General features: G+C 68.7%; 15 protein-coding genes and 1 pseudogene (1 of these 16 running past the window's edge). 11 read left to right on the top strand and 5 right to left on the bottom strand.

Annotated elements, in window-relative coordinates; translation table 11 throughout:
• Together AB0G13_RS01005 and AB0G13_RS01000 are read left to right on the top strand one after the other, a co-directional pair.
• Positions 1–37,394: the 3' portion of a LuxR C-terminal-related transcriptional regulator gene (locus tag AB0G13_RS01005; RefSeq protein ID WP_357866994.1), read on the top strand. The gene continues 1,960 nt to the left of window position 1, outside the view; the window shows 37,394 of its 39,354 coding nt (coding positions 1,961–39,354); the start codon falls outside the window, past its left edge; its stop codon occupies positions 37,392–37,394.
• A gap of 294 nt (positions 37,395–37,688) precedes the next feature.
• Positions 37,689–38,951 carry a DUF6461 domain-containing protein gene (locus AB0G13_RS01000; protein WP_357866991.1) on the top strand — a complete coding sequence of 421 codons (1,263 nt, stop codon included), beginning with the start codon at positions 37,689–37,691 and terminating at the stop codon, positions 38,949–38,951.
• A 107-nt stretch (positions 38,952–39,058) separates the two neighbouring features.
• Here AB0G13_RS01000 and AB0G13_RS00995 read toward each other — a convergent pair whose 3' ends face one another.
• Positions 39,059–39,763: a response regulator transcription factor gene (locus AB0G13_RS00995; RefSeq protein WP_357866988.1), complete on the bottom strand. Its 705-nt coding sequence runs from the start codon at positions 39,761–39,763 to the stop codon at positions 39,059–39,061.
• Positions 39,760–40,566: a HAMP domain-containing sensor histidine kinase gene (locus AB0G13_RS00990; protein ID WP_357867160.1), complete on the bottom strand. Its 807-nt coding sequence runs from the start codon at positions 40,564–40,566 to the stop codon at positions 39,760–39,762. The genes AB0G13_RS00995 and AB0G13_RS00990 overlap by 4 nt, the downstream gene beginning before the upstream one ends.
• A gap of 205 nt (positions 40,567–40,771) precedes the next feature.
• Here AB0G13_RS00990 and AB0G13_RS00985 point away from each other — a divergent pair, with 205 nt between their 5' ends.
• From AB0G13_RS00985 to AB0G13_RS00970, 4 genes are all read left to right on the top strand, one after another.
• Positions 40,772–41,806 carry an ABC transporter substrate-binding protein gene (locus tag AB0G13_RS00985; protein WP_357866986.1) on the top strand — a complete coding sequence of 345 codons (1,035 nt, stop codon included), beginning with the start codon at positions 40,772–40,774 and terminating at the stop codon, positions 41,804–41,806.
• A complete protein-coding gene (locus AB0G13_RS00980; protein WP_350679600.1) occupies positions 41,803–43,554 on the top strand; it encodes an iron ABC transporter permease in 1,752 nt (583 codons plus the stop codon). Before AB0G13_RS00985 ends, AB0G13_RS00980 begins: the two co-directional genes overlap by 4 nt.
• Positions 43,551–44,675, top strand: coding sequence for an ABC transporter ATP-binding protein (locus AB0G13_RS00975; protein WP_357866982.1), 1,125 nt, complete (start codon positions 43,551–43,553; stop codon positions 44,673–44,675). The genes AB0G13_RS00980 and AB0G13_RS00975 overlap by 4 nt, the downstream gene beginning before the upstream one ends.
• 835 nt (positions 44,676–45,510) lie before the next feature.
• Complete coding sequence (locus AB0G13_RS00970) at positions 45,511–48,318, top strand: AAA family ATPase (RefSeq protein ID WP_357866979.1); 2,808 nt, start codon at positions 45,511–45,513, stop codon at positions 48,316–48,318.
• Between the two features lie 203 nt (positions 48,319–48,521).
• Here the strand turns inward: AB0G13_RS00970 and AB0G13_RS00965 are convergent, their stop codons facing one another.
• Both AB0G13_RS00965 and AB0G13_RS00960 read right to left on the bottom strand, forming a co-directional pair.
• Positions 48,522–50,552 (bottom strand): hypothetical protein, encoded by a 2,031-nt coding sequence (locus tag AB0G13_RS00965; protein ID WP_357866976.1) that lies wholly within the window; start codon positions 50,550–50,552, stop codon positions 48,522–48,524.
• Between the two features lie 122 nt (positions 50,553–50,674).
• A complete protein-coding gene (locus AB0G13_RS00960) occupies positions 50,675–51,682 on the bottom strand; it encodes a hypothetical protein (protein ID WP_357866974.1) in 1,008 nt (335 codons plus the stop codon).
• A gap of 629 nt (positions 51,683–52,311) precedes the next feature.
• Here AB0G13_RS00960 and AB0G13_RS00955 point away from each other — a divergent pair.
• The 5 genes and pseudogenes from AB0G13_RS00955 to AB0G13_RS00935 all read left to right on the top strand — a co-directional run.
• Positions 52,312–52,650 (top strand): WhiB family transcriptional regulator, encoded by a 339-nt coding sequence (locus AB0G13_RS00955; RefSeq protein WP_357866972.1) that lies wholly within the window; start codon positions 52,312–52,314, stop codon positions 52,648–52,650.
• Entirely contained in the window at positions 52,563–53,261 is a 699-nt protein-coding gene (locus AB0G13_RS00950) for a GNAT family N-acetyltransferase (RefSeq protein WP_357866970.1), read from the top strand. The genes AB0G13_RS00955 and AB0G13_RS00950 overlap by 88 nt, the downstream gene beginning before the upstream one ends.
• An 11-nt stretch (positions 53,262–53,272) precedes the next feature.
• A complete protein-coding gene (locus tag AB0G13_RS00945; RefSeq protein ID WP_357866967.1) occupies positions 53,273–53,575 on the top strand; it encodes a hypothetical protein in 303 nt (100 codons plus the stop codon).
• A gap of 97 nt (positions 53,576–53,672) precedes the next feature.
• Positions 53,673–55,139 (top strand): cell wall anchor protein, encoded by a 1,467-nt coding sequence (locus AB0G13_RS00940; protein ID WP_357866965.1) that lies wholly within the window; start codon positions 53,673–53,675, stop codon positions 55,137–55,139.
• 451 nt (positions 55,140–55,590) lie between these two features.
• Positions 55,591–55,956: pseudogene (locus AB0G13_RS00935) on the top strand (transposase); the annotation flags it as partial.
• Positions 55,957–55,991: 35 nt separating this feature from the next.
• Here the strand turns inward: AB0G13_RS00935 and AB0G13_RS00930 are convergent.
• Positions 55,992–57,101, bottom strand: a complete 1,110-nt coding sequence (locus AB0G13_RS00930) for a uroporphyrinogen-III synthase (protein WP_357866962.1) — start codon at positions 57,099–57,101, stop codon at positions 55,992–55,994.
• Positions 57,102–57,671: the final 570 nt, after the last annotated feature.

The following is a 57,671-nucleotide window of genomic DNA, read 5'->3' as shown; positions in this document are numbered from 1 at the left end:
TCGCGCGTCACGTGGACCGGAGCCTCGACGCGATCCTCGGCACCAACCCGCTACCCACCGCACCACTCACCAAGCCGTCGGCCGTGCCGTCGGCTGCGGTGGCCAGTCCGGGCGCCGCGCAGGTCAACGCCGTGGCGGACGTGGTCCGACAGGTGGTCACCGACCTGCCCGCCCGCTTCACGGCCGCGGTCATCCCCGATGCCACCGCACCGGAGGCCACCCCAGCCGGCACGGACACGCCGGCACACGGGCGCACCGACGTGCCGACGGTGCCGGTGACCCCGGAGCAGCACACCGCAGCAGCGGCCAGCCTGGCAGAAACCCAGTTCACCGCCCTGGCCAGGAAGCACGGCGTCGAGCCGGCCAGCCACGACACCCTCGCCGAATCCTTCCGACAGGACTGGGTCGACGGATACCACCAGGTACTCGCCCAGGCCACCGCCGCCCCCGGCACGGCGGGTATGCCCAGCGTGCCGGCCACGCCCAGCGTGCCGGCCACGCCCGGCGCGCCGGGTGCGCCGGGCACTCCGGGCACGCCGGATGCGGCCGGCGTCCGCAGCACGCTGCCGGGTGGTGTCGCCTCCCGCATCGACGGCACGCCGGACCACCACGACGCCAGCGACCAGACGTCGGTCAGTGAACTCTCCGTCCCCAGCGACGGCATCTTCAGCCGCGACAGCAGCTTCACCGACCCCACGACGATCAGCGACCGCCCCTCGCAAGACGATCTGGCCGGTCGCGACGAAAACATGACGGTCAGTGACCTCTCCTCGCAGGACGGTCGGGCCGACCGCGACGAGATCATGACGGTCAGCGATCTCTCCTCGCTGGACGAGCCGATCAGCCGCGACCCGGTCAAACGCGACTTCATCGACGGGGATTCGGTCAGTGGCGTCTCGTCCCTCGACGAGTCGGACAATGGTGAAGCGGCCAAGCGCGAATTCAGGGACACGGACCCGTTCAGGGACGCCTCCTCGCGGGACGGGTTGATCAGCGGAGACCCGGTCACGCGCGATGTCGGCGGCAGGGATTCGTTTAGCAACGTGTCCTCGCTGGACGAGCCGGTCGGTGGGGACCCGGGCGGACGCCGCGAGCCGGCCAGCACGGCACCGGAGCCGGCGGTCGCGGCAACCGGGCAGCCCGTCGCGGCGACGGGGCAGCCCATCTCGGCGGCCGAGTCCGCGCGGCGGGTCGCTGACTGGGTCGACCAGACGCCGGTGGGCCCCGACAACAGCCGCGACCCGTGGTGGTGGTGCGTGCAGGCCACCCTCGACGCCTACACCACCGCGTACGGACGGCCGGGCAAACGGGCGGTGTTCGACGACCGAATCATCGGACCCGACGGCCGACCCGCACCCACGCGGAGCTGGCCGCAACTCCTGGACATCCTCGGCGCGACAGACGAGCGCGTCGCCCACCCCGACGGAGTCACCCCGGAGGACGTACTCGCCGCCCTGCGAGCGGCACCGGGATCGATGGTCGTGGTCAGGATCGCACCACCCAACGAACCACAACACGTGTTCGCCCTCCACAGCCAGCCCCAACCACCCGGACCACCGACCATCAAGGTGCGCGACGGCCTGGTACCCGGCGCCGAGGACCGACCCGAACCGACCAACCCGGAACGCGACCCATGGCTAAGACACCTGTTCGCATCGAGCACCCGACTCGCCGCGTTCGACAGCACCGGGCGACCCACCACGATCGCCGACCTCCTTCCCGACCGCACCACCGCACACCCGCAGCCGACCACCACGACCCGCATCGACCCCAACGCCATCCTGCTCGCCTCCACCACCCCGCCGCGCGGCCCGTCCCAGGCGATGCAGGCGGACACCACCTCCCCCGGGCAGCCGTTTGACCCGGCGGAGATGGACGATGCGCCTGGCACCGACCCGGCGTTTGTTGGTCTGGGATTCCAAGACGCGGACCCGGATCTGAGCGGGCTGAATCTGAACACACCGGCGGAGCTCCCCGAGGGCTGGGAGCCGCCGTGGGATGTCGATCCGGTCGAGTCGGACCTGTCGTCAGGAGGGGAATCACCGGCGTCCGACATGGACGGGGAAACGCTGAGGGCCGCCGAGCTGGTCGACCCCTCGGATCCGCTGGCATCGGAGTCCGGCGCCGTCCTGCTCGCCTCCACCACCCCGCCGCGCGGCCCGTCCCAGGCGATGCAGGCGGACACCACCTCCCCCGGGCAGCCGTTTGACCCGGCGGAGATGGACGATGCGCCTGGCACCGACCCGGCGTTTGTTGGTCTGGGATTCCAAGACGTGGACCCGGATCTGAGCGGGCTGAATCTGAACACACCGGCGGAGCTCCCCGAGGGCTGGGAGCCGCCGTGGGATGTCGATCCGGTCGAGTCGGACCTGTCGTCAGGAGGGGAATCACCGGCGTCCGACATGGACGGGGAAACGCTGAGGGGCGCCGAGCTGGTCGACCCCTCGGATCCGCTGGCATCGGAGTCCGGCACCGATTGGCTGGCGGGTGCCAACCTGAACGACCCCTGGGATCCGCTGGACGGGGTGTCTGGCGTCGATTGGCCGGCGGAATCCGGCCCGGTCGACTATTGGGTTCCGCTGGCGGACGTGGATTCGCCGGCGCCGGTGTCCGACGTCGATCGGCTGGCGGAACCCGAACAGGTCGTGTCGGACCTGCCAGCAGGGGTTGATTCACCGATGTCCGAGGACGGGGGAACGCCGGCGGGTACCGACCCCGCCAACTCCGGGAATCCGTGGGCGGGGGTTTCTCTGCCGGCATCGGTGGCCACCGGTTGGCTGACGGATGCCGACCCGGGCGAAGCCGTGCGGCTGCTGGCAGCGTGGGACCAGCAGGAATCGGCGCCTGGTTTCGGGACCCTGCCGGAGAACCCCGCACCAGTCGGGCCGGACCCGGGGGCGAGTGGGGTACCGGCGGTCGGTGGGTCCGGCGGTGTCCCGCAGGACTGGAAGCGGACCGTGGCTTCGGCGATCGCGCAGTTGTCGGCCGTGGGAACCCGTGGTGAGGGGGGTGGAGTCCGCGATGTCGGGGCGGAGTTCGTGCAGTGGACGCGCGACGTGCTCGGAGTCGGTCTCGCGAATCACTCTCCGCACCCGAACGACTTCCACAACGCGGTGGTGCGTCGCTTCGAGGAGAAGTTGAAGGCTGAGGGGGTCGAGCCCAGCATTCCTGGACTCCGCGCGTGGGTGGCCCGCCAGTTGGCCGCTGACCTTCGCCGGGGTGGCGAGTCGGAGTTCAGCAGGTTGCTTCCGTATCCGGAGGTCATGTCCGAGCAGCGACGGGAGGACCTGCACCGGCAATGGCTCAACAAGATCGCGCGCAACCAGTCCGGCGATTTCGACGTGGCGCATGTGGTTCCGCACGTCATCGCTTCGGGGTTGTCCCTGCCGATGCGGATCCACCATCCGTTCGGTGCCCCGTACGACATTGGCCCGGAGCCCGGTGCTGGTGTCATCCCGTATCCGGTCGTCTTCCACAAGGGCGCCTACTACCTCGGCCAGCGGCCTGACCCGGCCGATGTCGAACGCGCTCGGCGCATCGCTGAGGGATTCCCTCGGACAGAGATATCCGAAGACGAGCGGCAGCGACTCGATCGACTGTTCGACGACGCACGCGATCTGCTGCGGGCGACGATCGCGGAGGCGGAGAACTCCCCCCATCCGACCAACTCCGACCAGTGGCCCATCCTGCGGGAAACCTTCCACCGCGAACTTGCGGTCATCCGTCAACACCCCGACTCTCCCCACAACAAGAAGGCCCGGGAACTCGCTGCCCACGTCCACTACCTTCGGAGACTCCCCCTCAGTGCCGGCAGATGGGAGTCCGGGAACCGGCAGAACTTGGAGAACCAGTTCACCCTCCACCTGCCCGTCGCCGTCGACCAGAGGGGCGGGTACCGGTATTTGCGCGTATGGTTTAGTGGCACAGAGTCGGTCGTCTTTGATATCGATCGGATGGCTATCCCGGGCGATATGATCGCTGTCCATTTCGGGAAGGTCGACGAAGCGGGCACCGGATTTGCTGAAGTCTCGTACACCGCGGCCGACGGCACCGAAATCTACTCTCGCCGAGAAATCGGCCGCAGTCTCAACGACTCGCAGCTGGCCAAGCTGAGGAGCAAGGCGGCCGACAAGGTGTGGGACCTTGACCGTCCGCCACTGGTGCGCGATTTCTCCATAACGACGCCCGTGCACAGGAGCGGGGAATTGAGCGTGGGGCTCGGCAGAGCCGAACGCGGCCGGGATGCCCCGGGGGTGAGGATCCCGTCGGCCCCGGTGGTCGGCGGACTTCCGCCCGTTCTCACCAGGGAGCTGGAGGAGGCCCGGCTTCTGCTCGGGTATGCCCGGGACGGCGGCCGACCCACTGCCGTCGTGGAAGCACCGGCCGGGAAGAACGTCAAAGGGCTGCCCCTGTATCTGGAATTGTCCAAACCTGTCATCACCCGATACGACATCGAGCGGCTGCGCAAGAGGGCATTGTGGGAACCGGAGGATCGGTGGGCTCTTTCCCAGCAGATGTCCTTCGATGTCGTGTTGCAGCCGGGGGCGTGGAGCCGACAGGGGCCTCTGTCGATTCGCGCTGCGTCGGGTCCACTGTCCATCGAGGTCAGCGGTAGTGGTCGGGCCAGGACCTTGGCTGGGGCGGAGGTGGATCTCTCCCCGGGGACGTCGGTCACCCTGTCGCTGGGGAAGTGGCCGGGGCAGGGGGAGGACGGGGCGGGTGTCGCCGGCACCATTCCTGTCGTGGTCCGCGCGCCGTTGGTCGACGGGTCCGGACACGTCTACCGGCTCTTCGACACCGGTGTGGACATCCGGAACTTCGACGGCCTGACAAGCGAGATCAGCACTGCCCCGGCGGAAGTGCGGGAGGTTCCGGGGCGGATTGGGGTGCAGGCGGTCGGTGGGTCCGGCGGTGTCCCGCAGGGCTGGAAGCAGGCCGTGGCTTCGGCGATCGCGCAGTTGTCGGCCGTGGGAACCCGTGGTGAGGCGGGTGGAGTCCGCGATGTCGCGGCAGAGTTCGCGCAGTGGACGCGCGACGTGCTCGGGATCGATCTCATGGCTGACGTTCAGCCGAACGACTTCCACGACGCTGTGGTGCGTCGCTTCGAGGAGAAGTTGAAGGCTGCGGGGGTCGATCCCAGCATTTCTGGACTCCGCGCGTGGGTGGCCCGCGAGTTGGCCGCTGACCTTCGCCGGGGTGGCGAGTCAAAGTTCAGCAGGTTGCTTCCGTATCCGGAGGTCATGTCCGAGCAGCGACGGGAGGACCTGCACCGGCAATGGCTCAACAAGATCGCGTACCACAGGACCGGCGATGACGACGTTGCGCATGTGGTTCCGCGCGTCATCGCTTCGCGGTTGTCCCTGTCGATGCGGATCCACCATTCGTTCGGCGCTCCGCATGACATCGGCCCGGAGCCCCGTGCTGGTGTCCGGTATCCGGTCGTGTTCCACAAGGGCGCTTACTACCTCGGCCAGCTACCTGACCTGGCCGATGCCGAACGCGCTCGCCGCATCGCGGAGGGCTTCCCTCGGACAGAGATATCCGACGACGAGCAGCGGCGACTCGATCGACTGTTCGTCCACGCACGCGACCTGCTGCTGGCGGCGATCGCGGAGGCGGAGAACAACCCCCATCCGACCAACTCCAAGCACTGGCCCGTCCTGCGGGAAACGCTTCAGCGTGAGCTCGCGGTCATCCGTGAACACCCCGACTCTCCGCACAACATCCGTGAACACCCCGACTCTCCGCACAACAGGAAAGCCCGGGAACTCGCCGCATACCGCCGATACTTCGACGACCTCCGTGCGGATCATCGATGGGAGGAAGAAACGACGGACTTCCGTTACGACTTTACGCTCGACGTCGGCGTCAAGCGACATAAGAATGGTAAGTCCATGGAGCTGAGCGTGCCGCTGGACGGCGGGGCCGTACCTCTGAGTATCGGCCGACTGGCCATACGGGGCGACCGGCTTCCTGTTCATTTCGGGGCGAGAGGCGAAGAGGGCATCGCTTTTGCGGAATTCCGGTATACCGACGTAACCGACGGCACCGACAGGATCCTCTACCGAAAATTCGAACACAATCTCAGCGACGGTGACCTGCTCGAGTTGAGGGGGAAGGCAGCCGGCCGCGTGTGGGACCTTCACCACCGGCCGCTGTCGAGCGACCACTATCAGGTGGCAGTGCCTCTATCGGGACGCGGGTATTTGGCCGGTCACTACGGCGACCCGGCGGCCCGGAGGAACGACAGACGGATCGTGGTCCCACACGTCCCGGTGGTCGGCGGGCTTCCGCCTGTTCTCCATGCCGAGCTGAACGGCCGTCTCATCCTCGGGTACGCCGAGGACGGTCGACCCACTGCGGTCTTGGTAGCGCCGGCCGAAAAGAACGTCACAGGACTGCCCCTATACCTGGAAGTGGGCAAGCCCGCCCTCGTCGTCGACGACATCAAGCGCCTGCGCAAGGACGCGCTGTGGGAACCGGAGGATCGGTGGGCTCTCTCCGAGCAGATGTCTTTCGAAGTCGTATTGGAGCAGGGGAAATGGACGCCCGGTCCGCTGCCCATCGCGGTCGGCGGTCCTGACCCGGCCAGGACGTTGGCTGGGGCGGAAGTGGATCTCTCTCCCGGGACATCGGTCACCCTGTCGGTGGGGCAGTGGCAGGGGCGGGTCGGGGCGGATGTCGCCGGCACCATTCCTGTCGTGGTCCGTGCGCCGTTGGCCGACGGGTCCGGACACGTCTACCGGCTCCTTGACACGGGTGTGGACAACGAGCGCTTCGACGACCTGAAACGCGACATCACCGAGGCGCTGACAAACCGGGGGTCGGCTGCGGCGATGCTGGCGGGGAGGTCCGACGATGCGGCGCAGGGCTTGCCGCAGGAGAACCTTGAAACGTCGGGCTCGTTGCCGGCAGCGGTTGCCACGGCGATCGAACAGTTGTCAGCCGTGGGCAACCTCGACGAGCAGAACTTCGTGCGGTGGACGGGCGAGGTGTTCGGAATCGATCTCACGCGAGCGAAACCGGACAACTTCTACGACTCGGTTTTCCGCACCTTCAAAAAGCAGTTTGCGGACTTGGGGATCAACCGTCAAAGACTGCACGAGTGGACGGCCAGCAGCCTGGCCGCCGATCTCCGTCTGGGTGACGCGTCGGAGTTTCGGCGTTTGCTTCCGTATCCGGAGGGCGTGTCCGAGCAGCGACGAGAGGACCTGCACCGGCAGTGGATCGGCAAAATCGCGTACGGCTACAACAGCGATCACGACGTCGCGCATGTGGCTGTCCATGTCCTGGCCCGGTTCATACCCCAGTCGGTGCGCATCTACCAACCGTTCGACGCCCCGCACGACATCGGTTCGGGGTCCGATTCCACCAAGCTGCCAGTTGTCTTCTACAGGGGCGCCTACTACCTCGGCCGGCCTGCTGATCCAAACGATGCTGACCTCGCCGCCAGAATCGCCAGGGGTCCCGAGCGGACGCCAATACCGGACGGTGAGAAGCGGCGACTGGATGGACTGTTCGACCAGGCGCTCGGTATGCTGCTGGCGCGAATCGGTGCGGTGGAAGAGAAACTCCGAACGGCCGGCAGCCACTGGTCCGTCCAGCGGGAACACCTTCAGCGTAGGCTCGCGGTCATCCGTCAAGGGGTCGGCGGGGTAGATCTCGCCGAGCGGCAACGCCCCAAATCGCCCCGGCAGCAGGCCGACATCCTGGCGGAATACCGCCGGTACCTCCACAGCATGTTCCAATCCAGCCCCTGGAGAGGAGAGGACCCAAGGCCTCAGGGAGGTCGGGTCACCCTCCACCTCAACGTCGCCTCCCAAGGTGATTCGATGGCAGTGGCGTTTGCCCAAGTGGGTGACAAGCGCCTGCGTATCCGCCATCTGAATGCTGTCGCCATCCCGGGCGACCGGATCGCCGTCGATTTCGGGATGGACGGTGAAAAGGTCTTCGCTGTTGCCAGAATTCCCTACACGGCGCCCGACGGAACCGAGAGATTCATCTACCGGGACTTTGATACGGACTTTACTGCGGAAGATCTGAATGCTCTGAATGGGCGGGCAGTGGAGGCCCCGTGGCGGAAAGTGCACTCGGCGATCGAACAGTTGACGGCCAGGAAAACCCACAAAGGGTCGGCATTCAAGCGTTGGGCGTATGAGGTTTTCCGCATCGGTCGCGCGGAGGGCGGCGCGCGGCCGCTCGACGCCTTCTACGGGACGGTGTTGAGCACCCATCAGGACCGGTTGGCGCAGGCGGGCGTCACCACCGTGGCTGAACTGGGCGCATTGGTGGCCCGCCACCTGGACGTCGACCTCCGCCGGGGTGAGCAGTCGATGTTCGGAGCACTTCTCCCCTATCCGGAGAGCATGTCCGAACAGCGACGGGAGACCCTGCACCAGCACCTGCTCAACAAACTCGTACACCGCCAGCCCGGCTATCCCGACGTCGTGCACGTGGTTCCCCACATCGTGGCCTGGGGTTTGGGTCTGCCGATGGCGATCCACCATCCGTACGGTGCCCCGTACGTCATCGGTCCGCCAACCCAAGACGGTGAGGTCCCGCAACCAGTCGTCTGGTTGGACGGCGCCTACTACCTCGGCCAGCCTCGTGACCCAGACGATGCCCGCATCGCCGAGGGTTTCCCGTCACCGGCAGCCCTCACCGAACTGCGCCGACTGGACGCGGTGTTCGACGAGGCGCTCGAGGTGCTGAAAACCGAAGTCGACACGGCGGAACAGAACACGGCGATCCGCCACTGGCCGCTCCTGCAGGACACCTTCCACCGGAACCTCGCGGCTATCAGTCAACGCCCCAGCTCCCCCCAGGGGCACGCCGACGTACTCGAAGAACACCGCCGATACGCCGCCGCCCTCCGCGAGGAGAGCACGTGGGAGGACGAGAACCGTTGGAACCTGCAAGACCCGTTCACCGTCCCCGTCCCCGTCGAGTACACCGCGGGTCGTCCGACTCTCCGGCTTCGGCTTGACGGCAACGACATTTCCCTCGGATATGTCGATCGAGTCACCGTCCCGGGCGACAGGGTCGCTGTCGATTTCGGGAGAGTTGACGGCGAAGGTGTCGGTATTGCCAGAATCCCGTACACCGCGCCCGACGGCACCGAGAGGTTCGTCTACCAGGAGATCGCCCGCAAGTTCACCGACAGCGAGCTGGCCGAACTGTGGAGTGTGGCAGCCGGCCCGGTATGGGAGACCGTCGACCGGTGGACGTTCGGCAATCTCTACCACATCACGGCGCCGGTGAGCGAAAGCGGAATATTTGACATCACCTTTGGCGGCCAGAGAGTCACGCTCCCACCGGTCGAGGTGGCCGACGGACTTCCGCCGGTCATCGCCGCCGAACTGAGGGAGGGGCGTTTCCGGCTCGGGTACAGCATGGAGGGTCAACCCCTGGCGGTCCTGGAAGCACCGGTCGGAAGGAACGGCACCGGAGCGCCCCTGTACCTGGAGCTGTCCTCGCCGGCCCCCACCGCCTACGACATCGAGCGGCTGCGTTCGATGGCGCTGTGGGAATCGGCCGAGCCAGCGGCGCTCCTCGACGAAGTATCCATCGATCTCGTCATGCAGGAGGACAGGCGCACGCCATACCCGCTGCCGCTCACGCTCGGCGATGACAACTCGGGCAGGAAGCTGGACGGGCAGGAGGTGGATCTCTCTCCTGGGACGGAAGTCGCCCTGCGGGTCGGCCGATTTCTTCGGCTGGAGGAGTCGAACGTCGTCACGAGCATCGTCGCCGCCGTCAAGGCACCGTTGGTCGACCGGTCCGGATACGCCTACCGGCTCATCGACACGAACCTGTCGAGCGAGTGGTTCGACGAGTTCAAGGCGCAGTGGGAGACGACCGACAGCGGCAAGCGCCCAGCCGTGCCGGAATGGCCGGCGGGGCCACTCGAGAAGCGTCCGCGTACCGGGCGCGGGTTGCCTGGGGGGCCGGCGGCGTTCGAGTGGGGTCCTGGGAAGGGTTCGTTCTCGGCTGGTGTGGGCGTGGAGGCCGGGGCGTCGTCGGAATGGGCGGCTGGGGTGGAGCCGTCGGTGGAGCAGGTTGACGGTGGTTGGCGTGTGTCGTATCGCAGTGCGGAGGGTTTGCCTTCGTGGGGCGAGATGACGCGGGTGGATTCCGATCGGTTCACGTGGGAGGGTCCGGCGCCGCTGGAGTTCGTGCCGACGCCGGGGGACGGGCGTCCGTTCCGGGTGGTGACGGCGGGGGAGGATGCGGGGGTTCGGGTCCACGTCGATCATTGGGTGGATGGTGAGTCGGGGACGGTGGTGTTCCGTCTTCGGTTGGTGCCTGACGCGAACGTGGCGGAGAAAGCCATTCTGGACACGTTGGGTGCGGTTGAGCAGTGGGTGGTGCAGACCAACGAGCGGTTGGGGCCGGAGGGTGGGCCGCCGGCGGTGGCGGTGGTGTTCGATCCGGCCGCGGAGACGGTGGTTCGGCTCAGCCGGTACGGCAGTGACTTGAAGGTCAGCGACAACGTCTATGTGAGCGTTGATGGCACTGAGGGTCGGATCACCCAGTTGCATTGGCTTGCGGGTCTTCCGTCTCGTGCTTATGGGCATGAGTTGAAGCATTTCGCTGGGGTGCCGCACCATGCTTCGCCGGGTGATCTGCTCAGGAAGCCCAGGAGCGTGGGTGATGATCATCTGCACGAGCCGGGGTTCACCGCCTGGGAGCTCGAGCAGATCCGGGATACGGCTGCCTCGTACGTCGCTCGCACGGTCGAGCCCCGGCCGGCGCCTGCCCTGGTCCCGCTCGGCGTGCCCCGCGACGGTCTCGGCCTGTTGTCCGCGTTCGTCGCCTCCGAACCGGCCCTGGTCCGCACCGCGCTGGACGCGCGGCTGCCGGCGGACCTGCGGGAGTTCCTCTCCGATCCGGCCGGGGTGCGGGCCGCTGTCGCCGAATCGGTTCGTACCGGGGTGCCGCAGGGGTCCGAGCTCGGCCGGGTCACCGAGCTGTTGCGGGACCACGTGTCCGGCTATCTGGAGGAGAACGCGGGGCGGTTGCCGGCGGACGTGACCGCGCAGCGGCTCGCCTTCCAGCCGCAACACGAGCGGGACGTGGCACGGCTCAGCCCCGACCAGGCGCAGCGGCGCGTCGGTGAACTCGTGGCCGCCGGTCTCCTGGACCCGGACACCGCGCGGGCACGCCTCGACGAGATGCGGGCGAATCCGGCGGACGCCGGCCGTCACCTGCTCGAGGTGTTGACCGACCCTGATCGTCAGCTCGACTCCGGGGAACTGGCCGCGGTGAAGGCGGCCGTGCACGACTGGGCGAACCTGTCGAACAGCCCGGCCGGCCGGTTCCTGGCACCGCTGCTGGCCCACGCGACCGATGCCCGGATGCAGATTTCCCAGGTCGCCCCGGACGGTGTGCGGCCGGTGGCCGGGTACGGCCCGACCGGGGGCACCCCGGTCAAGCTGGCCCGATCGGCCGCCGACCCGGAGCGACCGGGCGTCCACTTCGACGCGTTGGTGCCGGAGACCCCTGCGGCGGTCGAGCCGTCGGCCGTACCCCCGCAGCAGCTCGCGCCGGCCCCGCAACCGCCGGCCCCGGCCGCCGGGAACGGTCAACAGCAGGTCGTCCCGCTGGCCAGTGCGTCCCCGGACGCGCCGCTGGTGGTGATGGCCGAAGGGCTACCGGAGAACCTGCGGCTCCAGCGCGCGGTGGGCGGCGTCCTGCTGCACGACAGGGACGCCGCGCCCGGCCCGATCAGCTCGCGGGTGTTGCCCCCGACCGGCCCCGGCCCGGCCGTCCTGCTGCACTCCTCGGTGCTCGACCCGGACAGCCTCGGTGCCGCGCTGGCCGGGTTGCGGGCGCAGGACGCCACCATGGCCGTCCTGCACTGGCCGCAGGACCAGCCGGTCAGCGTGGCCCGGGCGCTGGAGGTCACCGCGCAGGGGCTGGGGCCGCAGTCCTCGGCCATGTTGTCGGTGCCCCGGTCGGCGCTGCGGGACCGGCCGACGCCCAGCACGCAGATCGTCCCGCTGGACGCCAACGGCGAGGTGACCTTCTTCAGCGGGCGGCCCGAGCGGTACCTCTTCCTGCCCGAGGCCACCGGCGCACCGCGCCGGCCCGCCCCGTACGGCCTGCCCGAGCAGTCGCCCGGCGTGTACCGGCTCGGCGACGACTGGGTGGTGTGGGACGGCGGTAGCCACCTGTGGATCGGGCCGGAGTCCGAGTTGGACGGGGCGCGGCGGTTGCTGCCGGAGACCGGTGGCTGGCTGGCCGAGCCGGTGGTGTTCCTGGGCTGGAAAGCGACTGCGCTGCCGGCCGAGGTGGGTCACCGGGTCGGTCGGATCTTCGGGGGCATGCCGGCTGCGGCGCCGACGCACCTGATCACCTCCGGGATGGGGCTGGACCGGCGTACTCTCGTCCCGTCGGATCTGTCCGGCCTGCCGGCCGAGGTCCAGCTGAGCCACGTCCCGGGTGGGGTGCTCGCCCACACCGGTCCACGGCCGCCGGCCGGTGCCACGACCCTGCACTGGTCCGACCTGACCAGCCCGGACCGGCCCCGGCTGGTGGTGGACGGGTCGGTCGGCGACCCGGTCGCCGTCGTGGAGGCCGTCCGTCGGGGGCTTCCGCCGGGTTCCGGCCCGCTCCAGGTGTTCGTCGCGCCCCCGGCCGCCGGCACCTCGGCCACGTCGTACGCCGGCCTCCCCGGCACGCCCTCCGGTGCGGCTGCCCGGGTGGCGGAGCTGTTGCGGGAGCGGTTCGGCGGGCGGTTGGAACTGGTGCTGCCGGTCTCCGTGGTGGGTCGGCAGCCGGCCGGTGTCGACGAGCTGATCCCGGTCGACGCCCGGGGGCAGGAGACCTTCCCGGCCGCCGCGCACGCCTGGCGGGTGCCGCTGCGTCCGGCACCGCCCCGGCAGCCGGGGCCGCTGGGCCTGCCAGCGGCTGCCACCGACGGGTACGAGGTGTACCGGGGTTGGACGGTCCGGGAGCACACCGGGGTCGTCCTGATCGCGCAGAACGGCACCAGCCCGCACACGCTCTCCCCCGACGCCCTGGCGGCCCCCGCGAGCGGGGTGGCCGTGGTGATCCAGTCTCGGGGTGGTCCCATCCCGCGCGAGGTGGCCGACACGGTCGCCCGGCTGCTCTCCGGTGTGCCGGAGGCCGACCGGGACGTCCGGGTCTTCGGTAACGAGGCCAGCGCCGGACCGGCCGCACCCGATCCCGACGGGTCGTCCGCGTCGGCTCCGGCGCGGCCGGCCAACCCGGACCGGCGGGCGCTCGCACTGGGTGACCCCAAGGCGGCGTTGCCGGACCTGGACCGCATCGAGCAGGGGCTGCGCGCCGAGGCGGCCCGCCGGGGCGTCACCGTGCGGGACAACGAGTGGGAACAGTTGCATGAGCGGCTGCTCAACAACTACCCGCAGGTGGTCTCCGCGGACGGGCACCTGTTCACGCTGGGTGGCATGGAGGTGCGGGCCCGCCTGCGGCCGGAGGACCCGCAGCTGGTGTCGAACCCGGCCGGCTCGTTCGACACGGAGACGTCCGGTCCGTCGCTGGACGACACCGAGGGCCGGACGAGCGAGGACGGCCGTTTCCACGCCAACCAGTTCACCCAGGGTGTCTTCCAGACCGGTGCGCACAGCCAGTCCGACGGCACCACCACGCGGGCGGTGCGGGTGCGGGGTGGCTTCAACGTCGACGTGCCGCTCGGCCCGATGACCCACTGGGGGCCCCGCGTCAACGCCACCCTCAACAAGGTCGACCAGAAGTCCGCCTACCTGATCGACGCGGAAAAGGGCCGGGTGTTCGACACCCGCGCGGATTCGACGTTCTACTCGTACGAGCCGGGGTGGTTGATCGAGGCACGCGGCGACGGGCAGCCGTGGCAGGCGGTGGAGGTGCCGGAGCCGCCGGACGGGCAGGAGGCCGCCCGACTGGTGGTGGCGATCCCCGACCACCTGCTGGAGAGCGCCGGCGAGCAGGTGGTCGCCGACCTGCCCGAGCACCTGCGGGACAACCTGACGCGGGTGCCGGAGCTCTTCTCCGCCAGCAACATCACCGGTCTGAACGAGCTGTACGACCACATCATCGACCGGCTGCGCGCCGACGGCTTCGACATGTCCATCGAGAGCCCGATGCGGGGTGAGCTGCAACGCAAGCTGTGGAACCTGGAGACCCACTTCGACGAGGCGGTGAACAACCGGCGTACGCCGGAGACGGACGGCGACGCTGGCGCGCTGACCCGGGGCTACGCGTTCACGTTGCACGACGACGGGAACGCGGCGGCCAGCATCCGGGTGTACGCCCGTCGTCTCGGCGGCTCCGTGCAGGTGGGCCTCGGCGACGGCGACTCCACGCGGGTGGGCGCCACCAGCGACAAGGCGCACATCGAGCAGGTGCGCACCGGCATCGTGGGGCAGGGCGGCGAGTTCACCCTCCAGCAGTCCGCCGGGCTGTCGTTCGGTGGCGGGGTGGACCTGCCCTTGGCCAGGCGTCTCGACGATCCACGGGTGTACAAGGAGAACGCCAAGCTCGGTCTCGCCGCCCGTGGGGGGATGAGCTGGACCAGCAACGACGGTGGTGGCGTCACGGTGGCGTCGCTGAACGTCGTGGTCGGCCGGTACACCGGTCAGACCGTCGGCCACGAGGCGCCGTTCGAGTTGCACGCCGAGGTGGCCACCTCCCGCCGGCCGCGCGAGTGGCCGCATCCGACGCCGGTGGTGAACGGGTCGGCGGTGCTCCGGATGTCCGAGCCGGACGCCTTCGACTACGGGTTCAGCGTCGACGCGAACGCCTTCGGCCCCGATCCCGTCCCGGGTCTGGCGGACGGTGACCTGGCGGTGGTGCCCGCCGGCGGACGACCGCGTTCGGTGCCGCACGACCAGTGGCGGCCGCGGCTGCGCAACACCGGCGTGCACCCGGAGGACACCGGCGGCAACCTGCTGCCCCGGCATGTCCTTGCGGGGCGGGGTCTGCTGGGTCAGTCCCTGCCGAACATCGACAAGCCGGCGGTGCGGCAGCTCCGGGCCGGTCTCATGCAGGTACTGGCCGGTGAGGGTTTCCTTCCGGCGGACGGGGACCGGCCGTGGGCGCACGGGGAGCAGAGCCGGCCGGCGACCCCGGATCCCGGTACGCCCCTGGAGGAACGGCCGCTGCTGGGTCGGATGGTCGACGGGGCGCGGGACGCCTACGACGAGGTCGTCCACCGCGACACCGACGCCGCGATCGACAACCTGGACCTGTTCAACAAGATGGTGAGCGGCGACGGCCTGGAGTCGCACTTCGACCCGCTCGGCCAGGACGGCGCCGCGGTCGTCAACGACCCGGACGCGCCCGCCCCGGAAGCGGGCATGTCCTTCACCCTGCACAGTTGGCGCAACGCGGTGATGCGTACCGCCGAGGTGACCGTCTACGCGATCCCCCGGATCACTGCGGATGTGGACGCGGACGGCAACTCGGTGCACTTCGAACGGCTCAGCGACGAGGTGAGCACGGTCACCCTCGGGATGTCGCTCGGCATCGCCGGCCAGGGCGCGAGCGGCAACCAGGGCTGGTCGGCGGAGGGCGGGGTGAACACCGCGCTGCCGCCGAGCGTCAAGGAGCTCGGGTCCGTCGGACTCCTGGGCGGGTCGGTGAGCCGCAACGTCGGCGCCGCCGAGCGGGTGACCCGTGTGGTCAACCGGCCGGAGCTGAAGGAGTACGGCGGCCGGGTGATGTTCGTCAACCTGCCGTACGACCTGGGCTACGTGGTCCGGATCAGCGACCGGGACGCCCCGATCGTCTCGCCGGAGCTGATCCGCGCCAACGTGCACGCCGCGCTGCTGAAGTTCAACACCGACCCGGCCACCTTCAGCGAGGTGGCCCCCGGCGACACCGCACCGTCGGCGCTCAACCAGGGCATCGTGTACTTCGTCGACGCGCACGGCCTGCGCGGCGCGGCGCAGAACCAGTTGCCACGGGACCTGACCCAGGCCGGCCGGCCGATGACCGGGCCGGTGGCCAGCCTGACCAACCACATCACCTTCCAGGCGCGGTTCAAGGAGGCCGTACTCGGCCAGTACGGCGCGACCACGCTGGTCGAGCCGGGCTTCTGGGCGAACACCAACGCCGCGCTCTCGGTCAAGGTGCCCCGTATTCGGAAGGCGCGGTTCGTCGGCGCCACCCCGGACCAGTACGTCACCGGTCTGATCGAGCTGTACCTGGCCGAGACCGTCAACGTCGCCAACCGGTCGTTCGCGAAGGCGTTCAACCTGCCCAACATCGGCCTCGGCCACAAGTTCGGCCCGCTGAACGTCAGCTTCGGCGAGTCGGCGGGCGTGCGGGTCAGCGAGAGCGAGTCGGCGGAGACCAAACGCGTCGGCGGCCTGGAGATGCTCAAGCTGGCCTTCGGCCGGGGGTACGCCTTCGAGGCGGAATACGACGTCAACGTCCGCGCCGGCATCCACAAGCAGGTCGGGTTCGTCGTCAGCCGGGTCAGCGTGCCACCCGGAGCGGACCTGCGGGGCCGCATGATGCAGTTCATCCTGCCCGAGGCGGAGGCCCTGGCGCAGTACGCGGCCGGGGAGCTACCGGTCAGCGATGTGCAACTGCTCGACGCGATGGGCCGGTGGTCCCGCGGTGAGTTGGTACTCAGCGGCAACACCGTGGCGGGGTTGCTCAGCCGGTGGCGTGGCGAGCTGGCCGACCGCGCCGCCAGCCGCACCGTCGCCGGTCTGCCCGACCTCGGCACGTACCTGATCCAGCACCGGGTCCAGACGTGGGCGCTGACGCTCGCCGACCGGCACGTGGACCTGGCGCAGCGCGGCGCGGTGCTCGACCAGCGCCGCCGCGCGCAGTTCGCCACCGACTTCGGGATCACCCTGGACCCGAACGCCAACCCGTTCAGCGCGCTGACCATGCCGCCCTACCTGACCCGCACCGGTGACCGCACGCTGGGCCACGCGGGCGTCGACGAGGTGGTGCTGTTCACCGGGCCGGCGCCGGCCGACGGCGGGCCGCGCCCCACCACGACCGTGCTGGACGCCGTCCGGGAACTGGTGGACACCGGCCGGCCCGGGCTGCTCGGGGCCAGCCACGACAACTGGCCGGGGGCGGGGACCAGCTGGGGCGTGCTGATGGTCTCGCCCGACGAGTCGGTGGTCGGCGCGCTGCCCGGCGGCCTCGAAACGCTCCAGTCCACGCTCGCCGGCCAGCGCGCCAACATCGTGTTCGCCGACATGCTGCACCGCTACAACGGCGTGTCGTTCTACCTGGTCGACCAGCGCAACCCGGTGGCGGTCCAGATGTTCAAGCTGGAACTCTTGGGCACCCTGGGCGGCCGACCGCGGTTCACCGGCTGGCGGGCCGACTACGGCATCGAGAACTACGAGCACGCCTACGGCGCGACGGCTCGCATCATCGGGCAGGCGCTGGGCTGGAACCTCACGCCGGCCCGGATCGGCTTCTCGGTCGACGGCGTCCCGGTGTCCACCGCCGGGTCGCTGTCGTTCGCGCCGGGCGGAGGGCGCGGTGTCAAGGGCGCCGCGCAGGTCGTCCGGGAACGGACCGTCTACGACTGGACGGGGAACTACGAAGGCGAAGACGACCTCGGCCTGACCATCAGGCTCAGCCGGGTGCAGATGCACGGCTGGCAGCCGAGCTACCTGATGAACCACATGATGACGGGTCTGAACAACGCGGCGGACTGGGCGTTGCACCACGCGCCCGCCGGTTTCGCCGACTGGATCTCCCTCGCGCGGGTGGAGCCGGTGCTGACCCGTCACTACGAGGGGCGGATCGACTTCAAGGTGCCCCGAGGGCTGGCCGAGGCCACCCCCGTCCCCCGGTCGCCGCAGCTGGACCTGCGCGCGCTGCCGTCGCTACCCGGCGACGCCTACGTCAGCGGCGCCCTGGTCGACGACCTCTACCCGGCCGCCCGGCACCTCATGGGCAAAGTGCTCGGCCCGCAGGCCAACGCCGAGCTGTACCGGGGCAGCGTGGCGCTCGACGGCCTGCTGTCCCGGCTCAACGTCGACAACCACCTCTCCGAAGGGCTGGGCGACGGCGGATACCTGCTCGGCTCGCACCTGTTCGTCCCCGGCTCGTCCAACAACCGGCTCGCCATGCGGATGTACGTCAAGCTGCACTCGCTGGACATCATCAGCGAGCTCGCCACCACCGGCACCGGCCGGTACGCCAAGTTCGCGTTCACCACCTCGGCCACCCAGTCGCGCAACCGGTGGCGGCCCAACGTCGACGCGGAGATGTCCTACGGCGCGCCGATCGGGAAGACGAACATCGGCCCGCAGGAGGACACGACGGCCGGCGGCGGGATCTCCACCGGCGCGAACCGGACCGCGCCGGCCAGCCACAGCGCCACCTTCGACGACACCAAGCGGCTCGAGAACCACCTCAAGATGCAGGGGAAGACGTACCTGGTCCGGCTCCGCTTCCAGGGGCGTTTCGTCGCGGTCCCGCACCAGCACAGCGCGTTCCACCGCGACGCCGGACTGGCACCGATCGGACCGGAGCGGTTCGAGGCCGACGACGCCCCCGGCACCGGTTGGATGAGCGGCGACGGGTTCTACGAGATGTTCGCCGACGAGGTACACGAACTCCAGCGCGCGCTCGCCGAACGGTACGACTGGAAGGCGAACAACCCGGCCGCCTGGCCCGCACCGGCGGCCGACGCCCCCACGATCGGCCTGGAGGGTCTGCTGGAACGGGCGACCCCGGCGGGCATGGCCGCCGCCCCGGTGGCCGGCCGGGTCATCGACGCCGGCACCTTCGACCCCCAACAGGCGCCCCAGCACGTGGCCCTGCTGATCCGTGACCAGATCGGCAACCACTACGACCTGGTCAGCCCGCTCCGGCTTACCGCCAGCGCCGCCGAGCAGACCCGCCGCCGGTACGAGGTGACCCTGGACTGGGCGGTGGGCCACCTCCAGCGGCTCAACGCCACGCAGCAGGCCGCCGCCGACCTCGCCGAGCTGACCGCCTGGAAGAACCGGGTCGGCAAGCTCGCGGTCGGTGCCGTGCTGCCCGCCACCGACGTGCGGCAGTTCGCCGAGCGGATCCCCCAGATCGTCGAGCGGGTGCAGGCGGTGCAGCCGCCCGGCTCCGCGCCGATCACCCCACCGGAGGAGGTGCAACTGCTCGGCCAGGACCCGCGCACCGTGGCCCGGGTGGTGGCGTTCGAGCTGAAGACCCACCTCGACCTGACCGTCACCGACGACCAGGGCGCGGCCAGCCGGTACCGGATCGACCCGCAGGGCTGGATCGTCGAGCTGCGGGAGGGCCCGGACGGCACGTTCGCCCCGGTCACGGCCCCCGAGGTGATCTTCGACCTGGACCGTGACCTGAAGCTGCGGGCCGACGCGGCCGGGGTCCGCCTGCGACGGCAGATGGCCCTCTACCACGAGCTGCTGGGCCGCACCCCGGTGCAGATGGACGCCGCTGCGGAGCTGGGTCCGGAGCTGGAGACGCACATCCGGCAGGCCCGCGCCGACGCCGACGACCGGGCCCGTGAGTGGATCACCGAGGGACTGCCCGTCGGACCCGCGAACCCCCTTGCCGTCCACGCCGCCCGGCACGACACCGACACCGCCCAGACCCGGGCCGGTCAGGCGCGGCGGCTGCTGGCCCCTGTCCTGCCGCCGGGATGGACCACCACCGGGCCGCTGCCGCTGCCGCAGGCGCCGGCCACGCTGCGCCCCGGCACCCGACTGTGGATCTCTCGCCCCCAGGGTGCCGCCGCGGCACGTGTCGACGCCGACGGCACGTACCGGCTCTACGACCCGTTCGCCCTCGGGACGGCCGAGCGGACCCTCGACGCCCAGCAGTTCCAGGACGTACTCGCCGGGGCGCAGGCCATCACCCTGGTCGAGCCCGACGTGCTGACGAGCTGGCTGCTCCACGACGGCAACTGGGCGGCGTCCCGGAAGTTCGCGGAAGCCAACCTCCCGGCGCTGCGCGCCGACCCGACCGCGGCACGGCTGACGCAGGACCAGCAGCAGGCCCGGCCGGCGTCACCCTCGACCGCACCGGCCCAGCCCGACGCGACCCGGCCCGGGACGACCCCGGCACCTGCCGGCGATCCGGTCCTCGACCGGCACCGTGCCCTGCTCGACGCCATCCGGGCCGGACAACTGACCGCCGCGTACGACTACCTCGCCGCCGCCGACGCGACGGCCCGGCACCGAGTGCTCGCCGACGCGGTGGCCGCGGTGACACCGACCGACCCGACGGCTCCGCCCGACCCGGCCGCCCCGGCCGGGCTGCGGGCGCTGGCCGACCTCGTCGACGCCGACCCCCGGGTGACCCGGCCCAGGCCGGAGCCGGAGGCCGTCTCCGACGCCGGCATCCTGCGGGCCGTGGCCGACATCCTCGACCCGGCCGTCGGCGCACTGGACACCTTCCGGGCCATCGCCTCCGCCGCGTGGACCATCAACCCCCCGCAGAACTGGCCGGACACCCTGCAAACCCTGACCGAGCTGCCCACGGCAGCCGGCCGGGACGCGGCGACGCTACGCGACGCGCTCGACGTCGTCGAACGGATGCGCTACCACGGCGTCGCCGGACTGCTCGACGGCCTGACCCCGGACGAGGCCAGCCGGGTCGCCGCCGAGGTGACCGCGTCCGGGACGACCGCGACCGGCCTGGCCCACGCGTGGCGGGACGTCTCCACCCTCGCCGACCTGATCCCGGCGCTGCCCTCACCAGCTGACACCTGGGCCGGGACGGCGGACACCCCACTGCCGCCGCCTGACGTCGTGCACCATCCGATGCCCCCGGTCACCGACGCTCTCGACGAGTGGCTCGCCGTCGGCAACTGGGACGACTCCCGTACCTTCCTCGACGACCACCGGGCGGACCTGCTCTCCGACCGGACGCACAGCGCGCTTCAGATCCGCCGGGCGGGACTGCCCCACGACGTCGACCTCGCCGCCCGCGACGCGCTGCTCACCCTGGCCCGCTACGGCCACCTCGACGACGGATACCGGTACCTGCTCGGCCCCACCCCACCGGCGTCGGCAGCGGCCGGGACCCCGACCCCGCTGCCGGGAGCGCCGACCGGGCGGCAGGAGCTGCTGACCAACCTGCTGGCCCGGCCGGATCTGGCCGACCCGGCCGCCGTGTCCGCCCTCGGCTACCTGGCGGCCACCCTCGACGGCCCGGTCGACGCCGTCGACGCGCAGATCCTGCACCTCACCGCCGACGCGCTCGCCGGCCTGACCGTTGCCGATGACGCCGTCACCACACTGGTGCGCAACGCCCGCGACACCCTCTCCGCCCCGCAGCGGCAACAGTGGGCCGAGACGATCCGCCACCTCGGTGACAACGCCACCGGCACCCGTGGGCCGGCACTGCGTCACCTCGCCGACCGGCTGTTCATCACGGCACCGGATCCCGATCCGGCCCCGGACGCTTCGGACGCCGAGGTGGCCCGGGTGCGGCAGGTGACGCGGGAGCGCCTCCAGCAGGCCACCCAGGAACTCCAGCGCACCGTCGACGACCTCGACCAGGCCCGCCGGGACGAACGGGTCGCGCAGGGTGCCCGGGAGGCCGCGGAGGCGTCGCTCGACGCCGCCAGGACCGCCGTCACCACCGCCGAGGGTGAACGTGCCCGCCTCGAGGAGAACATCGACCACCTCAACCGTGCGATGCGGGAACTCGACGCGGAGGTGACCCGGCGACAAGAACAGGAGTCAACGGCCCGGCAGGCGGTCGACGACCTCGCCACCAGCCAGGACGAGCCACGGCGGGCCGCCGCCCAGGCATCGCTCGACCAGGCGCGGCGGGAACTGGACGCGGCCCGGACGGCGCTGGAGAAGGCCACCGGCGACCTCCGGGACGCCGGACAGCACCTCGACCGGGTCCGCTCGCAGCTGCCGGACCTGCGCCGACAGGTCGAGACCGCGAGCGAGGAGTTCCGGGCCCGCGACGTCTCGGCGCAGGCGCACACCGCCACGGTACGGATGCTCGACGAGGCCAGGACCGCCCGCGAGGCCGCCCGGGACGCCGCACAACATCAATTCGACGCGATGGCGTTGCCGGTCCCGCCGGTCCCGCGCGGCACCCCGGTCGTGGACGTGGACGGGGCGTTGGCCGACATCGCCCGCTCCGGCCACGGCCGGTCCGTCGTCCCGGAACTGGAACGCGCGGTACGCACCCGGCACGGCGGCACGGTCCCGGCGCGCGTGCTGCTGAGCACCGACCCGGCCCGGCAGGCCGACAACGCCGCGACCGCCCCGGCGGACGAGACCGCCGTACACGAACTGGACCGGGTACAACTGGCCCGGGACCTCGCCGCGAGCCTGACGATCCCGGTCGAACTGCGGGTCGTCGGCGGCACCCGCGCCGAGTCGCCGTACCTCGCCCACCCGGGTGGAGAGGTGGTGCGGCTGGACGTCACCGGCCGTCCGGAGACCCTCGACGACGCCGTGCGGCGGCTGCCGCAGCGCGTCCAGGACGACCTCGCCGCCCACCGGGGCCGGCCCGACGTGAACTCCCGGCTGGAGATCCTGCACGAGGCGGAGATCGAGTCGCGGCACGACTTCGCCACGGCGGTGACCGGCCTGGTGGAGAACCTGAACCGACACCAGGGGTACCTGGCCCACCGGTGGGTCACCCAGGCCGTCCCGCCGGTCGACACCGCCGGCCTACAAGCATTGACCGACGGCCTGGACACCACGGCCTGGCCGGAGCCCACCAGCACCCCGCCGGCCGGGCCGGTGGAGAACGGCCGCCCCGACGCCGTGGCCGCCGCCTGGCTGGCGTACACCCCGCAGTACCGCGCCGACATGCTCGCCGACATGCTGGACGCCGTCCCCGGGCTCGGGTTCACCGTGAGCCGACCGACCCGTGAACTGCCGGCCGACCAACGCCCGGGTGCCCGGGTGCTGGCCGTGGCCGGGTCCACGGCCGCCGCCGGGGTGGTCCTGCCCACCACGCAACTGCACTGGTACGAACCCGCCCGCAACCAGATCCACACCGGCAGCATGCAGATGCTCGGCACCTGGGCCAAGGGCCGGGCCGGCGAGGACGCCGGACCGGACGGCATCTGGTACATCGTTCTGACACCGAACGGGACCGACCGCCCCCGTGACCCGTCGGCCCTCGCGCACCACGTGGACGTGGCAGCGCGGACCACGTCGACGTCGACCCCGCCGGTCGAGCCGGACCCTTCGGCGGGCGTGGCCGGTGCGGTACGCGGTGACGTGTCGCTGCCGGGGGGCGCGGCGATCGGTACTGACATGTCGTTGGCGGGCGGAGATCTGGCCGGCGTGGCCGCATCCACGGAAGCCGCGTCGAGCGCGGCAGAAGCCGCCACGACACGGGGCTCGGTGGGGGCGATCGAGATTGATGCGGAGTGGTGGCGGCGGAAGCCTGGCGTGGACGCGTTTGATGTCAGCCCGGGTGGGGTGCGGCGGCTGCCTGAGAGTGGTGAGCGGATCGCGGCGCGGTTTGCGCTGGTTCCGGGGGATGAGTGGGTTATTCAGCGGCGGCTGTATGCGGTGGGTCAGCCGGACGCGGTGGAGCAGGTGAAGCGGGACACTCTGGCGGGTGTTGCGGCGTTGAACGAGAGGCCGTCGGTGTTGCCGGAGGTCGGCAAGCCGTTGCGGTGGGAAGTACAGTTCGTGGACGATCGGGCCCTGGCCCATCAGGAGATATCGGTCGGAGACCCGGGTAGCGGGACCGATCAGCGTCGTTGGGCGGCGGGTGAAGAGCCTGGGGCGTACGTCCATGAGGTCGTGCACGGGGCGGGTGTGCGTGACAGGGACGATTCGTCGCTGATGGGTCGGCATAAGCATGGTACTGATTGGCGTTTATCCGAGGCTGATCTGCAGGACATTGTGGACGTTCTCAAGCCTCATTACGCGGGTGTGGTGGGCAGTGATGGTCCTGCGGTGCGGCCGTTGGGTGCGGCCAGCGCGGCGCAGGGCCTGGCCGCTGTGCAGGAGTTTTGGGACAAGGGCTTCGACGTGCCGCCAAGGTTCCCAAGCCAGGACCCGGCCGATGCCGGTGGGCCGGCTGGTGGTGCCGTCGATTCCGTCGCCCGGTCCTTGGGCGATGGCATGGGTGAGGTCGGGTCCGAGACATCGTCCGTTGTGTCGGTGAATCGGCCGGAGACGCCTGCGCCGGTGACGCCGCCTGCGCCTGCGCCGCCTGTGCCGGTGACGCCGCCTGTGCCTCGATCGCCGGAGGAGGTGTTTTCTGAGCTTGTTGATTTGAAGTCGGAGTTGGAGGCTCTTGATTTCCAGATTAGTCGTGGTGGGAACGGGGTGGAGGGGCTTGAGGCTGCTCGTAATGAGGTGCGGGTAGCGTTTGAAGAAAGTCTGAATCGGTTGTTGGGTGATGCGGAGTGGGCGCCGCGGGTTCATCACTGGCGTGGGGGTGGGTTCGATCCGGCGGTGCGGGCGAGCGTGGATGGCCTTCGTCAGGAGTTGAAAGAGGAGGCTGGTGGCTCGCTCGTTGGGCTGTTGGACGATTCTTGGCTTGCCACGGTGGTCCAGATGGAGGCGGGCAGGGGCGCGTCGAATCGTCTTGGTGCGTTCTTGCCGTTGGTTCGTGAGTATGTGGATGGTGGGGTAGAGACGGTTACCGCTGATCATGTAGCGGTGCTTGACGGCTATGTGGATCGGCTGAACGCGGCGAAGCGGTCGGTGGATCGCGACGGGCTGTTGTGGGCGGCGGGTTTCCGCACTCTCGGCAGGGTGTTGGGGCCGGTGAGGTCCGTGGACGGCCGGGCGGCCGGTGCGGACACCGGCCCAGAGGCTGGCTCTGCGGCGGGGGTGAAGACTCCTGATCAGTTTATTGACGAGTATTTGTCGGGGTTGCGGAGTCCGGTGGGGGCGGGGTGGCGCCCGGACGGCACGGGCCCGGCCACTTTCCGTGATCACGTGAAGACGCTGCGCGGGGTGTCCCTGCGTACGGATGGGGACGGGCGTCTGGAGCCGGGAACGCTGGCGGTGGTGCGGGAGTGGGCGGAGGGGCTGCAGCACGAGTCCACACCGGGCGGCGCCGCTTACACGGCGGACTCGGTGGCGCGGCTGTCCGGTGGTCTGGCCGATCCGGACACGGTGGCGCAGTGGTGGCGTGATGTCTCGTCGCGTCCCGCGCTGTCGTCGGAGCTGGCGGGGTGGCGGCCGGATGGTACGGGCCCGGCTACGTACCGGGATCTGTTGCAGCAGTCCGAGGACCTGCCGGCGGGGGTGTCTCTGGATGATGGGATGGCGGATCCGACGGTGCGGGCGTTGGTGAAGCCGTGGGTGCAGGGGTTGCACCCTGCCGGTAGTCATTCCGAGACGCCTGAGACGGTGGCGCAGTGGTCTGGTGGCCTGGTGGATCCGGTCACGGTCGGGATGTGGTGGCGGGAGGCGCCGTCGTCGTACGTGCCGTGGACGGAGCGCGCGTTGGAGGTGCGATGGCTGGCGCGGCAGGCGGGGTTGACCGTCACGGGTCCGGATGACGCGCGGGTTCTGGACACGGTGGTGCAGCTGGCGCACCGGCAGTATCGGAAGGATTTCCGGGGTGCGCGGCCGTTGGGGCCGTTGGGTGTGCCTGCTTTGCGTCGTGTGGTCGAGGTGAAGCTGGGAATTGACGGTTCGGCGTCGTTGTCGATGGACGTGTTGCGGTTGGTGGCGGACAAGTCGGGGGCGCGGCGCAAGTGGGAGCAGTCGCACGCGTTCCAGGCGTGGGCGCGTCGTCAGGTTCAGCGTTCGTTCGGTAAGTCGGAGTTCGTTGGTGGTGGTGCGCGTTGGCATTGGTTGGATGGTGGTTATCGGCAGGTGGTGACGCTGTTCCAGCGTAGGGCGGAGAAGTGGGAGGGGATGGCGGATTCGCCGGCGGAGCGGCGGAAGGAGCAGTCGCGGGTCCGGGGATTGTTGGATATCACCGATTCTGGTCGGAAGGTTCCTGGCGGGCAGATCGAAAAATTGGTGCGGGTGCGCCGTAAGTATTTCGCGGACTATCGGAACCGGTGGTTCACGGAGGATACGGGGTTCGCTGATTACCGGTGGATGACGCAGCAGTTTTTGAATGACACCCGGACGGATGCCGGGAACATTGAGCGGTTGGCGGCGATGTTGGCGGCTCCGTCGCCGGAGGTGGTGGGGTGGCGGCCGTCTGCTGATGGTAGGGGGCCCACCAATTTCCGTGATTTCCTGAACAGTCAGCGGCTTCCGTCCTGGGTGTCCCTGCGTCGGGATGAGAACGGGCGTTTGGGGCCGGAGGCGGAAGCATATGTGCGGCCCTGGGTGGAGGGGCTGCGGGGCGAGGTGGCCCTCGACGGCTATCTGCACGACGCGGCGACGGTGGCGGCGCTGTCCGGGGGCCTGGTCGATGCGGTGACGGCCCGGAGGTGGTGGCGGGAATCGAGCGCGAGGACCGGTGCGCCGGTCAGGACTGAGTTGGAGCCTGCGCCGTCGTCGCAGTCGGCGCCGGCGCCGCTGGTCGTGGAGGGCTCGCGGCCCGTGTCGTTGGCGGAGTCGGATGGGTGGCGGCCTGCGACGCCGTTGGCATCGGACGAGCGGAGGCGGGAGTCTGAGGCGCCGGCTCCTGAGGCTGACACGTCGGTCAAGGCTCGGGTAAAGGCTCAGGTGGAGGCGGGTTTCCGGGCGGCCGAGGCCGCGGCGGGTACGGTCGCCAACGCGGTCGGGGGCGCGGCCGGTTCTGCCGCCCAGGCCGTCAGTGGCCCGGCGGGTTCGGCTGCCCGGGCTGTCGGGGGCGCGGCGGGTTCGGCTGCCCGGGTGGTCGGTGGTGCGGCGGGTTCTGTCGCCCGGTTGGTCGGGGGCAGGGCGGCTGTCGCCGCTTACAAGGCGACCCGGGACAGGTTGCACTACGAGCGCACGTTGATTGAGTTGGCGACGGCGGGTTGGAAGTCGCCGGCTGATCATCAGGGGGCGGCGTCGTATCGGCCGTCGTTGCCTGGTCACACGGCGGAGGAGATCGCCGAACGCAGTCAGTTGATCACGTCGTTCCACAATGTGCTGGATATTTCGTCGTTCGTGCCGGATGTGGCGGGCTGGTTGAATCGGATCACGCCGGCGTCGAAGGGTTCGATCAATGCCGGCGTGGTGGAGCAGAAGCTGAAGTCGTCGTTGGGGAAGGCGTTCGATGAGGGGATCGCGCTCGAGACGGCTGATGGTTCGTTTGATGTCCGGTTGTGGCCGGTGCCGGTGGGTAAACCGGTCAGCGGTGCGGGGAACTGGGTCAAGCGGGGTAAAGACGGGAGCACTCTTGCGGCGGGCAAGGCGGAGTTGCGTTGGTTCGCCTACAAGGAGGCGGGTGGCTCTCGGTTTGACGGGAGTTTGTTCTTTGGTGAGTTCTTGGGGAGTTATCAGGCCGGCGCGGGGGTGAAGGGCGAGGTCGGAGGGCACGCGTTGCACTCACGTCAGTGGGGTCCCCGGTCGTTCGTGTCCAACAATCCGGCGCGGTACCAGTTCCTGCGGATGAAGGAGGACGGTGGCCGGGTTGGGGTGGATGTGGCGTGGGTGGCCCGGGTGCAGGACCGTGCGACCGGCAAGTGGCGGGACTTCACGTTCACCACCGCCGAGGGGGATGTCCGCCGCGACACGTTGCCGTATCTGGTGGCGCAGGCGTTGCTGCCGCATGACGAGACGCTGCGGAACAATGGCGGGCCGGACCCGACGACCACTGGACCGAATGCCCATACGCATCTGGTGGACCCGGACTACCTGGTGCCCAAGCCAATCAGCCGTCGTTCCGAGTTTCCGCTGGAGAAGCTTGACTTCGCTATTACCAGGTTGGATCTGGTCGCGCGGGTGATGACAGTGCTGCGTCAGCAGTTGTCGCCGGACGATTTCGCCTTCTGGGGGCCGGTCGTAGAGGGCAAACTCAACAACACTGATCTCGCGCTCAAGTTGGACAAGCTCCGGTACTCGGGCGACGACATTCAGCGGATGTTCCGCATCAACGAGGTGCGTGGTGACCGCAGCCTGAATCTCACGTTGACCGATGCTCAGATCACCTCGCTGATCAAGCGCAGCGAGGTCGACATGAGTAACGAGCTGCGATTCGACGACATTCGGGGAAATATCGCCCGTAGCATGGCCGGCGCGGACCGGCAGCGGCGGGCCGGTGGTGGGTTTTTCGGCCAAATCAAGATACCCCGCGGTCCTCGCCTCGGCTTCGGGATACGTCATCGGGAGCATCGAGGCCAAGAGGCGGGCCGTAATCACCGGGCTCTGATCACGTCCTCGAAACGGCTCGGTGGCCTGCTGCAGGCCGTCGGTTTCGATCTCGCCCCGAAGCTCAACGTGGAGGCGACCAACAACGGTGAGGTCACGTCCAGGATCAACAACGTGTCGGTGGACGGCGGTTCCGCCGACGCATTGCTGGCCGCCGTTGACGTGTACAACCTGCGCCGCGCCGATGGGGAGCGGTTGTTCGTTCCCAACCCGAAACTGATCGAGCGCATGCAGGCCGAGGTGGCGAAGCCTGACGCGGGTAGCGAGAAGAAGAGGATCCTCAGCCAGCGGATGGTCGCGTTGCTGGACGCCATGGGCGCGCCCGCGCCGAGCATCGCGGACGGGGTGGTGGAACCAGCGAAGGATCGAAGCCGCCAGCAGTGGTGGCGTCCCGGCGCCGGCCTCGGCATGGATCACGTCGAAAAGATCGAAGGTAACCGGGCGATCTACAACACGGTCGTCCCGCGCCTGGTGGACTTGGGTTACCTGCCGGCAGCCGCGCGGGGAGCCGAGGGGCAGACCCCGCTCCAAGCGTTGGCGGAGGTGGCTGGCCCTACCGGCGCCGGCATCAACAAACCGGACCAGGCCCACAAGAACTGGGTCCGGTTGGTGGACGAGTTGGCCGACGACAATTTGCTGTCGCGTCGCGTCGACCTGTTCGGTGCGGGTAAGAGCCGGCCCGGTGTGACTATCGAGCTGCCGCATCCGGATGCGCCCACAGACCCCAGCCGGACCCTGCTCGGCGGTCTGTCCGCCGTCGTGACCGACAGCAGGTTCACGGAGATGACGCCGTACGAAATCCAGGTCGCGGTGACCGACATGGACATCATCTACGCGCGCAACGTCACCGGTCGTCTGACGAACCTGGACGGCGTCGGCCGGGATCCCGGGACTCCGAATCCGGTTCCTCTCAGTGCGACGGCGCGCAGAACCAAATACCCGTCGGCGAAGCAGGGCCGTAACCTTTCCAGCTATCTGACCGCCGACACCGATGGGCAGAAGTTGCCGGCGGCGCGATACAAGGCCGACCTCCGCTTCCACCTGTTCGGGCTCATCGGGAACGGCGAGGCCATGCAGTGGGGCAGCGTCAAGGGCTCGGCGGACGTACTGCAACCCGACGTCCTGGCGGACCCGCCGCCGGTCGAGGGCACGCTGCCGCCACCGCTGCCACCGCTGCCGGAGACCGACGAGACCGCCCTGCTCAGTGCACCCGCCGCCCCACCCGACGGCACGACGTCGGTGGAGGATGAGACCACGCTGGTGGTCAGTCCGCCGCAGGATGGCACGCCGCCGCCGCGGACGCCTTCTGCTCTGGCCACCGAGGGTATTCAGATCTATGCGATTGCTGACCCTACCGGCTTTGAGGAGCTGTCCGCTGCTCTGGTGGCGACAGGCCGGGTGGGGGCAGCCAATGTGTGGAAGGCCTTCACTCCGACGTTGTTCACGTCGTTGGTGTTGCGGTCTTTGTTCGGCGCGGGCACGCTGCCTGTTGGCCCGGTGACGATCGGATTTCAGACGAAATTGCTGGGCAGGCCGCGGGTCGACAAGTTCTGGTTCCCGTACAACCAGCAGGTTCAGGAGGGCCAGGACGGCGCAGAACAGGGCCGGATAGCCCTCGTCTACAACGACGTGATCGTCAGGGGCGGGCTTGGTCTCGACAGTGATGCAGCCAGTTGGCTTCCGGACCGTGATGGGTGGAACTTCGGCTTCACCGGCACCGGCCGGTTCACTTTCGGCTCCGGCCAGGAGCACTCCCGAGTGGACACGCTCGGCAACTATCGAGCCGGATACCAGGACAATAAGTTCGTGTGGATCCGCTCCGAAGTGGAGTTCACGATCCCGGTGCCGGGTGGGCCCCCGGTCGTCCACAACGGTGAGGCCTTCGTCAATGTGCGGATCACCGACGTGCAGCAGCACCGGGCGAAGTTCGACGACCCGTACAATCTTGTTCCTGGCGGTGAGCCCGCGGCCTCGTCGGCGCCGTTGTGGAGCATGTCGCCGCTGCCGCCGGCCAGCCTGACGGACAACCACAGTTTCTCCACGATGTGGATCGGGCAGCACACCAGCGCGGACAGCGCGTTCGGTCACGGCCCGCTGATCGCCGACCTGACCGCGAAAGCGACACAGCTCGGCGGTGACGATCTGGCCAACAAGGTCGCATCGCTGCCCACCTGGACGGAAGCGAGTGTGGCGCAGCTTCGAGACGGCGGTAAGGGATGGCCGTTCGAAAGCGGTGACCGCCGCTTCTTCCTGCTGATTCAGGCCCGGCCGATCGGGAGGGCGGAAAACCCGCAGGACGGCCCTACGGGTTTGAAGGTCTACCGACGCGACAACGAGGCGAACCTGAAGGTCCGCCGACAGATAGACGGGTTTGGCTACACCGCCGCGGTCGCCGCCGGCGGTCAAGGCGTCGTGCCCGACGAGGTGCTCGTCCGCGGGGGATACTCCTACGGCAAATACCAGCGCAACGACACCATCGACGGCGTGGGCGGGAACGAGCTCCGGATGGAAGGAGCCCGACTCAACAAGACCGCCCAATTCGACCAGGACGTCGCCTTCCAATACACCATCGAGGAAATCAAGTCCGAGCGTGGAGGCACCTTCGGGGCGTTGCGCGGCGTCGAGGCGGTCTCCGGCGAGGTCGTGGAGAACAAAGTGGTGGCCGTGCCGCTGGAAGTACTGCGGCTGCGAAACCAGTCACCCGTCGGCCTCAACATCCCGCTGACCACCCGCCCACTGGACATGTGGGACCGGGTCGCCGGCGCCTACGGCGTCAGAGCGATCTTCGACGCGGTGGACTCGACCGGCCTGCTGACCAAGCAGCACGCCTACCACGTCCACCCGTCCGCCACCCAACTCACCAACGACAAACTGGCCAAGAACACCGGCGCGATGATGACCGAGCACGGAAAGCGGTTCACATCCCTGGTCGCGGGAAACTCCGCCTACGACAACGTCGACATCACGATCCGCGCTGAACTCAACCCGAGCCTGCAGATCTCCACCGTCTCAAAAGCGGAGCTGGAGAAATACGACCACGAAACCGTCCTGATGCAGCAGGCGAACCAGGCGATCCAACGGAAAACCCACACCCTCACCGGCGGCGCTGGCATCCCCGCCGACCCCTTCATGGTCACCCGCGGCAACATCGACGCCACCGGCGCCTATGCGGAAGTCGGGATCACCCGCACCGACGTCACCCCCTCCACCGAGGTCCGTAACTGGAACCGGGGAGACAACCAGGTCTACCTGATCTACGCCCCCGTCACCTACCACATCACCGTCCGCAAGGGCGACAGAACAGAAACCGTCACCGCGTACGGCGCGACCGAAATCACCACCACCAAAGACAACGCCCTGAAGTTCGGCATCCCCGAGACCGTCCTCACCGACGCGGACAACCACGCCACCCTCCTCCGCGAACTCACCGACCCCGCACCCAAAGTCCGCGACCGCGCCGACGACCGCGCCCGGAAATGGATCACCCAGGGCCTGCCCGGCGAACCCACCACCGCCCCCACGATCGCCCGCCACGACACCGACACCGCACAGGCACGAGCTGGCCGGACCCGGCGACTGCTCGCCCCCACCCTGCCTTCCGGATGGACCACCACCGGGCCACTGACCCAGCGCCCACCCACCCTGCGACCCGGCACCCGGTTGTGGATCGCCCGACCGGTCGGCGCCGCCGCGGCACGCATCGACACCGACGGCACCTACTGGCTCCTGGACCCACTCACCCCCGGCCCGACCGAACGCTCCCTCACCACCGCACAGTTCCACGACGTCCTCGACCGCGCCCACGCCATCACCCAGATCGAACCCGACGTACTCACCAGCTGGCTCATGTACCACGACAACTGGGCCGCCGCACAACAATTCACGCAGGACAATCTCGCCGCGCTGCAGGCCGACACCACCGCGGCGCAACTCGCCACCCGGTCCAGCTCGACCGACCCGGCGGCCCCGCTTCACCGGGCCCTACTCGACACCATCCGCACCGGCCAACACACCACCGCCTACCAATACCTCCAATCCCCCGACCCGGCAGCCCGCCACGACGTGATCACCCAGGCCGTCACCGCCGTCGACCCCGTCGACCCGGCCGCCCCCGCGGGCCTGCGCGCACTGGCGGACCTCATCGCCGCCGACCCGGGCGCCACACCACAGGCGGACCCGCACGCCACCACCGACTCCACCGTCCTGCGCGCCGTGGCCGCCGTCCTCGACCCCGCCACCACCGCGCTGGACACCTACCGGGCCATCGCCTCCACCTGGCACACCGACCACCGCCACAACTGGCACCCCACCCTGCACACCCTCGCCAGCCGGCTGAGCGACACCACAGCCCGCGACATGGGCACCCTCGCCGACGACATCAACGCCCGCATCGACCGCCGCCACGTCAAGGAACTGCTCGACAAGCTCACTGCCGAACAGACCGAAGACCTCAACACCGCGGTCACCGCCTCCACCGCCGCCTCCGCCGCCGACCTCGCCCGCGCCTGGCAGGACATCACCACCCCCGACGGACTCATCCCCGCACTACCCAAACCCGCCGGCTCCTGGGCCGGCACCGTCACCACCACAACCACCCCACCCCCAGCCGAGCCCCCGCGCGCACACGTCATCCAGCACCCCACACCACCCGCCCCCGACACCCTCGACCAGTGGCTGACCATCACCGACCCGACCGAATCCCACCGCTACTTCGACACCCACCAACACGACCTCCTCACCGACGACACCTACCGGCGACTCCGCACCCGAGAAACCCCCAGCACACCCCACCACGCCCTACTCACCCTCGCCCAATACGGCCGCATCCACGACGCCTACGAATACCTCCACGCCGACACCCCCGACGCCGACACCCCCACCACCGGCGCGCCCACCAACCGGCAACAACACCTCCGCGACCTGCTCACCCGCCCCGACCTCGCAGACAAGACCGCCGTCAAAGCCCTCGCCCACCTCGCCGACCACCACCCCGCCCCCACCACCGACGCCGACGCCGACGCCGTCATCCTCCACCTCACCGCCGGCATCCTCGACGACCAACCTGTCAACATCGACCTCGCCGCGCTCACCGACGCCCGCCACAACCTCACCCGCGAACAACGCGAACACTGGGCAGACACCCTCAACACCCTCGCCACCAACACCACCCCCACCCACCAAACCGCCCTCCACACCCTCGCCAACCACATCCGCCCCACGATCGAGATCGACGCGGAGCTGTGGCGGCCGAAGCCTGGCGTGAATCCGTTCGATGGCATGGGTGGGACGGGGCGGCTGTTCGGTGAGTTGATCGCGGTGCGGTACGAAATGGTTCCGGGTCCGGATTCGTGGACTATTCGGCGGCGGTTGTATGTGGAGGGCCAGCCGGACGCGGTGAAGCAGGTGCAGCGGGACACTCAGGCGGGTGTCGACGCGTTGAACGAGAACCCGCCGACGTTGCCGGAGGTCGGCAAGCCGCTGCTGTGGGAAGTGCAATTCGTGGACGATCGCGATCTGGCCCATCAGGAGATCACGGTCGGTAATCCGGGTAGCGGGACTGATCAGCGCCATTGGGCCGCCGGTGAGAAGCCCACGGTGTATGTCCATGAAGTGGTGCACGGGGCGGGTGTTCCTGACAAAAAGAATGCGTCCCTGATGGGCACGCATAAGCATGACATTGTCCTGAGTCTGTCTGAGAAGGATCTGCAGGACATCGTGGATGTTCTCAAGCCTCACTATGCAGGTGTGGTAGGCAGCGATGGTCCTGCGGAACGGCCGCAGGGCGCGGCCAGCGCGGCCCAGGGCCCGGCCTCCGCGCAAAAGGTTTGGGAAGATGGTCACGCCGTGCCACCAGGATTCCCCGGTTACGAGTCGGACGATGCCGGTGAGTTGGATCGGTTTTTGACGGTGCCGTGGGAAGCTCTGGATTTCTCGACCCCCAGGTTGCCGTCGGAGGGTCCGGGACCGGACGAGCCTGGTGGGTCGGCCGGGGTCGTGCCGGCATGGCAGGACCCAGTGGACCTTCCGAGCGACGGTGAGGAGACTGTGGACCCCGGTTCACAGCAACCCCCGCCCAGCCCCGGTGAGTGGGATCAATTGACGGTGCGGTGGGAAGCTCTGGATTTCTCGACCCCCAGGTTGCGGTCGGAGGGTCCGGGACCGGACGAGCCTGGTGGGTCGGCCGGGGTCGTGCCGGCATGGCAGGACCCAGTGGACCTTCCGAGCGACGGTGAGGAGACTGTGGACCCCGGTTCACAGCAACCCCCGCCCAGCCCCGGTGAGTGGGATCAATTGACGGTGCGGTGGGAAGCTCTGGATTTCTCGACCCCCAGGTTGCGGTCGGAGGGTCCGGGACCGGACGAGCCTGGTGGGTCGGCCGGGGTCGTGCCGGCATGGCAGGACCCAGTGGACCTTCCGAGCGACGGTGAGATGACTGTGGACCCGGGTTCACAGCAACCCCCGCCCGGCGCCGCAGGCCCGGGTGCGATCCACCCGCCGGATCCGACCCGTGCGGCGGCTTCCGGGGGGGCAGCTGTCGGTGATGGTGCTGGGGCTCGTGTCGTGGGACCGGACCAGTCGGCGCCGGCGGTGAACCCGACGGTGAAGGAGATCGAAGCGCTGGTCAACGCGGCGGCGGGTAAAACGGATGCCGACCTCGCGAGGTCGCTCGGGCTAGGTTCGAAGGCAGTGTCGAAACGCGTTCACCAGGCGATGAGGAAGCTGGGCGTGAAGAGTCGGCTGGAGGCTGTGGAGGAGGCCCGCCGGCGCGGGCTGCTGCCTGCCGACATCGCTGTGCAGGGGTGGGCCGGTGTGGTGGCTTCCGGGGGGTCAGCTGGCAGTGCTGTGCTGACGCAGAGGGAGACCGAAGTGCTGTCCTACGCGGCGTTGGGGTGGAAGAATCCCGCCATCGGGGCGAAGGTCGGGCTATCGGCGCGAACCGTGGAAACCCACCTGGGCGTGGCGGCGCGTAAGCTGGGCGTGCGCCGTCATCGGATGGATGCCGTGGCCGTTGCCCGCCGTGCCGGACTGCTGCGTGCCGACATCGTCGGGCAGGGCTCGGCCAGCGGGGTGCGCCTGACGCCGCAGGAAATCGAGAACCCCAGTCCACAGCAATCCCTGCCCGACGCCGCGGGCACGGTTGGGATCGATTCGCTGGATCCGGCCAGTGCGGCGGCTTCCCGGGACGGTGGCCTGCAGCTTCCGGAGTACCTGGCTTTCGGTGACGGTGCCGGTCATGGTCAGCCAGAAGTGGCCCTTGGCGGCCAGGCGTGGTCGCCGTCGTCGGAGGGGCGGGAAACCTCGGCCCCGGGTGACATCGAGATGACCGACAACCCCGGTCCACAGCGATCCTCGTCTGGCGCTGCGGGAACGGGTGAGATCGATTCGTTGGGCCGGGCTGGTGCGATGGCTTCTGAGGTGTCAGCTGTCCGTGCTGGTGCTGGTGCTGGTGCTGGTGCTGGTGCTGGGTTGGGCCCGTCCACGGCGGCGGAGTTTTGGGAACGTGGTTACGACGTGCCGCCAGGGTTCCCCGGCTACCAGTCGGCGGATACCGGTGAGTCGGGTGGTGACGCCGTCGAGCCCGCACCGCAGGTGCCGCCGGTGGTGGGGGTGCAGCCGGTGCCGTCGGTGGGGGTGCCGGTTGATCGTTCGCCGTTGTCGGCGCTGCTGGACGACCCCGACAATCCCGGCCACTACATGCCCGCCACGATTACTCGGCAGGACGTGGTTGGCTTCCGGCCCGTCAAGGACGGTCCCAATCTCCGTGCGTGGTTGGCGGGCAGGCAACTCCCAGACGGGATTGAACTGCCCGACGAGGGGCAGACGGCTTCGGAGGAGTTGAGGGAGTGGGTGAACGACTGGGCCCGGTCGCTGCAGGGGTCCGACCCCGACGGCCGCCCCTACAGCGTGGAGTCGGTGGCCTCATGGTCTGGTGGCCTCATCGACGCCTCTGGGGTCCGAACGTTGTCGAAGCCGGGTTCTGTCCAGCTGACCCCGGAGCTGGAGCAGTTGCTGGATCAGATGGTCGCGTTCGAGCCCGGTGACAATGACGCCACGAACCTGAAGGATTTCCTGGCGACGATCGAGATTCCAGACTGGATATCTCTGGAAAGGAGACGTAACGCACTAACCGAACCGATGTCGTACTTGGTGAAAGAGTGGGCCCGAAGGACGAAGGTCCACCTCGGCTCCCGTCCGGTGATGATAGCCAAGCTTTCCGGCGGCCTCATCAGCCGCCAAGGGGTCCAAAACGCTTGGAACGCGGACCCGGGCGGGTCGCAGCCGAGTTCTGGCCAGCTACCCGAGGGGCTCGGGGCACCGGACGGGGTCCAGCCGCGGTTTCCCTTCAGGCCGCGTGCCAGCGCGAGCGGGGCGGCTGTGGTGGGGCGCGTGAGCCAGAGGCCGGGTGCCGGACAGCTCCCAGCCGGCGCCATCACTCGAGAAGACGTGGTTGGCTTCCGGCCCGGCACGGACGGTCGCAACCTTCGTGAGTGGTTGGCGGGCAGGCTCCCAGACGGGGTTCTGCCCCGCGTGTGGGAAACGGCTTCGGGGGAGTTGAGAGACTGGGTGAACGACTGGACCCGGTCGCTGAAGGGACAGTCCGACCCCCACGGCCACCCCTACAGCAATGCATCGGTGGCGTTTTGGTCCGGCAACCTCACCAGCCACGCCGAGGTCGGGAGGTTGTGGCAAAAGATGCCGCAGGTGGACGTGGGTGGGTCGAAGTCGGGTTCTGTCCAGCTGACCCCGGAGCTGAAGCAGTTGCTGGATCAGATGGTCGCCTTCAAGCCCGGTGACAATGACGCCATGAACCTGAAGGATTTCCTGGCGACGATCGAGATTCCAGACTGGATATCTCTGGAAAGGAAAGCCAACGCACTGAGCGGTCCGATGTCGTACCTGATGAAAGAGTGGGCCCGAACGAAAAAGGACCTTAAGCAAGCCGACGTAGCCACACTGTCCGGCGGTCTCATCAGCCAGTCGGGGGTCTCCAGTGCGTGGAGGGAGGACGCGAGCGGGTCACAGGCGCGTTCTGGCCAGCTACCCGGGGCGTCGCCGGAGGAGCGGGAGGCCTCGTCGTCGGGCGACATCGAGATGACCGACAACCCCGACCCACAGCAACCCTCGCCGGGCGCTCCGGGCCCGGGTGGGATCGACGCGGCGGATCCGGCCGATGTGGCGGCTTTCCGCCCTCTCCTGGACTACCTGGCTTCCGGTGAGGATGGCCGGGCGTAGTCGCTGTCGCCGGAGGGGCGGGAAACCTGCCCCGGGCGACATCGAGATGACCGACAACCTCACTCCACAGCAACCCTGGCCCGGCGCTCCGGGCCCGGGTGGGATCGACGCGCCGGACCCGGCCAGTGCGGCGGCTTCCGATGGGTCAGCTGTCCGTGGCGGTCCCGGCCTGTGACCGAGGCCCTGGTCGATGAGTTCGGTGAGGTTGAACTGTGTGGTGGCCGTACGCGTGCTCCGTGTGTCAACCATGTGCGTTCGCCGGCCCTCCGGCGGACCTGATCGGAGGGGACCTGTATGCCCGAGGCGCTGCCCCAGTTTCACACGCTCGACGAACCTGTGGTGTCGCGGTCCGGCCGGTGGGAGCTGCGTTACGACGCCGATGGTCGTGCGGTGATCGCCGACCGGGACGGCACGGTGACCTGGTCCGCGGGTGCCGCCGGAGTCCTGCGCCTCGAGCCGAGCGGCGTCTTTGCGGTGTACTCCCGCGACGAGGTCGTATGGCGCGGTGACCTGCAGGTCGTCAAGTACACCGCGCTGCGCGTCTCCGACGACGGTGACGCGGTGCTGTACGACGACGGGTTCCCCGTCTACAGCGTCCTGCACGGGCCGATCGAGCCGGTGTCGCTGGGTGACCGGGCGCCGGTGGCGGAGATCCGCCACAACCGGTTCATCCGGTCGGCAAACGGCAAGCGCACCGTGTATCGCACCGCCGACGGCACCGGCCTGGTCTACCGGACCAGGCTGGGCCCTGGCCTGGCCTCGATCGTCGTCCTGCAACCCGCAGAGGTCCACCGGGCCGAGCAACCCGACACCTGGCTGACCTGGCGGTTTCTCGACGACGGTGTTCACGGCGCGTGGCGGCTTGTGCTCATCGGCCCCGACGACGCTGTCCACTGGGTTTTCGGCAGGGAGATGGGCATCGCCCGGAGCGCCGGGTCCGACGACGACGGTGATGCGCCGGAGTGGCTGGCCAAGGGCCTGAAGGCGGGCTCCGCCTACTGCATCACGGTGATCTACGACGTCGACCCGGACGAGGCGCTGCGCCGATTCGGGGCACTGGACGCGGAGATCTCCACTGCTACGTGGACGCAGCTGCGACGGCGGGCCGACTTCGAGGATCTCGATTCGGAGGGGATGGTCGTGGCAGCGTTCGCGCTGGGCTCACACACCCTGCTCGTCGAGGACGGCGGCTACGAGGCCGTCGACCGGCCGGATCTGTCCCGCGGCACGTTCGCGGTCTCGTCGTTCCGCAGCGCCGATGACGGCCACCGCTTCCTGGTCAGCGAGGACGGCGAGGTGCTCGCATCCTTCACGCACGGCTTCGCCAGCCTTGCCGAAGGCGCCGATCCGACGGTGTTGACCGAGCCACTTGCCGAGATGGGCATCGACGACATCGATGAATTCGACGACGACGACGACAGCTTCCTGGACGACGTGGAACTGCTGTGCCGGGTCGCGGGTGTCAGCCCCGAGATCGGGGACGTCACCGGCCCCGCCCGGGGCGCGATTCTGCGCAGGCCGGACGTCCGCAGGCGTAGGTTCGCCAACTCTGCGTAAGGACGCCAAGCTCGACCGAATCGTGCAGGTGAGCGCCGGCCGACGGATATCCGGGAAACCTCACGGGCGACCGTGCGAATCCCGGCCCCTTCAGGGCCGGGAGGATGTCAAGGTTGGTCGGCGGGCAGGTCGGGCATGAGGTAGCCGACGCCGCGTAGGGTGCGCAGGTAGTTGGTGCCGCCGGGGATCGCCGCGAGCCGGGACCGCAGCCGGTAGATCGCCGACTTGACCACGTCACGCCCGCCGAGTAGGTCCGTCGTGCCCCAGACGGTGCGCAGCAGCTCCTGCCACGACTGCGGAACGCCCCGCCGGTTGGCGAGGTGGACCAGCAGCTTGAATTCGGTGAAGGGCAGGTCCAGCGGCCGCTGCGAGAGCGTCACCGTCTGGGCGCCCGGGTCGATGACCAGGTCGCCGATGCGGATGACGGCACCGCGGTCGCGCCGTCGGCGTACCAGCGCCTGGGCCCTGAGTGCGACCTCTCGCGGGTGGAAGGGCTTGGTGACGTAGTCGTCGGCGCCGTGCTCCAACCCGGCGATCACGTCGTCGTGCTGGGCCAGCGCGGTCAACAGCATGATCGGTACCTCGGAGCGGGCCCGAATCCGCTGGCACAGGGTCAGCCCGTCCATGCTGGGCATCATCACGTCGAGGATCACCAGGTCCACCTGGTGCTGTTTGAACAGCTGCAGCGCGGTCGCCCCGTCATGCGCGGTCAGGACCTGGAAGTCCTGGGTCTGCAGGGCGAACTCGACGATGACCGCCATCTGCGGCTCGTCGTCGACCACCAGCGCGGTCGGCCTGTCCGCACCGGTCACGACTGGCCGGGCAGGGTCAGGAGGAAGGTGGTTCCCCGGGTCGACGCGGTATGCACCATGATTTCGCCTCCGTGTAGCTCCACGATCGTCTTCGTGATGACCAGGCCGAGCCCGGTGCCGTCCGCGAGGGGGAACCCGGTGGCGAAGCGCTGGAACAACCGCTCCCGTTCCGCCCGGGTCATCCCCGCACCGTCGTCGGTCACATAGATCGCCACCCCGGTGTCGATGGCCATGACGCGGACGTCGATGCTACCGCCGGGCGTGGTGAACCGGCTCGCGTTCGACAGCAGATTAGTCAATGCCTGGGTCAGCAGCATCGGGTCACCGGGGATCCACGGCATCACTTGCGGAGTGTCCAGGGTGATGCGCTGGCCGCGCTGCTCGCACAGCGAGCGCATCGCCGCGACCACGTCCCGTACGACGACGGAGACGTCCAGTTTCTCCAGCCGGGGCGTGAACAGCCCGGCTTCGATCTTCGCCTGGATCAGCAGGCTCTCGCACAGGGCGATCACCTGCGTGCACTGATGGCCAGCGACCTGCAGAAAACGTTCCTGCGCCGGGGTGAGCGGGCCCGGTGTGCCCTCCCTGAGCAGATCCAACGCGCCTTTGATCATGCTGATCGGGGTACGCAGCTCGTGGCTGAGCGCGTTGACCTGGTCAGCCCGCCGCTGCAAGAGGGTCTCCAGGTGGACCAGCTCGGCCTCGCGTGACCGGGCTCGCCGGCGCAGCACCGTCGCGCTCGCCCCGGCGCCGAGCAGTATGCCGCCCAGCGCCGCGGTCACCAGCCACCAGCCCGCGATCATCGCCACCCTCGCCCATCAACCGGATCTACGTAACGTACGTGCCGGCGCCGTGCGCGGTTCAGTGTTGGTGACAGCGGCGTCACTGAGGCTCACTTCGGCGTTACCGCCCGGCCTGTCACACACGCCTAACCTTGCCGAAACATCGAGCTGCGAGCCCCTGCGGCTCCGCGATACGGAGGTCGACGTCGTGATGAGAAGGTGGGCGGTGGCGCTGACGGCTTTGACCGTCGTGGCCGCCACTGCGGGCTGTGCCAAGGAGCAGTCGAGTGCCGACAACGCGGCAACCGACGGTCACATCGTGCATGTGGCCTGCGGCGCCACGGAGGACTGGTGCGCGGCGACGACCAAGAAGTTCACCGAGACCACCGGGGTCAAGGCCGACTTCGTCCGGCTGTCCAGCGGCGAGGCACTCGCCCGGATCAAGGCCGGCAAGTCCAACGCGGAATTTGACGTCTGGTACGGCGGCCCGGCCGACGGTTTCGCGGCGGCGGGGGCCGAGGGGCTGCTGGAGCCGTACGTCTCACCCAACGCGAGCGTCATCCCGACCAAGTACAGGGATCCGCAGGGCATCTGGACCGGGGTCTACGTGGGCGCGCTCGGCTTCTGCAGCAACACCAAGCTGCTGGAAAAAAAGGGCCTGGGGGTTCCCGACTCCTGGGCCGACCTGTTGGACCCGAAGCTGTCCAAGGACATCGGGATCGCCCACCCGTCCACCTCCGGTACCTCGTACACCGCGCTGTGGACGCAGGTCCAGCTGGCCGGGGGCGACGAGACCAGGGCGCTGGAGTACATGCGCAAGCTGCACCCGAACGTCCTGCAGTACACCAAGTCGGGCGCGGCACCGGCTCAGATGGTCGCCCGCGGTGAGGTCGCTGTCGGCGCCATCTTCTCCCACGACTGCGTGGCCACCATGGAGGCCGGCTTCCCCGACCTGAAGGTCAGCTTCCCCGCCGAGGGCACCGGCTACGAGACCGGCGGCGTCGCCCTGGTCAAGGGGGCCAAGAACCCGGTCAGCGCCAAGAAGTACATCGACTGGGCACTGACCACCGAGGCGCAGGAGATCGGCCCGACCGTGAAGGCCTACCAGTTCCCGACCAACCCCGGAGCGAAGGTTTCCGAGAAGGTCGTCGATTTGTCCTCGATCAAGTTGGTCGACTACGACGCGGTCGCCGCGGGTGAGGCCAAGTCAGCGCTCAACAAGCGCTTCGACGCAGAAGTTGCGCAGGCACCGAAGTCATGACCGCCCTGCTGCCTGACCGTGACCTGGCCACCGTGCCGACGGTGGCCACCACGCGGCGGCGGCGCAAGGTTGACCCGGGTATCCGGGTGCTGATCGCCGCCAGCGCCGCGCTGGTGGCGATCGGCGCGGCCATCCCGCTCATCGCGGTTCTGGCCACCGCCTTCGCGCCGAACGCGCTGCCCCGTTACGCAGAGTTCTTCACCTCCCAGGTCGACCTGACGATTTTGCGCAACACCCTGGTCCTGGGCGCGCTCGTCGGCCTGTGCGGCACCGCCCTGGGCTTCCTGTTCGCCTTCGTCCAGGCCCGCCTGGACGTGCCGGGCAAGAAGATTCTGCATGTGATCGCGATGATGCCGATCGTCAGCCCACCGTTCGCGGTGGCGACCGCGACGGTCGTCCTCTACGGCCGCCGCGGCGTGATCAGCAACGGCATCTTCGGGCTCGAATACGACATCTACGGCCTCGACGGCCTGGTCTTCGTACTCTCGCTGTCACTGTTCCCGGTCGCCTACCTGGGCCTGCTCGGCATGCTCCGCGGTCTGGACCCGGCGCTGGAGGAGGCCGCCATGAACATGGGCGCCAGCCGCTGGCAGATCCTGCGCACCCTGATCCTGCCGCTGATCGCCCCCGGCCTGGTGGCACCCTTCCTGCTGCTGTTCGTCGAAGCGATCGCCGACCTGGCCAACCCGCTGGTGCTCGGTGGCGACTACACCGTGCTGGCCAGCCGCGCCTACCTGGCGGTGACCGGCGAATACGACCTGACCAGCGCCGCGGTCTACAGCGTGATCCTGCTCGTGCCCTCGCTGGCGATGTATTTCGGCCAGCGCTGGTGGCTCAACCGCAAGGTGCGCACCACGATCACCGGCAAGCCATCGGGCAGCGTCCACCTGATGACCGGCTGGGGCCGCTGGCCGATCTACGGGCTTGCCGTGTTCATCGCCGCGATCATCGTCAGCCTGTACGGCACCGTGATCGTCGGTTCGGTGACCAAGGTCTTCGGCGTCGACAACAGCCTGACGCTGGACTACCTGAAAGAGGTGGTCGCCGGCGTCGGCGTGGAAGCCGTCGTGGACACGCTGACGTTCGCAGCCATCGCCACCCCGATCGCGGGCGTGGTCGGGCTCGTGATCGCCTGGCTGGTCGTGCGTCACCTGCGCCGCACCGCCTGGCTGCTCGACCTCGGGGGCACCCTCGGTGTCGCCGTGCCCGGCACGGTGCTCGGCATCGGGTTCGTCCTGGCCTACCGGCCCGACCGGTACATCGGCGACTTCGAGGTCTTCCCGAGCCTGGTCGGCGGCAGTGCGCTCGCCGCCGGGGCGGTGTCGATCGTGCTGGCGTACGTGGTGCGCAGCATCCCGGCCGGGCAGCGCATCGCGGTCGGCGCGCTGAGTCAGCTGCACCCGCACATCGAGCAGGCGTCGACGGACCTGGGCGCCAGCCCGGTGCAGACGTTTCGTTTCGTCACGCTGCCGCTGATCCGCCCGGCCCTGCTCACCGGACTGAGTTACAGCTTCGCCCGCAGCATGACCTCGGTGTCGACCATCGTTCTGCTGGTCACCCCGGAAACGAAGATCATTACTTCCCAGGTGCTCAGCGCCGCCAGCACCGGCAGATACGGGGTGGCGTTCGCCTACTGCACCGTCCTGACCGCGATCGTGCTTGCCGGCTTCGGCCTGATCCGCCTCATTGTCGGCGCGGGTGCCTCGCTGCACCGCACCGCGAAAACCGAAAGGCAGAAGGAGCAATGACCGCCGCACCTGCAATGGCCGCTCCCGCGACCCGTGAGACCGCCAGCGGTCGCCTCCAACTGGAATCACTGACCAAGCGGTTCAACGGACGTACCGGCCTGGTGACCGCGGTGGACCAGGTGGACCTCGACGTGCAGCCCGGGGAGTTCATCACCCTGCTGGGCCCTTCCGGCTGCGGCAAGACCACCACCCTGCGGATGGTGGCCGGGTTCGAGGACGCCTCCGGCGGGCGCATCATGCTCGACGGCAAGGACATCGACAACCTGCCGCCACAGCGGCGACCGATGGCCATGGTGTTCCAGAGCTATGCGCTGTTTCCGCACCTGAGCGTGGCCCAGAACATCGCCTACGGCCTCAAGCTGCAGAACAAGCGCAAGGACGAGATCGCCGCCGCCATGCGGATGGCAGTCACCAGCATGAACCTGGTCGGGCTGGAGGACCGCAGCCCGCACGAGCTCTCCGGCGGGCAACAGCAGCGGGTGGCACTCGCCCGGGCACTGGTCGTGCAGCCCAAGGTGCTGCTCTTCGACGAGCCGCTGTCCAACCTGGACGCCAAGCTGCGCAACGCGATGCGGGCCGAGATCCGCCGTATCCAGAAGATGTTCGGCATCACCAGCATGTACGTCACCCATGATCAGGACGAGGCGATGAGCATGTCCGACCGGATCGTGGTGATGAACAAAGGCAAGGTCGAGCAGGTCGCCAGCCCCGGCGAGATCTATGCCCGGCCGGCCAGCGTCTTCGTCGCCGACTTCATCGGCCGGGCGAACTTCCTGGAGGCGGTACCGGAGCGGGTCAGCGACGGCCTGGCCACGCTCACCGTCCTGGACCGCCAGATCACCGTGCCCGCCCATCCGAAGGTTGCCACCGGCACCCAAGGGGCCCTGATGGTACGGCCCGAGAACGCCCGCCTCGTGCCGGTGACCGACGGCGGTACCGGGATCGGTGTTGTGCTGCGATCCACGTTCCACGGCCCCAGCATCGACTACGAGGTGGAGACCACCGGCGGAACGATCACCGTCACCGAGCCCGGGGCCGACCCGCGTGAGGCGCTCGGTGAAGGGGTCAACGTCAACGTGACCTTCGACCCGATCCGGGCATACCTGCTTACCCGAGACTGAGCAGATCGGCCAGGCCGGACCGGAGCACCAGGGCCCGCTGGTCCGGCCGCCTCGTCACGGAACCTGGACTGCCAGGACCGGCCCGTCGCCTGATCAAGCCGGCGTCGTCGATATCGACTTCCGCCGTTTCCGTACAACCAGTTCGGCCAAATACCAAAGTGGTGCTGCCGGTGCGAGCACCACCAGGCCGGCAAGGAGCGACACCTTGCGCAGGTCCAAGACCGGACGCGTGACAACGCGTTGGTGAGTCGTGGCCCCTTCAGCGGGGTGCGGTGGCAGGTGATGAAGGTTCTGCTGCCGCACCCCACTCAGCCAGCAAGGGAGCGTACGGTGACTCGACGAATGTGGATTCCGCGGCCGATAAGGCGATGGCGTCTGCGGCGGCGACTGGCCGCCGGGGAAATTCCGCCTGGCACACTCGGCTTGGCCTTCGGACAGAAGCGGCGGAGGCTCGTAGACCACGAGAGCCGGCGGTAGCCCTGTAGCGGCCTCCAAACAGACGTGCCCGCGAATGCGGCGTGGGCCGGGGGAGGAGGGTTGTGCCGGCCGCCACCGGCACAACCCGCTCTGTCCACCCGCCGCCGCAGCCCCTGTGGCAGTACGTCAACGAGGGCTCACGTCTGTAGCTACGGACGCGTGTAACCCCCCGTTCACAGTATTCAGCCAGGTACGGCCGGCAGTTCAGCGTACTGAGGCAACCGCACCGGCTCGTCGCGATGCGCGCCGCAGCACCAGGCGGGTATGAACGGCGGCATGTTCGTGTCCGGCTGGATACCGCCTGCAACTGCACTGGTGGCAAACGGCTGTCCATAGCCGCTCTGCGTACGATGCCGTAATGAGTGGCGATGAGGTCATCGGGCGCGGGGCGGAGCTCGATGTTCTGCGCGGTGTTGTCCGTGACGCTGCCGAGGGCCGCGGCGGAGGGGTTTGGATCGAAGGCGAGCCCGGGATCGGCAAATCCGCGGTGCTCAACGCCGGGCTTGCGCATGCACGTTCCCTCGGCATGCGCGTCTTCCATGGGACGGCCGACAGTCTGACCCAGTTGTTTGCGCTGCAGGTGATAGCAGAGTGTCTCGACCTCGGTGGGCACACGGTGGACGAGTATCGGTCGGAGATCGCGGAGCTGTTGGCAGGGCGCGGCTCCGGGACAGACGCGGTGCTGGCAGCGAGCGAGCGAGTACTCGCGTTGGTCGACCGTGAGGCCACTCAAGCATCGGTGGTGCTGGCAGTCGATGATCTTCAATGGGCTGATGTCGCCAGCCTCGGGGTGTGGCACAGATTGACGAGCATCGCGAGTCAAGCGCCCCTCGTGCTCATCAGCGCGTGCCGCCCCGTTCCCCGGCGTGAGGAGGTAGACCGCCTACGTGAGATCGTGATCGATCGGCTGGCCGCGCCGTTGATCCGACTCGACGAGCTGGCACTACCAGACGTGACCACGATGGTCACCTCGCTGCTGTCCGCGTCGCCGGGGCCGCAATTGACCGAGGCGCTGGCCAAGGCTGGGGGGAACCCCTTGTACGTGCGGGAGATGCTCAATGCCCTCGTTCGCGACGGGCAGGTGCATGTGTCCCGCGATGTCGCTGAGCTCGACTCTCCGAAGGGCGAGCCGCCGGCGTCGGTGGCGGCTGCCATCAGCCGGAGATTGGATTTCCTTCCCCGGCCGACGCGAGCAACCTTGCGCAGCTGTGCCCTACTCGGAACCCATTTCTCGATGAACGACCTCGCGTTGGTGTCGAGCCGCCCCGTTCCCACCCTGGTCGACGCGGTGAGCGAAGCCGTGGAAGCTGGCGTGCTCTCCGACTCCGGCGCCGGGCTGTCGTTTCGTCATCCGCTCATAGCCGAGGTGCTGAAGAAAGAAACGCCAGCGGCGGTTCGCGACGGTATGCACGGCCATGCGGCCAAGGTCCTCGCGGAAGCGGGCGCCCCATGGGATCGGGTCGCCAGACACCTCCTGGCCACGTCGGAAAGGCCCGAAGGACGGATGCTGGATTGGCTGGCCGACCTGCCCGCGGCCGCGTTGTACGCGGCACCCCTGATCGCCGCGGATCTCCTCCAGCGAGCGCTGACGGCTGTTCACCCCGGTGACCCGCGGCGTGATGTCTACCTCGCCCGGCTTACCACCGTGCTCCGGTTGCAGCATCGTCTGGACGACCTCGTGGCTCTGGGCACGGAGGCCCTTCGAACCGTGTCGGACCCAGCCCTTGTCGGTGAAGTGGCGTGGAACCTGGCTCGGGGATTCGGTATGTCCGGTCAATCTGAGCGGGACTGGTCCCTCATCTCGGAGGTGCTAGATCGACCTGACCTGGTGCCGCCGTGGCGCAGCCGACTGCGTGCCCTGCTCGCGTCCGATCTTCTCTTCAGCGACAACCGGGAGGACGGGAGGGTCCATGCCCAGTTGGCGATCAGCGAGGGGGAGGCCTGCGACGACCCAGTCTCGGTCGGGTGGGCGTTGGTGGCCCTGATGGTTGACGCGCCTGGCTATAGCGAGGCGCTGGAACTCGCCGAGCGCGGTCTTTCCGTGGTTGTCGGGGGCGACATGGAGTCGATGGATGTTCGGCTTCTCCTCATGGTCAACCGGGTGGCGCTGCTCGCCAACCTCTACCGGTACGGGGAGTTCGCCACGGCGCTGTCGGCCACGTCGGCGCTCGCCGAGAGCGCTGGTGCGACCACACGTCTCCTTCAAACGCAGCTTGTCGCCGCCGAGCAGTTTCTGCACACGGGTGATTGGGACCAGTCACTCTTGTATGTGGACGCGATGGGCGACGTCGGGCACATTCAGCATCTGCTGCGGTTGCGTGGGGCGGCGGCGTTGATCCATGCGCGGCGGGGGCAGCGAGAGGAGGCCGAGGCCTATCTGGCCTCGGTGGAGCACGTCCAGTACACGAGCGGAGTGCTGCGCCTGAACGGCCAGTCGTTGATCGAGGCGCAGGCACTGTTGGTCGAGGCCGACGGTGATCTCCCTGCGGCGGTGGCGCTGATGGCCCCGTGGCTGGAGGAGCAGTACTCCCAGCGCACCCAATACAGTCGTTGGGAGACACTGATGGAGTTCGTGCGGCTGGCCTTGGCCGCCGACCGCACCGATCTCGCCGCAGCGGCTGCCCGGGCCGCCGACCTGGATGCCAAAAGCAGCGATGCGCCACAGGTTGTGGCGGCAGCAAACGTCTGCGAGGCACTTGTGTCGGATGATCCGCAGCCACTGCTGTCGGCGGCGGAGTATTTCGACAGCATCCATGCGCTGCCACGGGTGGCGTTCGCGCTGCAGGAGGCCGCCGTCCGGTTGGGGCACCGAGGCGACCTGTCGGAAGCCAGGGACGCGTTCGCTCGGGCCGTGACGATCTATCAGGGGTTGGGCGCCTGGCCGGACCTACGTCGGCTGGAGTCCAGGCTGCGCCAGTTTGGCGTACGCCGGGGATCTCGATCGACTCACCGCAAGGTCACCACGGGTTGGGAGGCGCTGACGCCGGCCGAGCGCGAGGTGGCCCGCCGGCTGGTGCAGGGGTTGTCCAATCCGGAGATCGCCCAGCGACTGGTGCTGTCGCGGCGCACCGTGGAGACGCACGTCGCCCACATCTTGAGAAAGCTCAACGTCCGCAACCGAGTGGAGATCGCACGCGAGGCCCAAAAACAGCTCGCTCAGATCTAGTCATTGTTGGCTGTTCCAGACGCCGACAAGATGCAAACCACCAGCACGGCGAGCAACTTGACTCAGACCAGCGGGCCGGCGGCGACTCCCGCGCCATCCAGGGCTGGGCCTTCGAGAGGCTCCGTATAGGCGAGGGATTTCAGACGAGGCCACCCGCGGTGCCTGCTCGTGGCGGGCACCGAAGGTGGCGCGTCAAGCGGTGATCACGAGAGCGTGATCTCGACGACGATCCGGCCGTCGTGCGGGATGCGCAGCACGTGGATCCGCCGGCGCGCGTCCCGCAGGTAGGTCCGGGACGAGGTGAAAAGCGTGGCCGGGCGGGTGCGGTCCCACGCGACGGTGATGGTCGTGTCGTTTCGCCGGATGATCAGGCCGTCGGTCTGCGCGCTTGAGTTCTGGCCGTACGCGGCGGGCTTGCCGTTGGCGAAGGTGACGATGTCCTCCGGCTGTAGGACGAGGGGGATCTGTTCCGTGGCGGCGGAGGTGACCTGAACCGAGCGGACCACCGTACTCCGGGTGATGGTCAGTTTGGTGGTGATCCGGGAGTCGGGGATGCGGTAACGGACCACCAGGGGTGCACTACCAGGCGAGAGGTGCTGGCCTTGCCACCCCCGGTCGCCGATCAGATATTCGGCGACTAGGTTGCTTCGGCCGTCCGGGTTTCCGTTGGGCAGCACGGTCGCCCAGCACCCGGTGTCGGTTTTCTGCGCGTGCACGATCGTGCCGGCCTTCGGGTGCCAGAGGAAGCCGGGGCCGCTGCGTACGGTGCTGGTCGGCCGGGTGCCGAAGAACGCGCCGAAGTAGAGGGCGGGCCGGCGGATGTACAGATAGTCCTGGTTGAAGGCGGAGTCGCGGCGCAGTTCGGCGAACTCCGGCAGCCGCAGGTACGGCAACGCCTGGATCGCCTTTTCCTTCTCCGCCGCGGTGGGTAGCGCCTCGGCATACGCCGTGTGCGCGATGATGCGCGGCGACGTGTCCTGTTTTGCGGGCGCGGGCCCGGGTCCGGCCGCCCAGGCCGCTCGGGCGGCGGCGCGGTCTTCACGGGAGGTGAAGAAGGCGCCCAAGGCCGGGACGTCGGGGATGAACATGGAGGCCAGGTTGGTCCGATCCGGTTCGGGCACCACGTTGTCGTAGTAGGCCACGCTGGTCCGGGCGGACATGGCGTAGTAGGTCAGCCATCCGGAGCCGTCCGGTTCGCGGAGCAGGTTGTAGCCGAACCAGTCCGCGAATTTGCGGGCCATGTCGCGCACCGTGCGGTTGCTGGTGAGGGCGTAGATCTCCGCCAACTCCGGCAGCATGACCTCGAAGTTGTAGTTGATGTCCATGCCGGTCGGGTCGTAGAAGAAGCCGGCCCGGCTCTGTCCGTGTTCGGCCAGGAAGTCAATCCGCTCCGCCAGTTGGGTGTGCAGCGCGGCGTCCGGGGTGAGCTGCAGCGCGAGCGTCGAACCGGCGAGTCCGGCGGAGACCTGATTGGTCCAGTTGATCGGGGTGCGCCAGATACCGTTCTTGGGGTTGAGTAACCACGACATGCCGTTCCTGAGGGCTGCCTCGATTTCCCGTTGCCGGGGCGGGAGTGCTTTCGACTGGCGGAGGTTCGCCAGCGTCTTCGCCAGGTAACCGAGCCCGAACCCGGTGGCCGCCAGGGAGTGCTCGTTGGGGTTGTACTCCGGCCAGGAGCCGTCGTCGTGCTGGAGGCCGAGATAGTGCTGCAGCGCGGCGTCGAGGCGGCCGGCGAGGGCCGGGTCGCGATGGTACGGATTCCAGGACCTTTGGTTGGCGTGGAACCAACTGAGGGTGTAAACGTGCTCCTGCACCCGGGCGTTGTACGGCGCGGCCGGTTTGCGCCACCAGCCGCCCGTCATGAAGCCGTAGTTGGCAGGGTCGCGGTCCTCGATGTCGTTGGTGATGCCGGGCAGGAGCGCCAGGTAGCCGGCGAAGCGCTGCTCTAGGGGAGTGAACAGGTTACGGTCCGGCGCCCCGGCGGGCAGCGGAGCCAGCAAAGGCAGCCTGTCGTGCTCTGCGGTCGTCGACGACTCATGGCCCGCAGGAAGCCCGTCGGGCTCTGCGGTCGCCGACATTCCACGGGCCGCAGGAAGCCCGTCGGGCCGTGCGGTCGTCGACATGTCGGAGAATGCGCGGGAGGAGATGACTGCCAGTGCCGCAGCGCCGACGCCAGCACCAGCGGTCAACAGGGTTCGACGGCTGAGGGCGGATGCAAGCCGATCGTTGACCATAGAGGCCTCCTGTGTAGATGACGGGTGGGTGGGGGCGCGCGTAACCCGGAACCGTTCGTGTGGGCCATGACCGCCGAGGAAATCCTCGACTCCCTCGCCCGATACTGCCCTTGGTCAGCGCACTAGACCGCGCGGGCCACGCAGATCCTGGCGTCGAGGCGGGGCCCGGCCTCGTAGAGCATGTACTCCACGCCGCCGTCGGTGCCGAACGCCGGCGACGCCACCCGGCCGTTGTCCGACGCGATGGGTCGGTGGAACACGCCGAGGTGAATTTCGCGGTCGAAGTTGTTGCCGATCTCGGTCAGATACATGTTGCCGCTGTTGCCGTGGTACGCGAGATAGGCGGTGCCGTTGCGCTTCAACAGGTGCGGCGCGGAGATGTCGGTGAGCCCGTCGCCCGACGGTGACACCAGCGGGTTCGGGTCGAACTGCCAGCCGCTCCAGCCGTTCGGCGACCAGCCCCAGAAGATCTTCCGGGTGCCCGGCCCGATCGTGTGGTAGCCCATGAACACCATCACGTAGCGGTTGCCCTTGCCGGCCACGGAGTGTTCGAAGACTCGTGCGTACGAGGTCTCGGTCGTGTTGGGAACCAGTCTCGTCGACAGGATCGGCGTCTCGTCGGTGAAGTGGACGCCGTCGGTCGAGCGGGCGACCCGGGTCGTGTAGTTCTCGCCGTGGAAGTACAGGTAGAACTGCCGGGTCGGCGCGTCCCACACCACGTGCGGCGACGACACGTGGCTCACCGTCGTGCTCGGCAGCACCCGGTCGATGATGGGGTTGTCGGCATACTCGGTGTAGGGGCCCTCGAGCCGGTCGGCGTAGGCGAGGCAGATCCCGCCGGGCGCGTCGTGCGGCGCGTAGTAGAGGTAGTAGCGACCGAGATAGCCGCCGATCTTGTCGTAGACACCGCGCACGCACGGGAAGATGAACTCGCCGGTCGGGTTGTAGCGCAACGGGCTGGCGAACGCGTCGCGCACGTACCGATAGCTGGGGAAGCCGGCCGGTCCGGCGAGCGCCGGCGTGGGCGCCGCGGCGAGGCCGGCGCCGGTGGTCGCGGTCGCGAGACCGGCGGCGGCCGCACCACGCAGCAGCGTGCGTCGGGAAATAGAGCCTTCAGGGGTACGCGTCATCGCGTTTTCTCCGTTCCTGGGGCGGGCCGATGGGGGGGCAGGGGGAGCGGGGGCGGCCGTGACGAGTCAGGAAGGTTGTGCCGGTTGCCTCCGGCACAACCCCGCCCGTTCCACCCGCCGCCGCAGCCCCTCTGGCAGTACGTCAACGAGGTTCACGACCGTAGCTACGGATGCACCTGACTCCTGGTTCACAACGGGCGCGACGTGCCCTCGACGCGCCATCTCCTGGCCGCTACCACCAGGGATCGCCAATCAGCCGTCGTCGGCCGCCTCGAAGGCCGCGTCGAACAGGCCGTCGACGGGCGGCGGGTTCGTGAGATGTGCAGGCCGATCAGGGGTACGCCTCGGACAAATGCCCTGTCAAGCCGTCCCTGCCCAGGTCTTTCGTCGTCACTCGGTATTACGAGCGGCGATCAGTGTTGCGTCAAAACACCGCGACCCGGGCCGAACCGACTCTGGTCGCCGATGCCACCCGCATCCCGTGCGGTGAAGGCGTGGAGTACGAGGCCCTGCACTACATCGAAGCTACGGTAGCCCCCGCGCAATGATCACCGCCTCCGTCGAACCCGGGGTACTTCAAGAATCGGTCTGAACTGATCCACGGGCTGGTCCTGCCCGTATTGGGGAGTATGACGGCACTACAAATCACGAAGCCCCACCAGTCGTGGTGGGAGCAAGCCGAATGCAGGGGGCTGGACCCGTCGTGGTTCGAGTCCCGCCTGATGTGGCACAAAGCCGTGCAACGCTGCATCGTCTGCCCCGTACGCGCTCAATGCCTCGATGACGCCATCCACTCTGGTGACGTCGGCGTGGTCCGGGGCGCGTCCTGGTTCACCGGCAGCCGGCGTGGCCGGCAGGTCCTGTCGCTGGTCTGTGAGGCGTGCGGCAGCCGTCCGGTGGCCTTCACCCGGTCGACGGTCAGCCGCCACTGCCCGACCTGTCGGAGGTATCGGTGCCAGATGCGATGAGTGCATGCCTGGTCATGTGGACGCCCGAGCAGCTCGCCATCCGGGCGGACGAGGCCATCGATGTGCTTGCCGAGGCGATGGGCTATGGCCCGGCGATGCGGGAAGGCAGCCGTCGGCAGCTGATCGAACACCTGACGATGCCCGGGTTCCGGGCGGTGGCCATTGTGGGGCCGCTGGCCGACATCGTCGGGTTCGGCTACGGCTACCTGTGTCGGCCCGGCCAGTGGTGGCGGGACTGGGTGGCCGATGCGATGCCGGTCGTAGCCGATCGCAGGCGGTGGCTCGACGACGCCTGCACCGTGTCGGAGCTACACGTCCGACCGGCCTGCCAGGGCATAGGGCTGGGTGAGGCAATGCTGCGAGGCATGCTGTCATCGGCCAGTTCGCGGACGGTGGTGCTGTCGACGGCGGAGACGACCGACGCGCGGTCGCGGGCGTGGCGGCTGTATCGGCGGATGGGATTCCGCGCCCTGCGCCGCGGGCTGCGCTATCCCGGTGACCCGCGAGGGTTCGCCGTCTTCGGCCGCGATCTGCCGTGGTGGGACGGTTCGGTGCGGGCGCATGGGGGATCGCGGTGGGTGGCCGGCAGGGAGGAAGTGACGCAATGTTGAGGTATCGGACCGTGAGGCTCGCCGAAGCTCTGTTCGCGTCGACGCTACAGCCGTCGCAGCATCCCGATCGCCAGCAGGTGCGCCGGGCAATCGCTGGCGAACTCGTGCGCCGCCGGGTCTCCGGCTGCGTAGCCGAGGTCGCGTACGAGCTCGGTGAGCATCCGGAAGAAGCCGCAGAGCGCATGCGGTGGGCGCTGCGGACGGTTGCCGACTGCGGTGACTGGGGTTACGCGCGGCTGGCGGTGCTCCGCGGCCGTGGACCGCGCGGTCGATCATTAACAGAAACCTTTCGTATCAACCTCGCCACAGAGTGATCCATGCACGTCCTGCGGCACGTGCACACAGGGACGCCAAGGGTGCGGCGCCGCCGCCGATGCGCCGGACCCCGAAACCATCCCTTCCATCTGTGGAGTGACTGACGTGAACAGACCCCTCCGAAGGCTGCTTTCCCTGGCGTGCAGCCTGCTGCTCGGCATGCTCGCGGTGCTGGTGGCGGCGAGCCCCGCCGCAGCACATCGCACCGGGGTCAGCGGGACGGCGGTGTGCCAGCCGGACGGCACCTATGAGATCACCTGGCAGGTGAACAACGGCAGTTGGGAGGACAGATACGCTCAGATCACCAAGCTCGTCGCGCGGCCGCAGACGCTGATCGATGGGATCAAGGCGGGCAGCGCGATCAGCGCCGACACCGACGGCGACGGTCCGAAAGGCGTGGTGACCGGTGCGCAGCGAGTGCCGGGCACGACGACGAGTGCCACCCTGACGGTGTCGGCGACCTGGTTCGAGCGCAACGGCGACCGGACCGGCGTCTCCAGCACCGACTCTGGCCGCGCCGTTGGCCTCAAGGGGACGTGCAAGGAAACGCCGCAATGCGTCGGTATGGCACAGGCGACGTACAAGCATACGTTCGACGGTGCGAAGGGCCGCGCGACGGTCGAGCTCGCCGGTGACCTGCCACTGTGCAAGGACCAGAAGCAGGAGGTCCTTCTTGCCTCCTACTTCGCGCCGAGCGCCAAGGCGAGTTGGCCGCAGTATGCGCACGACCACGACGTCGCGGTGATCGACGCCAGGCGCCGTAAGGTTGAGCTGAAGGTCGACGTGCCGAAGTGCTACACCCAGGTCGACCTCGTCTGGGGTGGCAAGAGCGAGCTGATCACGCCGATGGTGGAGAAGGGCAAGCGCTACGGCGACAGGAAGCTGGGCAGCAAGGGCAAGCCCGGCAACCGCTCCGCCGGCCCGCTCGGCGCCTACAACGGCGGTGCCGTGTCCTGCGCACATCCGAAGGCCACGTTTGCGCCGGCCTGCGATGGGTCGGTCGACGTCCATCTCAGCGGTGGTCACTATCCGGTGACGTTCCGGGTCACCGCGAACGGTGTGGACCACGCCGTCAAGGTGCCCGCGGGAAAGTCGGTGGAATTGCCGATGCCGGCGGGCGCTGGCCAGATCGTCGTGACCGAGCGGGACAAGGAAGTCGCTCGATATCTGTGGTCGCGGCCCTCGACCTGCGGGCTGCCCACGATGTCCACCGAGTCGACCTGCACCGAACTGAAGGTGACCGTCACCCATCCTGGTCAGGGGATGCCGCCGATGGAGGCGGTCGCGACCTATGGAACGCAGGAGAAAAAGCTCACGGCCTCCGACGGGGGAGAGGAGACGGTCGTCTTCGCCTCCGGACGAGGGCGCGTCGTGAATGTGGTGTTTCCCGGCGACGACTACAAGCTGATCGGTGAGTACGAGGACCCGGGCACCTGCGACAAGCTGCCGACAACAGGTTCGATGACCGCCCGGGTCGGCTCCATCGGAGTCCTGATGATCTCCGTCGGTGCGGCCCTGATCGTCTTCGTGCGTCGCAGAAGGACATCGGCGGACGAGCTCTAGTCAGTGCGTGTCCACCACGTCGCCGGGTGGCCGGTGATGGTTGTGGATCCTCGCCTTGAGGCGAGCGGCCTGCGCCGATTAACTCGCGACGTGGGCCTCTGCCCGGACCAACTGATCCTTGAGTCGCCCGTGGTGAGCGGCGGGCACAAGTCGGGACTGGCCGGCACCGGGTAGGTGCCGGCCAGTCCCGACGGTGCGCGATGACCAACCGCCTTGGGGTGGGTCGTCCGCCGGGACGGGTTACGCAGAAGACGGGTCGGGCACCGATGCCGTCGCCAGGTCGGGGAGTGAAGTTAACGGCTGATCTTGGTTGTTGACGTGGTCAGTGGTTGGCCGGGGTGAGCCGTCCCTCGAAAGCGATCTGGAAGGCGTCCGCCTGGCCGGACGCATCCGCGCTCTCGACGCCGAACTCGCCGCCCTGCATGAAGCAGTCACCACACAGGCACCGCAACTGCTCGACCTGCCCGGCGTCGGCGCCGTCGTCGCCGCGACCGTTCTGCTGGCGTGGTCACACCCCGGATGCATCCGCTCCGAGGCCGCGTTCGCCGCCCTTGCCGGCGCATCACCACTACCAGCCTCATCAGGCAACACCACCCGACACCGACTCAACCGCGGCGGCGGCCGCCGCCTCAACCGAGCCCTCTACACCGTCGCCCTGGTCCGCATGGGCCACCACCCCCGCACCCGCGCCTACGTCACCCGCCGCACCGCCGAAGGACGCACCAAATGCGAGGTCATGCGCAACCTCAAGCGCTACCTCTGCCGGCAACTCTTCAGAACCCTGACCGGCACACGCCCAGCTACCAGCACCACTTGACAGTTATAGAAGCATCTCAGGGCGTTGGTGAGCGCTCAGGCCCCCAACCGGTAGCCACGCTTCATCACAGTTTGGATCAGGTCGATGCCGTCCAGCGGGGTGTCGTCGAAGGCTCGTCGCAGCCGCGACACCGCCATCTCGACGGCGTGGTCGTCGACGTCGGCCCAGTTCGGCGCGGCTGCCCGGATCTCGGCCGGGGACAGCACCCGGCCGGGACGGCGGGCCAGCGCCCGTAACACCGAGATCGGGCCGGGCTGGACCGGAATCACCTGGTGGCCGATCACCATCGCCCGGCTGCGGATTTCCACCCGGTGACCCTGCACGTCGAGCTGGAGCGACCGTTCCGGGAGTTGGTTCGCCAGGACCTCGACCAGGTCCGGCAGGGCGGGACTGTTCGCCACGTACGCGCTGAGGCCGAACGCCTGTAGCGGCTCCGCCGCCAGGTGACCCAGACAGGCCGGCACGACGTCGGCGGTCAGCGCGTTGAGCACCTCGCCGAGTACGCCGTCGGCCTCGGCCTGGCGCAACAGGTTCTCGGTGGCGGCCGCCCCGGTCAGCGCGACGGCGTCGACCTGCCGCCGGACGATGACTCCGCACAGTCGGCGCAGGATGTCGATCCGCAGCGGCGGGAGAAACCGGTTGGTGATGACCTCGACCACGGTCGCCCCGTTGCGGCGTAGGGCCTCGCAGTACTCCCGCTGTGGCTCCGACTCGATCTGCGCCACCACCTGGCGGCCGGTCATCGGCTGGGCGAGGAGATAGCGGAACAGATCCTCGGTGGTCGCGGAGGCGGTTGCCCATATCTGGCTCAGGCCGAGATCCCGCAGCGTGTCGGCCGCGTGCCCGTCGCGGGCCAGCAGACGGGCGTGCGTCAGCCGGTCGGTGAGCGCGTTGAGGTGGCCGGTCTGCTGGACCACGCGCAGCCAGGCCCGCAGGCCCAGGCCCGACGACACGATGACCTCGTGCACCGGTCTCGTGACGCAGGCGCGGGTGGCGACGGCAACGGCCTCCGCCACCGGTTGGGCCACTGAGCGGACCGCTTGGACGTTGATCGTCCGTGCCGAGGTGGCCTCCAGGAGGGTGGCGAGGTCGTGTCGACGACGCTCCGACAGGACGGCGACCGTGTACCCCGCCAGGTCCTCCACGCTGTCCTCCCATCACGTCGTCTACCTCGACAGTGGTTGTACGGCTCCGGACGGTGCATGGCTCAAATCCGGTTGCACTTTCTTTGTCGGATAGAAGTGTTGCGGTAACAGGGCGGACATCGCAGTGGTGCCCAATCTCAAGATCGTGACGGTTCGTTCACCAACCCGGTGCCACCGGAATTTGGGACGGCGCGCCGATCCGAAAGGCGTTTTCCCAGTTCGGGGTGGACCGTCGATTAGTTACCGGCGAGTCGGAGCGGATTCGGGCAAGTGGATCTTGTGAGGTATTCGTCGGTCCCGTCACATAGCGCCCAGCTGACTTCCGGGAAACGCGGTGGTGTTGAACACTCGGCGCACATCACCGATCGGTTAATGGGATGTGATCGATAAGCGTCGACCCAGATGGGGACGGATGAGGGTGGGTCGACCGCCACTCCGGAATCCGGTCCGGCGTCTGGCGTCCGTCGACCGCGGTTGAGCTGCCACTCAACCGCGGTGGAATCCCAAACCCGGGCCAGGGGCGGGGGGTCCGCCCCGGCGGGTAAGTACCCCAACGCATGTGAGATTAAA

It is taken from the genome of Micromonospora sp. NPDC023633, from assembly GCF_040640035.1.
GTDB lineage: Bacteria > Actinomycetota > Actinomycetes > Mycobacteriales > Micromonosporaceae > Micromonospora.
The sequence above is the reverse complement of the archived record's forward strand: the minus strand, read 5'-3'. Positions and strand labels throughout refer to the sequence as shown.

Excerpts from the sequence above, each read along its gene's own strand:
- AB0G13_RS01000 (WP_357866991.1), top strand. The coding sequence starts at position 37,689 with ATGCCCGAGGCGCTGCCCCAGTTTCACACGCTCGACGAACCTGTGGTG.
- AB0G13_RS00990 (WP_357867160.1), bottom strand. The coding sequence starts at position 40,566 with ATGATCGCGGGCTGGTGGCTGGTGACCGCGGCGCTGGGCGGCATACTG.
- AB0G13_RS00980 (WP_350679600.1), top strand. The coding sequence starts at position 41,803 with ATGACCGCCCTGCTGCCTGACCGTGACCTGGCCACCGTGCCGACGGTG.
- AB0G13_RS00975 (WP_357866982.1), top strand. The coding sequence starts at position 43,551 with ATGACCGCCGCACCTGCAATGGCCGCTCCCGCGACCCGTGAGACCGCC.
- AB0G13_RS00970 (WP_357866979.1), top strand. The coding sequence starts at position 45,511 with ATGAGTGGCGATGAGGTCATCGGGCGCGGGGCGGAGCTCGATGTTCTG.
- AB0G13_RS00965 (WP_357866976.1), bottom strand. The coding sequence starts at position 50,552 with ATGGTCAACGATCGGCTTGCATCCGCCCTCAGCCGTCGAACCCTGTTG.
- AB0G13_RS00960 (WP_357866974.1), bottom strand. The coding sequence starts at position 51,682 with ATGACGCGTACCCCTGAAGGCTCTATTTCCCGACGCACGCTGCTGCGT.
- AB0G13_RS00955 (WP_357866972.1), top strand. The coding sequence starts at position 52,312 with ATGACGGCACTACAAATCACGAAGCCCCACCAGTCGTGGTGGGAGCAA.